Below are 57211 nucleotides of genomic sequence, written 5' to 3' on the forward strand. Positions count from 1 at the left end.
GCCGCGCTCAGCACCGCCCAGATCAGCCTGCTGACGGTCGACCAGATGGGGCAGCTCAGCACCGGCGAAATCGCCGCCATGACGGCGCCGCAGATCAAGGCCCTGAGCACCGACCAGCTGAGCGGCCTGAGCACGCTGAACCCGCTGACCACCGCGCAGTTCAGCGCGCTGACCAGCGACCAGCTGCTGTCGCTGGACGCCACCCACATCGCCACGCTGCGCACCGCCCAGGTGGCGTCGCTGACCAAGACCCAGCTGCAGAGCCTGGGCACCGACCAGATCATCGCGCTGACCACCGCGCAAGTGCGGTCGATCGCGCTGACCTCGCTGTCCGGCCTGACCACCGACCAGATCGTCATCATGGAAGCGGAGGACGTGGCGGCCTTCAGCAGCGTCCAGCTGGGCACGCTGAACACCGCGCAAGTCAGCGCGCTGACCGTCGACCAGCTGTCCGGCATCAAGTCGGCGCAACTGCTGGGCCTGACGGCGGCCGACATCAAGGCGCTCAACACCGACCAGCTGAACGCGCTGTCGACGCTGGGCGCGCTGAGCGACACCCAGGTGGCGGCGCTCACCTCCGACCAGCTGGGCGCGCTGGACGACGACAGCTTCCAGTCGCTGCGCTCGTCGCAGATGGCGGCGCTGAAGGCGGCCCAGGTGGCGGCCCTGTCGACCGACCAGTTGAGCAACCTCAGCACCCAGCAGGCCAGCGGCCTGACGCTGGCCTTCCTGACCACCGACCAGATCCCGCTGCTGAGCGTGACGTCGGTGGGCGGCCTGACCAGCGCGCAGATCACCACGCTGAAGACGGCCCAGCTGGCGGCGCTGACCGCGACCCAGCTCAACGCGCTGTCGACGCGCGCGCTGTCGGCGCTGACCGCCAATCAGATCAAGGGCCTGACCACCGACCAGCTCGGCGGCATGAGCACGCTGGCCGGCTTCACCACCACGCAGATCCCGGGCCTGACCTCGGACCAGGTGGGCGCGCTGGGCGACAGCCTGTTCGACACGCTGACCACGCGCCAGCTGGCGGCGCTGACCTCGACCCAGGTGCTGGGCCTGACCACCAACCAGCTCGCCACGCTGAACACCGCCGACATCGGCGCGCTGTCGGCCAATGCGCTGAACGCCCTCAACTCCGACCAGGTCACGTCGCTGGACGCCACCGACGTCGCCGCGCTGAAGACCGCGCAGCTGGTCGGCCTGAAGGCGGCCACCGTGCAGCTGCTCAGCGCCGACCAGTTCAAGGCCATGACCACCGGCCAGCTGAAGTCGCTGATCGCGACCCAGCTGAAGGCGCTGACCACCGACCAGCTGGCCGCGCTCAGCATGGCGCAGGCCAACGCGCTGCTGGCCAATCCGCAGAAGTCGTCGCTGTCGACCGACCAGCTGGCGGCGCTGACCGCCAGCCCGCTGGTGCTGGATCTGGATGGCCTGGGCATCAACACGCTGAACATCAACGCCGGCGTGCAGTTTGACATCCGTGGCGATGGCAACAAGGTCAATACCGGCTGGGTGGGCTCGGGCGACGGCCTGCTGGCCCTGGACCGCAATGGTGACGGCGTCATCAACGATGGCACCGAGCTGTTCGGCACCGGCACCAACAGCGGCGCCGGCAAGGCCGCCAACGGCTTTGCCGCGCTGGGCGAGCTCGACACCAACCACGATGGCGTGGTCGACAGCAAGGACGCGCAGTTCGGCGACCTGCGCGTGTGGGTCGACGCCAACGCGGACGGCGTCAGCCAGGCCGACGAGCTGAAGACGCTGGCGCAGTTGCACATCGCCAGCCTGGCGGTGGCGGCGCAGGGCGTGAAGGACTTCGACCATGGCAACTGGATCGGCCTGCGCTCGGGCTATACCAGCACCGACGGCAGCACGCACCAGGTGGCGGACGTGTGGTTCCAGGCGGCGCGCGCCGGCGACACCAGCGCGCTCAGCGCGGCGATCAGCGGCTACCAGCAGGCCGGCGCCAACGCCGCCACGGCCGCGGCCGGCGCGCGGCTGGAGACGACCCCGGCCGCGAGCGGCCTCAGCGGCCAGGTCGCCGCGCTGGCCAGCGAGCTGCGGCACTACCAGGCCACGTCCGCCCTCAGCGGCACGGCCACGGCCCAGCACGACGACTGGCTGCGCAAGCAAGCCACCACCCACGCCATCCTGGCGGCCAAGTAAGCGCCAGCCCCAAAACCAAAGGGTCTGACCCCGTACGGGGTCAGACCCTGGCCGCAGCGGTGTGCGGGTGTCAGCGCTGCCGCAAACCTCAGCTGATGTAATTGAACAGCGACAGCCCCGACATGGTGGTGAACGATTTCTGCGCCGCCGTCAGCGTGGTCTGCTGCTGGGTGAACAGCGAAATGGCCGCCGTGTAATCCAGATCCTGCAGGTTCGACAACGTGGTGGCATACTGCAGGCCGGCGTCATCGCCCGAACTGTCCAGATAATCCAGCTCCTTCAGCCGCGCGCCCACCGCCGAGTTGACCGAGGACACGTTTTCCGCCGCGTTGTCGATATTCACCTGCAACTGGTTGAGCAGATTATTCAGGCTGGCCTGCCCGGCCGGGCCCGAACCCGGCTGGCGCAGCTGGTCGATAAAACTCTGCACCGTGGTGAACACCGACTGCTTGGTCGACGGCTCGACCGTGAAGCTGTCGCCGTCGGCCGGGTCGCCCTGGATATCGAACTGCACGCCGTCAAACGTGATGTTCTGGCCGCTCACATAGGCTTGCGGCACGGCCGGCACCGGCGTGGGCGGCACCGGATTGCCGGTGGTGGTGTCGGTCACCGTGTAGGTGGTTTGCTTGGGCGTGCCCGGCGTGGCCGGCACCACCTGGAAGCTGATCTGGTACTGATGGCCGGTCAGCTGGGTGGCGTCCTTGACCGAGCCGGCGCTGATGATGCCGCTGCCGCCGCGGCCGACGTTGCCCGGATCGGGCTTGGTCACAAACGTGCCGTTGCCGGTCGGGTTGGCTTCGAACACGGCCGCGCCGGAGTCGGTGATCGGCACCGTGCGCGTGGTGCCCACCAGCAGCGAGCGCTGGCCCTGGTCGCCCTGGTAGTCGGCGCCGGTGGCGGTCTTGGTAAACGGCAAGGTGGTCGACTTGTAGCCGGAGAACACATAGCCGCCGACGCCGTCGGCGGTGTTGGCGATGCCCAGCAGGTCGGCCAGCTTGCCCTCCAGCTCGGTCGCCACCGACTGGCGGTCGGCGTCGGTGTAGGAACCGTTGCCGGACTTCACCGCCAGATCCTTGATGTCCTGCAGCAGGCCGGTGACGCTGGCCAGCGCCGTGGTCTCGACCGACAGCACGCCGCGCGCGTTGGCGCGGTTGGTGCCCAGCTGGGTGTTGAGCGACTGCGACTGCGTGACCTCCAGCGCGCGCGCGCTGGCGATCGGATCGTCGGCCGCGGTCAGGTTCTTGCGCCCGGTGGACAGCTGCTGCTGCGTGCGCGCCATGGCCGAGCTGAGCGACGTGATCTGCTGCGACCCGGTGTCGAAAATCGTTCTGGTGCTGATGCGCATAACCATAGAGCTACCCTATTCTTTCTTCATTCCTCAAGTGCCGATACTCAACAAGGTATCGAATAACTGGCTGGCCACCTGCATCACCTTGCCGCTGGCCTGGTAGGCTTGCTGATAGCGCAGCAGATTGGCGGCTTCCTCATCCAGGTTGACGCCGGACACGCTCTGCTGCTGCGCCGTGGCCTGCTTGACCGAGGCGTCGGCGGCGGTGCCGCTGATCTGCGCCTCGCGCGCCTTGGTGCCGATGAAGTTGACCATCTGCGCGTAGCTGGTCTGGAAGGTGGCGGTGCCGTTGTTCATCACGTTCTTGGTCTGCAGCGCGCCCAGCAGCGCGCCATTGCGGCTGTCGCCGACGCCGCTGGTGTTGGGGCCGACCGTGAACGTGTCCTGGTCGGCCGGCGTGCCGCTGATGGTGAAGCTGACGCCGCCGAAGCTGATGCTGGCGCCGTCGCTGTACGGCACCGGCGTGCCGGCCGGGTACACGGTTGGCGTGCCGTTGACGGTGACCGTGACGTCCTGGCCGGCCGGGAAGCCGGACAGGGTGCCGCTGGCCTTGTCGAAGGTCAGCGTGGCGGGCGCGGTCAGCGCGTTGCCGGGCGTCAGGTAATTCTGGTCGACGCTGCCGGCGCTGATCTTGGCGTTGCCGGCGTTGGTGGTCGGCACGGCGGTGGCGACCGGCGCCGCCAGCGCGATCTTGGTGGTGTCGGTGATCGCCACCGACAGGCTGGCGGCGGCGTTGTAGGTCGGCCGCACCAGGAAGTTGTCGTTGGCGGCCGGCGTGCCGGTGATGCTGTACGACACGCCGTCGATCACCTGCGGCGTGGTTTGCGGGAAGGGATTGATCTGCGTGACCTTGCCGTCGCTCTTGCGGGTGACGTTGAAATTGGTGCCGTCCCAGTCGACGCTGTAATCGCTGGCGGTCAGCGCGCTGGCGTCGGTCACGGTCGCCTTCACCTCGGCCGTGCTGGACGGCGAGTTGCGGGTGTTGATGCCGACATAGGCCTCGATCGGGTTGAAGAAGTTGGTGCCGAGGTCGCCGTTCTGGTCCTGGCCCAGCTTGTGCTGGGCGTTGAAGGCGGTGGCCAGGCTGGCGGCCACCTGCCCCAGCGCGTTTTGCGCCTGGTCGAGGGCGCCATTGCGGAACTCCATCAGGCCGCCCAGCTGGCCGCCGGTGAACATCGCATCCGGCAGCACGCTGAAGTTGCCGTTGGGCGACTGGAAGCCGATGGTCACACGGCTGAGGTCGGTCGGCGACGGCTGCGTCGCCAGTTGCGACGCCACGTTGCCCACCACCAGCGGCTGGCCGGTGCCGAACGACACGTTCAGCATATTGTTGTCGCCCGGCGTGACGTTCACCTTGATCAGCTTGTTCAGCTCGGTCAACAGCTGGTCGCGCTTGTCCAGCAGGTCGTTCGGCTCGGCGGTGCTGGTGGTCTGGCCGGCGATGGTGTTGTTGATGGCGGCGATCTGCCTGGCGTAGGAATCGATCTCGCTGACATTGTTGGCGATGGTCGCATTGACGCCGGAGGCGATCTCGGTCAGGCGCGCGCTCATGCCCTGGAAGCGCGAGGCCAGCGACTGCGCGTTGGACAGCAGCGACTGGCGCGCGGCGGCCGAGGCCGGATTGGCGGTGGCATCCTGCACGCCGCTGAAGAAGTCCTGCAGCGCCGGCGACAGGCCGGCCGTGGGGTCGGCCAGCAGGTTGTCGATCTGGCTGATCTGGTTGCTGTAGGCGTCCAGCGAGGCCTGGTTGGCCTCGGCGTTGCGCAGCGAGGTGGCCAGGAAGTTATCGTAATAGCGGCGCACGGCCTGGATCTCGGTGCCCGTGCCGACATAGCCGAAGCCTTGGTACTGGGTGCCGGTGTCGCCCTGGATCGCCACCTGGCGGCTGTAGCCGGGGGTATTGGCGTTGGTGATGTTGTTGCTGGTGGTCGACAAGCCGACCTGGGCAGCCAACAAACCGCTTTTACCGATGCTGAGAAGACTCATGATAGTTTCGCTTTAAGTAGAATGGTTTACGGCAGCTTTTGCCGAAACTTGATCATCCAGCCAGCGAGCGCTTGATGATGCTGGTCAGCTTGACCGCGTAATTCGGGTCGGTGGCGTAACCGGCCTTCTGCAGGCCCTGGGCGAAGCTGGCGGCGTCGCCCGCGCTGGCCAGCACTTTTTCATAGCGGGGGTTGCTCGCAAGCAAATTCGCGTAATCCTTGAAGCTGTCGGCATAGCTGTCATAGGCGCGGAAGCGCTCGACGCGGGTCTGGGCCTTGCCGTTGACGTATTCGGTGGTGGTGGCCTCGACCACCTTGCCCTTCCAGTCGCTGCCGGCCTTGATGCCGAACAGGTTGTGGCTGTTGGTGCCGTCGCGGCCCTTGATCTCGCGCTTGCCCCAGCCGGATTCCAGCGCCGCCTGGCCCAGCATGAACTTGGCCGGGATGCCGGTGCTCTTGCTGGCCTCCTCGGCGTGCGCCGCCAGTTTATCCTGGAAGCTGCGCACGTGCGGCGCCTGCGAGCCCTTGGCGGCGGCGCTATCGGTGGCGCTGGTGGCGCTGGTGGCGGCGCTGGCCTTGGCGGCCGCGTTGCCGCCGGCGGCGGCGATGGCGCGCTGCAGCTTGGCGTCCATCAGGCTGGCCATGCCGGCGAAACTGCCGGCGTTGGCGCCGCTGGTCTTGTCGCCGGCCTCGCCGCCCAGCGCCAGCGCCTGGGCGTCGGTCTGCTTGTTGAGCTGGCGCACCAGCATGTCGGCCAGGCCGATGCCCTTTTTGGCAATGTTCTGGCTGGTCTGCTGGTCCAGCATGGTCTGGAAGGTCTTGCTCTGCTGGCTGTCCATCATGCCGTCCTGCGGCGTCGCCTCGCGCATGCTCTTCATCATCATGTTGACGAACATGGCCTCGAACTGCGTGGCGGCCGACTTCAGCGCCTGCGGGCTGCCGGCGCGGGCCGACTGCTTGAGGCTGCCCATGTCCCGGACATCCAGCGCAAACTTGCCGCTCAGATCATTGGTGGGGGAAGTGGAGCTGCTCATGGTGGCACCTGCTTAAATGATTTCCAGTTCGGCGCGCAGCGCGCCGGCCGACTTCATTGCCTGCAGGATCGACAGCAGATCCTGCGGCGTGGCGCCGATGGCGTTGAGGGCCTTGACCACGTCCGCCAGCGAGGCGCCGCCCTTGACCAGCATGACCTTGCCGCCATCTTGCTTGATGCCAACTTGCGGGTTCTGGGTGACCACGGTGCGGCCGCCCGACAGCGGGTTCGGCTGGCTGACCTGGGTGTCGGCGTTGACCGATACTGACAGATTACCGTGGGAAATGGCGCACGTATCCAGCGTCACCGCGCGGTTCATCACCACCGAGCCGGTGCGGGCGTTCATGATGACCTTGGCCGGCTGCTCGGCCGGATTGACTTGCATGTCCTGCAGCGTGCCGATGAAGCTGACCCGCTGGTCGCTGCTGCTGGGCGCCTGGACGCGGATCACGCGGCTGTCCAGCGCGTAGGCGATGCCGGCGCCGTACTTGTCGTTGATGGCCTCGACCACGCGGCTGGCGGTGGCGAAATCGGCATTGTTGAGCTCGAGCTTGATCATATTGCCTTCGCCCAGGTTGGTGGCGACCGCGCGCTCGACGGTGGCGCCGCCGGAAATCTTGCCCACGCTCAGGTGGTTGACGGTCAGCGAGCTGCCGCCGCCGCCGCCGCCGCCGGCCTGCACGCCGACGCCGCCGACCAGCACATTGCCCTGCGCCATGCCGTACACCTGGCCGTCGGCGCCCTTGAGCGGCGTCATCAGCAAGGTGCCGCCGCGCAGGCTCTTGGCGTTGCCCATCGACGACACGGTGATGTCGAGCTGCTGGCCCGGCTGGGCGAACGGCGGCAGCGTCGCGGTCACCATCACCGCCGCGACGTTTTTCAGTTGCAGCTGGGTGCCGCCCTGCGGCAGGTTGACGCCCAACTGCTGCAGCATCGAAATCACGCTTTGCACGGTGAACGGCGTCTGCGTGGTCTGGTCGCCCGACCCGTCCAGGCCGACCACCAGGCCATAGCCCAGCAACTGGTTGTTACGCACGCCGGCGATGCTGGCCAGGTCCTTGATGCGCTCGGCCTGGCTGTACGGCGCCAGCAACGACAGGCTCAACAGCAGCGCGGCTTTGATCGTGGTTTTCATGGTCATCAGAACGGCAGCAGGCTTTGGAAGAAGCGCGATGCCATCGAGGACAGCTCGGCGCGGTCGATATGGTTGGCGGTGCGGTACTCGACGCGGGCGTCGGCCACCGCGGTCGATTGCACGGTGTTGCCGGTGGCGATGCTGTCCGGGTTGATCATGCCGGAAAAGCGGATGTACTCGGTGCCCTTGTTCATGCCGATCTGCTTCTCGCCGGCGACGATCAGGTTGCCGTTGCTCAGCACCTCGACCACGGTGATGCCCATGGTGCCGGTGAAGGCGTTGCTGGCGGTCTGGTTGTCGCCGTCGGTGTAGGTGTTGGTGGTGGCGGCGGTCAGCGGGTTGCCGAAGGTGCTGTTGAGCTTGCCCGGCAGGGTGGCGCTGACGCTGCCCGACTTGTTGCCCGACGCGGTGCCGGCCTTGTTGGCCGAGGTGCGCTCGGTGATGACCAGCGTCAGCACGTCGCCGACGTGGCGCGCGCGGCGGTCTTCGAACACCGGGCGGAAGGCGGCCGGCTGGTAGATGGCGCCGTTGTTCGGCACCGCCTGCATCTGTTCGGTGGTCAGCGGGCGCGCGGTCATCGGCGCGCTGACGATCGAGGTCGGCGTGGCCGAGCAGGCGCTCAGCAGAACCACGGCGGCGAGGGAGAGAGCGTGTTTCATGGCGTGTCCTTACAGCTGCGTCAGCCGTTGCAGCATCTGGTCGGAGGTGGTGATGGCCTTGGAATTGATCTCGTACGCGCGCTGGGTCTGGATCATATTGACCATCTCCTCCACCACGTTGACGTTGGAGGTTTCCACATAGCCCTGCAGGATCAGGCCGGTGCCATTGGTGCCCGGCGTGTTCTGCTGCGGCGCGCCGGAGGCGGTGGTCTCGACGTACAGGTTCTCGCCCTTCGACTCCAGCCCGGTCGGGTTGATGAAGGTGGCCAGCTGCAGGCTGCCCAGTTGCTGGGTGGTGGTGGCGCCGTTGGTGCCGGCGATGTTGACCGACACCGTGCCGTCGCGCGCCACGGTGATCGACTGCGCGGTGATCGGGATGGTGATGGCCGGCTGCAGCACAAAGCCTTCCGAGGTCACCATCTGGCCGTTCTGGTCGCGCTGGAAGGAGCCGTCGCGGGTGTAGGCGGTGGTGCCGTCCGGCAGCAGCACGGTGAAGAAGCCGCTGCCGTTGACCATGATGTCCTTGTCATTGCCGGTCGACTGCGGGTTGCCCTGGGTATGGATGCGCTCGATGGCGACGGTGCGCACGCCGGTGCCGAGCTGCATGCCGGACGGCAGGTTGGTCTGCTGCGACGATTGCGCGCCGGGCTGGCGGATGTTCTGGTACAGCAGGTCTTCGAACACCGCGCGGGATTTCTTGAAGCCGTTGGTGCTGACGTTGGCCAGATTGTGGGACGTGACGTCCATCTGCGTCTGCTGCGCTTCCATGCCAGTTTTGGCGATCCATAACGAACGTATCATGATGCTTCTCCCAATGCCGGATGAACCTCAAGACTGTTCATCCCATGCCAGCATTATGCGGGAGCCGCCATCAACTCAAAGCGAGGATCTGGGTGGCTTTTGCGGCGTTATTCTCGGCGTTCTTCATCAGGCTCATTTGCATTTCAAACTGCCTTGCCAGACTGATCATGTTGACCATGGAATCGACCGGATTGACGTTGCTGCCCTCGACCGCGCCGTCCACCACGCGCACGTTGGGGTCGTTCTGCGCCGGCGTGCCGTCGGCCTGGCGGAACAGGCCGTCGTCGCCGCGCAGCAGCGTCTTGGTGTCCGGATTGACCAGCTTGATGCGGCCCAGCACGTTGGACGGGCCGGGCTCGTAGTTGTCGTTGACCACGCTGACCGTGCCGTCGCTGGCGATGGCGATCTTGGTGTCCGGCGGCACCGCGATCGGGCCGCCGTCGCCGATCACGGTCTGCCCGCTGGTGGTCTGCAGGATGCCGTTCTCGGTGATCTTCAGGCTGCCGTTGCGGGTATAGGCCTCGGAGCCGTCGGCCGACTGCACCGCGAGCATGCCCTGGTCGCGGATGGCGATGTCGAGCGGCCGCCCGGTGGTCTCGATCGGCCCCGCGCGGAAGTCGGTGCCGACCGTCGAGTCGACCACGAAGGCGCGCGTCGGCAGCCCCTCCGACACCACCGGCACCGCCCGGAACGTATCGAGCTGGGCGCGGAAGCCGGTGGTGGTGGCGTTGGCCAGGTTGTTGGACACGGTGGCCTGCTGCTCCATCACGTGCCGCGCCCCGGTCATCGCCGTGTAGATCAGGCGGTCCATGGCTGACTCCGTTAGCGCAGGTTCACCAGCGTCTGCAGGATCGAGTCCTCGGTCTTGATGGTCTGCGCATTGGCCTGGTAGACGCGCTGCGCTGTGATCATGTTGACCAGCTCGGCGGTGAGGTCGGTGTTCGAGGTTTCCACGGCGGACGAGCGCAGCTGGCCCATCGAGCCGGCGTTCGGCACGCCCACCACCGGCTGGCCGGAGGCCGAGCTTTCCGCCCAGGCATTGTTGCCCAGCGGGGTCAGGCCGTCGACGCTGGCGAAGTTGGCCAGCGCGATCTGGCCCATCGGGCGCGACTTGCCGTTGCTGTACTGGCCCAGGATCACGCCGTTCTCGTCGATCGAGTAGCGCTGCCAGGAACCGGCCGAGTAGCCGTTCTGCTTCGCCGGCTGCGGGTTGGTGACGCTGCCGTACTGGGTGATGTTGTCGAACGTGGCGGCCACGGTCATCGGCTGCTGGGCGCCGGTGTCCGGGAAGATCGGCAGCGTGATCTGGAATGGCAGCGTCTGCGGGGTCGGCAGCTGGGCCATGGCCTGCGGGTCCAGCACGCCGCTCTTGGTGAACAGCAGCGTGCCGCTCTTCACCGCCGGCACGGTCAGCGCCGCCGCCAGCTTGGCGTTGATGTCGTCCGGCGTCATGCCGGTGATCTGGCCGCTGGAGGTCGGGTCCAGCGCGGTAAAGGCGGCGGTCAGCGCGTCCAGCTGCGCCTGCGAGGCGGCGGCCGGCGGCACCTGGGCCGCCGCGGTCATCGCCTGGTACGCCGCCGACGCGTAGTTGAACGCGGCCTGGGCGATCTGGGTGGCGTCCGGCGGCGTCGTGCGCACCGCGTCGTTGTACAGGTTGCGGGCGTCGATGGTCGGCTGGTCGGTGCTGAGCGCGGCGGCCACGCCGGCCGACACCACTTCCTTGCCGTCGGCGGCGCTGTACACGTCCCAGGTGTTGGCGTCGGTCTTGACGAAATAGTTGGTCATGGTGTGCGCCGTGCCCAGGCTGTCGTAGACGGTGGTGTCGGTGCGGGTGTTGTAGGTGGTCGGATCATTGGCGTCGAACGGCACCTTGGCCGGCACCTTTTCGGCCGAGCTCAGGTTCATGGCAAACGAGGCGGTGGTGGTCTCGACCGGCTTCAGGTCGGACTTGTCCAGCGTCAGCGGCACCGGCGCGCCGTACTGGATGACGCCATCCTTGTTGGCCAGGTAGCCGGTCAGCACGGCATTTTGCGCGTTGACCAGCGTGTGGGTATTGTCCTCGTGGAACTGGCCATTGCGCGAATACTCGACCGCGCCGTTGACCACCAGGCGGAAGAAACCGCCGCCGTTGATGGCCACGTCCAGCGGATTGCTGCTGGTTTCGATATTGCCCTGCGTGAACTGCTGCGCCAGCTTCGACACCGACACACCAATACCGGGATTATTGCCCGACACGCCATTCAGCGAATTGGCGTACAAGTCGGCAAACTGCGCTTGCGATGCCTTGAAGCCCACGGTGCTGGCGTTGGCGATGTTGTTGCCGATAACGTCCAGCGATTTGGATGCAGCATTCAAGCCGCTCAGTCCTTGTTGGAACATGGTATTCCCCTATTGGTGATGACTGCTTACAGAACTTCTTTGATGTCGCTCATGGCGAAGTGCCCGAGCGAGGTATTCAGCTTGACGCCGCCGCTGCCGGTCGACACGCTGGCCACCGCCGCCAGTTGCAGCGGCGTGGCGTCGGTCAGCGTCTTGCCGCCGCTGGTGGCGGTGACGGTGAAGGTGTACTTGCCGTCGGCGGCCACGCTCTTGTCGTCCTTGGTGCCGTCCCAGGTGATCGGGTAGGTGCCGACGTCGGCATTGGTCATGGTCATGGTGCGCACCGTCTTGCCGCTGCTGTCCTGGATGGCGATGCTGACGTTCTGCGCCGCCGAGGCCAGGTCGAAGCCCAGCACGCTGGACTTGGTGACGGTGCCGTCATCGGCCTTGCTGCTGCTCAGCTCGACGCCCTTGCCTGCCACCAGCACGCCCTTGCCGATCAGGCCGATCGCGCTTTGCGACTGGGTGTTGGCGATGTCGGTGCGCAGCGTTTCCAGCGTGGCGTTGACCTTGTTGATGCCGGTCACGGTCGACAGCTGGGCCAGCTGGCTGGTCATGGCGGCGTTGTCCATCGGGTTCAGCGGGTCCTGGTTCTGCAGCTGCGTCACCAGCAGCTTCATGAACTTGTCCTGGTCCGCCTGGACGTCGTCGGTCGCGGTGGTCTTGCTGGTGTTGTTGACAGTATTGACGTTCGCTGCGGCGGGCGTGTCAAAAATTCCGCTTACGGTCATGATGGCCTCTGATTAGTTCTGACCGATGGTCAGGGTTTTCAACAGCAGCGTTTTCGCCGCGTTCATGGTTTCCACATTGTTCTGGTAGGAGCGCGAGGCCGACAGCATGTTGACCATCTCGTCCACCACGTTCACGTTGGGCATGGTGACGTAGCCGTTCTCGTCGGCGGCCGGATGCTTGGGGTCGTACACCATCTTCATCGGCGACTGGTCCTCCACCACCTGCTTGACGCGCACGCCGGTGGAGGCGCCGCCGTTGGTCGGCGTGGTGGCCTCGAACACCACCTGGCGCGCGCGGTAGGCCTCGCCGCTGGCGCTGGTCGCGCTGTCGGCGTTGGCCAGGTTGGAGGCCACCACGTTCAGCCGCTGCGACTGCGCGCTCATGGCAGAACCGGAAACATTAAAAATATTAAACAGTGACATGCTTAGCTCCCGGACTGGATCGCCGCCATCATCGCCTTGATCTGGCCGTTGATGGCGCCGATGCCGGCCTCATAGCGGATGCCGTTGTCGGCGAACTGGTTGCGCTCGACATCCATGTCGACCGTGTTGCCGTCCACCGCGCCCTGGATCACGCCGCGGTACAGCAGCGGCGTGCCGTCGGCCAGCGTACCGGCGTCTTGCAGGGGGTTGGGGTAATGCTTGGGCGCCGTGGTGCGCAGCGACTGCTGGGCGTTGGGGTTGGCCTTGTCCAGCGCGGCCTGCATGGCGCTGCTGAAGTCGATGTCGCGCGCCTTGTAATTCGGCGTGTCGGCGTTGGCAATATTGGAGGCGAGCACCGACTGGCGGGTCGAGCGCAGGCTCAGTGCCGTTTCATTAAAGCGAAAATAATCGTCTAACTTGCTGCCGAGCATGATCCGCTCCCCTTCCACATTGATGACAGGATCGATGATACGGAGTTGCCCGCCGTAACCATCGAGGGATAAGCACCGGTTTCCCGGCCTTATTCCACGCTTCAAGTTCAGACCGCCAGACTATGATGGCAGCATTGAACGGGAAACCATCACCATGAAACCACGTCTGCTCCCACTTGCCCTGCTGGCCGCCGCGCTGAGCGGCCCGGCCGCCGCCCAGACCGGGCGCCAGGACCTGGCCGTCATCAAGCATACGGTCGAGCAATTCCTGCAGGTGCAGGCCGGCGGCCTGCCGGGCCAGGTCACGGTCACCGTCGGCGCCATCGACCCGCGCATGACGCTGGCCGCCTGCCCCGAGCCGCAAGCCTTCTTCATGCCCGGCGCGCGCGCCTGGGGCAAAACCACGGTCGGCGTACGCTGTGCGACGCCTTCCACGTGGACGGTATATATTCAAGCCAACGTAACGGTAGTGGGCGAATACATCGCCGCCGCCGCGCCGCTGGTGCAGGGCCAGCCGATCGACGCCAACCAACTGACCACCCTCAAGGGCGATCTGACCATGTTGCCGGCCGGCGTGGCCACCGATGCCAGCCAGGTGATCGGCCGCAGCGCCACCGTGTCGCTGCCGCCGGGCACGCCGCTGCGGCTGGACACGCTGCGCAGCAAGCCGGTGGTGCAGTCCGGCCAACTGGTGCGCCTGGTGTCGAGCGGCAACGGCTTCAGCGTGTCGGCCGAGGGCCGGGCGATGAGCACGGCCGGCGACGGCCAGGTGGTGCAGGTGAAAACCGGCAATGGCCAGCAGATCACCGGCATCGCCAAGACCGGCGGCATGGTCGAGGTAGCATTTTGAGCAAGATGTGGCTGCCGATCTGCCTAAAGTTTGGCGCCAAGCCGCCGTTACCGACTCAGATCCCGGAGTTTCGACCTCCTCGCTGAGAAGGAAAAGTTGTGAAAATTAACGATACATTAAAGAGCACGCCCGGCCTGCCGTCGACGCCTGCCGCCACCAGCTCCACCGCGCGCGGCGCGGACAAGGCAGCGGAAGCGGCGCCGTCGAATGTGGCGTCGGACAATGTCCGCCTGTCGCCGCAAGGCCAGGCGATGGCGGCCAGTTCGGCCAGCGGTGCCAACGCCGTGTTCGACACCAAGAAAGTCGAGCGCATCAAGTTGGCGATTGCCGATGGCCAGTTCCAGGTCAACTCGGAAAAAGTAGCGGATGGCTTGCTGGACACCGTCAAGGATCTGCTGCACTCAAGAAAACGATAGGATAGTCATGACCACCGTCACCCCGCTGAACAGCCTGCGCGAAGAAGCACAGATCATGTCCACCCTGCTGGATGTGCTGCGGCAGGAACAGCAACTGCTGGTGGCGGCGGACATCGAGGGCCTGCCGGCCGTCACCACCCGCAAGACCGCGCTGGTCACGCAGATGACCCTGTTGTCGGCGCAACGCCACCGCTCGCTGGGCAAGTGCGGCTTCCCGGCCGAGGAAGCCGGCATGGACGCGTGGATCGCCGCCAGCGGCGAGGCGCGCGCGGAATCGGAGACGCTGTGGCAAGCGCTGCTCAAGCACACGCGCGAGGCCAAGGAGCTGAACCGCGTGAATGGCGTACTGATCAATAAGCAAATGGGCCAGACCCAGGACGCGCTGCAGGCGCTGCGTCCGCAAGGGGCGGCCAGCAACAACTTCTACGGTCCGGGCGGCGTCTCCACCACGCTGCCGCGCAGCCGCGGCTTCCTGGCCGGCTAACTTCACCCCGCACTTCGCCTACCAGGGTCTGCCCCCCCCCCCGTACGGGCTCAGACCCGATGTGGCCTGGGGTTACGGCGCGGGAGTGGTGGGCACCTCGGTGCTCGGATCGGGAATCCCGGACAGAATCGTCACCGCCACGCGCCGGTTGCGTGCGCGGCCCTGCGGCGTGTCGTTATCGGCCACCGGCTGGTTGGAGCTGTAGCCCACTGCCGTCAACCGCGCCGGCGCCACGCCGGCATCAATAAACAGGCGCACCACGCTGCTGGCGCGCACCGACGACAACTCCCAGTTGGACGGATAGCGCGGATTGGCGATCGGCTGATTGTCCGTATGCCCCTCCACCTGCACGTCATGACTGTCCTCCTTGAGCAGCGCCGCCACCGCGCGCAGCGCCTCCACCGACTCCGGCATCAGCTTGGCCTCGCCCGGATCGAACAGCACCGACGCATTGATCTCGACGCTGACGCCGCGCGAATTCTGCGTCACCCGCACCTTGCCCTCCTTGACCAGCGGCGCCATGGTCGACAACAAATCCTGCGCCAGCTTGGTCATCTGCTCCTTTTCCTTGCGCAGCAGCTCGGTGCGGCGCTTCAGGCCGGGATTGGGGATGGGCAGGTTCTGCACTTGCGTATTGACCGGCGTGGCCGAGCCCTGGCCGCCGAAGGCATTGCCCAGCGCATCCGAAAACACCTTGTACTTGCCGATGTTGACCGCCGAAATCGCGTACATCACCACGAAGAAGGCAAACAGCAAGGTGATGAAGTCGGCGTAGGAAATCAGCCAGCGCTCGTGGTTTTCCGGCTCGTCGTCGAACTTTTTGCGGGCGCGGCGGTACTGCATGATCAGTGATCCCGCATCAGCGTGGCGATGCGCTCGTCGATGACGCGCGTGTGGTCGCCGGTGGCAATGTCGTAGAACACCTGGGCGGCGATTTCCTGCTGGTGCACGGCTTGGGTAACGATGGCCTTCAACTTATTGGCCACCGGATAGAAGAACAGATTGGCCAGGCCGACGCCGTAAATGGTCGACACGAACGCCACCGCGATGCCGGAGCCCAGCTTGCTGGGATCGCTCAGGTTTTCCATCACGTGGATCAGGCCCAGCACCGCGCCCAGGATGCCGATGGTGGGCGAATAGCCGGCTGCCGATTCCCAGATGCGCACCGCCTGGCGCTCGGCCGTTTCGTAGGCGGTGATTTCGGTGTCCAGCAGCTGGCGCAGCTTTTCCGGCGCGATGCCGTCGACGATCAGGCGCAAGCCCTTGACGTTGAACGGGTCCTTGGACGACAGCATGTAGCGCTCCAGCGACAGCAGGCCGTCACGGCGCGCGGCCAGGTTCCAGGCGTTGATCTCGCGCGCCAGCGCGGCGCGGCCGTCCTTGGGCGGCGCGAACACCAGCCGCAGCATGCGCAGCCCGCGCCACAGCGTGCGTGGCCGGGTCTGCAGCAGCACCGCGCCAAAGGTGCCGATCACCACGATGGCGAAGGCCGCCGGTTGCAGCAAGGAAGTGACCTTGCCGCCCTCCATGCCCTGGCCGACCACGATGCCGACCAGCGCCAGCAGCACGCCGGCTACGCTGGCCCAGTCCAAGACCGCTCCCGGAGTGAGGCGCGCAGCCGCGCCACGGCCTGCGTATGCAACTGCGATACGCGCGATTCGGATACGCCCATCACGGCGCCAATTTCTTTCAAGTTGAGCTCCTCTTCGTAGTACAAGCCCATCAGCATCTTCTCGCGCTCCGGCAGGGCGTCGATGGCGTCGATCACCGCCTGGCGGAAGTCGCCGTCCAGCAAGGACCGCAGCGGGTCGGCCTCTTCGTCGGACGCGTAACGGTCGAGGAAGCTGTCGTTGCCGTCGTCGTCGTGGAAATCCTCGTAATACACCAACTGGTGGCCGCCGCTGTCGCCCAGCATTTCCTGGTAGTCGGCCAGCGACAGCTTGAGCGACTTGGCCACTTCCGATTCGCTCGGCGGTCGGCCCAGGCGCTGCTGCAGCGTCGCCATGGCGGCCTCGACCTTGCGCATGTTCTGCCGCAGCGAGCGCGGCAGCCAGTCGCTGTTGCGCAATTCATCCAGCATGGCGCCGCGGATGCGCAGCACCGCGTAGGTTTCAAATTGTGCGCCGTGGGTTTCTTCGTAACGGCTGATGGCGTCCAACAGGCCGATCATTCCGGCTTGCACCAGATCGTCGACTTCGACGCTGGGCGGCAGTTTCGCCTTCATGTGGTGGGCCAAGCGCTTGACCAACGGCATGTGCTCCGTCAGTAAGGTATCCTTGTCCGCTTTCCCTTTTACCGTATACATTCGAATATTTATGATTTAATCAAGCGCGCAGTTGGTGTTGTCCCCCCAGCGCAAAACGTCCCGCCAGCTGGCGGAACGCGACCGAAGCACCCGCCAGCGGAAACGCATCGACCACCGCGCGCCCCAGGCGCGCCGCGCGTTGCAGGTACTCGTCCGCCGGCACCGATCCCATCGATACCAGGTTGACGGCAAGGTAACGGCTTGCCGCCTGTGCCATATTATCGTAAACCACCCGCGCTTCCTCTTCAGAGGCGCCGGTGACCAGGATGCCGAACGGCCGCCGCCCCAGTTCCTGGTTCAGGCGCTTAATCATACTGTACGCCGCCTTGATCGAGGTAGCGCTATTGGAAACTTGTACGACGATATCCGAGCTGGCCATGATCGGCACCGGGAAGGCGTCGCCGTCGAATTCGCCGTCGACCAGCACCATGCCGGTCTGCTTGGCCAGCACATCGAAGGCCTTGGCCAGGCGGCGCGTCTCGTCCGGGCCGGAGCGTGCCGCGCCGCGCGTCATCGACGCCACGGCAAAGCCCTGCGGCACCTGGTGGATCACCTGGTTCAGCGCGCATTCCTGGCGCGCCACGTTCAGCAGGCTGTGGCCGCCATCGACGCCGAGCCGGCTGGCCACGCCGTGCGCGCTGGCGCAGGCGTCGACCACCAGCACGTCATTGCCGGCGCGCGACAGCGAGGCGCCCAGGTTGACCAGCATGGACCCCTTGTCGTCCTGCGGCGTGGCCGACAGGAAGGTGACGATGCGGGGCTGCGGCCCCGCCAGCATGCGGCGCAGGCCCTCCGCCTGGTCGAAATTGAAGTTAGCCAAGGTGCACCTCGCGCATCGTCTTGTCGTTGCTCATCAGCAGAGGCAGCTCCGCGTCCTGGTATTGGGTGTTGACCAGCTCGCGCTTGAGCTTGAACGCGCGGTCGATCAGGTAGGCCGGGTCGGCCAGGTGCAGGTCTTCCGGCACGCGCTGGCCGTTGGACACGTAGAACAGGTTGAGCTTGTGGCGGATCACCACGTCCAGCGCGTTGCCGATCGCGGCCGCCTCGTCCAGCTTGGTCATGATGCAGCCGGCCAGGCCGCTGCCCTGGTAGGCGCGCACCACTTCGCTCAGGGTGTCCTGGGTGGCGGTGGCGTTCAGGCACAGCAGGCGCTTGACGTTGGCGTCGGCGCCCTGCAGCATCGATACCTGCTCGGTGACCATCTGGTCGCGCTGGCTGACGCCGACGGTGTCAATCAGCACCGTGTGCTTGTTCTTCAGTTCCTTGAGGGCGATGCGCAGGTCGGCTTCGTCCTTGACCGAGTGCACCATCACGCCGAGGATCTTGCCGTAGATGCGCAGCTGCTCGTGCGCGCCGATGCGGTAGGCATCGGTGGTGATCAGGGCCAGCTTGTCCGGGCCGTGGCGCATGACGCAGCGCGCGGCCAGCTTGGCGGTGCTGGTGGTCTTGCCGACACCGGTCGGGCCGACCAGCGCGAACACGCCGCCCTGGTCGATCAGCGCGTCTTCGTTGGCCATGGTTTGCAGGTTGCGCGTGAGGACGGTTTTAATCCAGCGCAGGCTGTCGGCGGCGTCGCGGCCGGCCGGCAGTTTTTCGATCAGGTAGCGCGCCAGGCTGGCCGAGAAGCCGGCCGCCAGCATTTCGCGCAGCACGGCGGTCTTGTGCGGTTCGCGCGCTTGCGTCGCGCCCCACGACAGTTCGGCCAACTGGGTTTCCATCATGCCGCGCATGGCGCGGATTTCATTCATCATGCCGTTCATTTCGATGGCGGCGGAGTCCTTGGCGCTGGCGACGGCGGCGTTGACCAGGGCGGCGATCTGGCTGGCGTCCAGCGAGGGCGCGGCTTTCGGCTGGGCGGCCGGCATGGCGGCGGGCGCCGACGCGGCGGCGACCTTGGTGGCCAGCGAGGAATGCGAGGCCACCACGCGGCGCTGCGGCTGCGGCGGCAGGCTGGCCGCGCGCGGCGCGGCCACCGGCGGCGACATGTGCGGCAGTTCGTCTTCAAAACGCGGTTCGACGCGGCCGGCGGACAGGACCGGTGCCGGCGCCCCCAGGTCGAGCGACGGTGCTGGTTCGGCCATCGGCGAGTGCGGGGCCGGCATGGCCAGCGAGGCGGCGTCGTCGTTGGCCAGCGCGAGGATTTCAACGATGCCGTCGGATTGACGGTTGGACAGGATCACGGCGTCAGGGCCGAGGGATTCGCGGACTTTGCGCAGCGCTTCGCGCGAAGTCGGTGCGGTAAATTTTTTAACGTTCATGACCGTCTCTCAAGGGAACCAGGTTGAGTGGCGCGTCTGCCATGGCAAAACGCCCTACTCCAATGGTGTCCATTATTGACGATGCACTCTGGAAACGATCCGATGAACAGCGGCGGAAATGGCCCGTATTTCAGTCGCGGAAAACCTCGTCCAGCGAACCCGCGTCGACGAAGTTCAACGCCCACCGCGACAGCTGCTGCACGTCAGCCGCCACCACCTGCCGCACCACCGCCGGTGCAAGCGGTCCGAAGCGCGTAGCCAACATCTCCAGCAGCAGCCCGGCCCGGCCTTCCTGGCGGCCTTCCTGGCGTCCTTCCTGCCACCCCTGCTGACGCCCTTCCTGACGCCCCTCTTGCAAGCCCTTGCGGCGGCCCTGACGCAGTCCCTTGCCGATGGCATGGCGCTCCAGGCTGGTCAAATAAGTCATGTCTTTTCTCCTTTGCAGTTCGACCGCGCCGCGCATGAACCTGGTTTGCATCCCGCCCGGCAAGTGCATCATCCAGTCGATCGCCTTGAACAAATTCATAATACGCCGCTTATCCCAATTCCGCTCATACAGAAGCCTGGTCAGGCGCCATTTCGCCAGGCGGCGCTGGTGGTCTTTATTGCGGGTCTGCTGCGTCAGCAAATGCGCGGCGGTCATCAGGGCGAAGGGATTGTCGTGCAGCAGCAGCTGATCCATTGAATCCGCGTAGTCATGCAATTTGACGATGGGAAAAATCAAGCGCATCTCGCAGCCCAGCAGCGCGTAGGAAAACGATGCCGGCCGCCAGCTGCCGCTGCGGTCGGCCAGCACCGCCAGGCTGGCCAGCGGACGCCGGTAGTGATCATAGACGCGGTAATGGTAGACAAAAATCCGCTCGGCAAATCCGGCCTCGCGCGCGCCCTGCATTTCCACGTGCACCAGTACCCACTGTTCGCCGCCATCGCGCAGGTAGACCCGCACCAGCTTGTCCAGCAAGCGCCTGCCGAGCGCCGCGTCCGGCGACAGCGCAGCCAATTCCTGATCGAGAAAAACCGGCGGGCGTGACCAGTCGATCGCCGCGTGGGCGTCGCTGAAATAGAAGGCCATGAAGTCAGCGAAGTGATCGGTGACCAGCTGCTTCCATGGCGTGTCGTAATCATCCGTCATGCAGGCAGTCTAGGCTGCCTGCATGACCGACGTGACGCGCTGGATCAACCCGGCTGCTGGCCCACCAGCGCCGTGACACGGATGGTTTTGCTTTCCGGGATCTCGGCATGCGACAACACCTTCAGCTGCGGCAGCGAACGGCGCAGGAAGCGCGACAGCAAGGCGCGCAGCGGACCCGGCACCAGCAGCACCGGCGTCAGCCCCAGCGCCTCCTGCTGCTGCGCGGCTGCCGCCGCCTGCTGGGCGATGGTGTCGGCCAGGCCGGGCTCGATGCCGGCACCGTCCGGACCGCTGGCTGCCAGCGCCTGCATCAGCAAGCGCTCCAGGCGATTGTCCAGCGTCATCACCGACAGCTCGCCCGAGCCCGGGAACAGCTGCTGCACGATGGCCCGGCCCAGCGCGATGCGCACCAGCGCGGTCAGGTCGCCGGCGTCTTGCGTGTGCACCGCGTGCTCGGCCAGCGTTTCGATAATGGTGCGCATGTCGCGGATGTGCACGCCCTCCGCCAGCAGGTTCTGCAGCACCTTCTGCAAGGTTGCCAGCGACACCATCTTCGGCACCAGATCCTCCACCAGCTTCGGCGACTCCTTGGCCAGGTGATCCAGCAGCGCCTGCACCTCGGCGCGGCCCAGCAACTCCGACGCATGCGTGGTGATCAGGTGGTTCAGGTGGGTCGCCACCACCGTGCCGGCGTCCACCACCGTGTAGCCCATGCTTTGCGCCTGGTCGCGCAGGCTGGCGTCGATCCACACCGCCGGCAGGCCAAACGCCGGATCGGTGGTCACCATGCCCTGCAGCGTGCCGGTCGCCATGCCCGGATTGATGGCGAGGAACTGGCCGTTATAAGCCTCGCCGGTGCCGACCTCGACACCCTTGAGCGCGATGCGGTAGGCCGACGGTTTCAGCTCCAGGTTGTCGCGGATGTGCACCGGCGGTGCCAGGAAGCCGACCTCCTGCGCGAACTTCTTGCGGATGCCCTTGATGCGCTTGAGCAGCTCGCCGCCTTGCGCCTTGTCCACCAGCGGTATCAGGCGGTAGCCCACTTCCAGACCCAGCGTATCGACCGGCATGATGTCCTGCCAGGTCGCCTCCTCCTGCTCGGCCGCCGCGGCCGCAGCGGCCGGCGCCGCCGCTTCCGCCGCCGCCGTCTCGGCCGCCACCTTCTCCACTTTTTTCTTCGACATCAGATACGCCGCGCCGCCCAGCGAGCCGGCCAGCATCAGGAACACCAGGTTCGGCATGCCCGGAATCAGGCCCATGCCGCCGATGATGCCGGCCGTGATGTACAGCACCTCCGGCTTGGCGAACAGCTCGCCCACCAGCTGGGCGCCGATGTCGCGGTCGCTGGCCACGCGCGAGACCACGATACCGGCCGCGATCGAAATCACCAGCGACGGAATCTGCGCCACCAGGCCGTCACCGATGGCCAGCAGCGTGTAGTTTTTCAGCGCGTCGGCAAACGGCATGTCGTGCTGGATCAGGCCGACCAGCAGACCGCCGACGACGTTAATCACCGTCACCAGGATGCCGGCCACGGCGTCGCCGCGCACGTACTTCGAGGCGCCGTCCATGGCGCCGTAGAATTCGGCCTCCATCGATACTTCGCTGCGGCGCTTCTTGGCCTCGGCCTCGCCGATCAGGCCGGCGTTGAGGTCGGCGTCGATCGCCATCTGCTTGCCCGGCATCGCGTCCAGGGCGAAACGCGCGCCCACCTCGGCGATACGGCCCGCGCCCTTGGTCACCACCACGAAGTTGATGATGGTCAGGATGATGAACACCACGATACCGACCGTGTAGTTACCGCCGATCAGGAAGTGGCCGAACGCCTCGATCACCTTGCCGGCCGCGTCGGCGCCGGTGTGGCCCTCGGTCAGCACCACGCGGGTTGACGCCACGTTCAGCGACAGGCGCAGCATGGTCGATACCAGCAGGATCGTCGGGAAGGACATGAAGTCCAGCGGTTTCACCGTGTACAGCGAGGTCAGCAGCACAATCACCGACAGCGCGATATTGAAGCTGAAGAACAGGTCCAGCACGAACGCCGGCAACGGCAGGATCATCATCGCCAGCAGCATGACGATCAGGATCGGCGCCGCCAGGCTGGCCTTGTTCGGCGTGGACACCAGGCCTTGCAGCCATGGCGGTAACTTCACGTTGCTGAGGGCGTTCATGCGGATGCTCCGTTATTCAAATCTGCTTGCTTGCCGTGCTTGGGGATATAGGCCGGGTTCAGCGGGTCCATGGTGGCCGGCACGTCGAGCTGTTTCGGCTCGACCGGACGGTTGCCGCCGCCGCGGTTGAACACGCGCAGCTGGAACACATAGGCCAGCACTTCGGCCACGGCCGCGTACAGCTGCTCCGGAATCTCGTCGCCGATCTCGGTGTGCTTGTGCAGCGCGCGCGCCAGCGCCGGCGCTTCCAGCAAGGCCACCTTGTGCTCCTTGCCGATTTCGCGGATCTTGGCGGCCACCTCGTCGGTGCCTTTGGCCACCACCTTCGGCGCGCCGCGCATGCCGTCGTTGTACTTCAGCGCCACCGCGTAGTGGGTCGGGTTGGTGACGATGACGTCGGCGGTCGGCACGTCGGCCATCATGCGGCGCTTGGCCATCTCGCGCTGCAGCTGGCGGATCTTGCCCTTGATTTGCGGATTGCCGTCCGACTCCTTGGATTCCTGGATCAGTTCCTGGCGCGTCATCTTCAGCTTGTCGGCGTAATGCCACATCTGGTACGGGCCGTCGATGGCGGCGATCAGGCCCAGCGCGCCGACGATGAACATGAAGCTGGCCGCCAGCATGTTCAGCGCGTGGCCGATGCCCAGCTTGAGCGGCTCGACTGACAGGCCGATCACCGCGTCCTTGTACTTCATCACCACCAGGTAGGCGACAAAGCCGACCACCACGGTTTTGAGGATGGCCTTGACCAGCTCCACCAGCGCGTTCTTCGAGAACATATTGCTGATGCCGTTGATCGGATTGAGCTTGTTGAAATTGGGCGTGAACGCCTTGGCGCTGAACAGCCAGCCACCCACCAGCAGCGGCGAGGCCAGCGCCACGATCATCACCGCCACGCCCAGCGGCAGGCAGGCGATCAGCACCTGCACCAGGTCGACGGCGATGCGGTGGAACAGCACGTCGGGGTCGAAAATCTGCTCCTGGGTCAGCTTGAGGCCGGAAATCAGCACGGTCTGCAATTGCCGGATCAGGCCGTCGCCGGTCATCCACAGGCCGGCGCCCGCTGCCATCAGCACGGTGAACGTCGCCACTTCCCGCGATCGGGGAACGTCGCCTTCTTCGCGCGCCTGCTCGAGGCGCTTCGCTGACGCGGGTTCGGTCTTTTCGGCGTCGCTATCTTCTGCCATGGGGTCTGCCTGCTGCGTGGGTAATTGTCGACAGTGCCATTATCGATGGCGGCAGCGCGGCGGCATCGGTCGAATACGGCGGGTTTTCACCGCCTTATTCGCCATTCCATGAGGAAACTTATGCTTGCTTGACGGTCTGGTCGATGGCGCCGAACACGGATTTGCCGTCGTCCAGCATCTCGATGCGGATGGTGTCGCCAAACGCCATGAACGGCGTCACCGGCGCGCCGCTGGCGATCATCTCCAGGCAGCGCTGCTCGGCGATGCAGGAATAGCCGCGCCTGGCGTCCTGGTTGGACACGGTGCCGGAACCGATGATGGAACCGGCGCGCACATGGCGCGTCTTGGCCAGATGGGCGATCAGTTGCGGGAAATTGAACACCATGTCGACGCCCGCGTGCGGCTTGCCGACCAGCTTGTCGTTCCAGGTCGACAACAGCGGCAGGTGCACCTTGCCGCCCTTCCAGGCGTCGCCCAGCTCGTCCGGCGTGACCGCCACCGGCGCAAAGCTGGTGGCCGGCTTCGATTGCACGAAGCCGAAGCCTTTGGCCAATTCGTCGGGAATCAGGTTGCGCAGCGACACGTCATTGGCCAGCATCAGCAGGCGGATGCGCTGGTGCGCCTGGTCTGCGGTGGCACCCATCGGCACATCGTCGGTGATCACGCACACTTCCGCCTCGAAATCGATGCCCCATTCCTCGTGCGCCAGCACGATGTCGTCGGTCGGACCGAGGAAGTCGTCGCTGCCGCCCTGGTACATCAGCGGCTCTTCCCAGAACGAGCCCGGCAGCTCGGCGCCGCGCGCCTTGCGCACCAGCTCCACGTGGTTGACGTAGGCCGAGCCATCCGCCCACTGGAAGGCGCGCGGCAGCGGCGCCATGCAGTTTTGCGGCGCGAAATCGAAGCTGCGGCGGCCACCGCCCCGGTTCAATTCCTGGTAGATGGCGTCGAGTTGCGGGGAGATGAAGGCCCAATCGTCCAAAGCGCGCTGCAGCGTGCGGGCGATGCCGTCCGCCAGCTGCGCCGTTTTAAGGTCGCGCGAGACCACCATCAGCTGGCCGTCGCGGGTGCCGTCTTTCAGCGTGGCGAGCTTCATGCGGGCGCGAGCAAGGCGAGTTGTTCATCGGTCAGGTAACACCAGTCGCCTTCCTCGATCCCGAGCGAGGACAGCGCCAGGCCGCCGATGGCCGAGCGGTGCAGCGCCGCACAATGGTTGCCGGCGGCCGCCAGCATGCGCTTGACCTGGTGGTATTTGCCCTGCTCCAGCACGATCTCCAGCTGATGCTCGCCGCGCTTGATGCAGGTCTGCGCCGCCAGCGGCGCCGGCTCGTCGTGTAGTTGCACGCCGGACAGCATCTTCTGGATCAGTTCGTCGGTTACGGGCTCCGCCGTCGTGGCCTGGTAAATTTTCGGCACATGGCGCTTTGGCGACGATTGTGCATGGATAAAGGCACCATCATCGGACATCAGCAGCATGCCGGTGGTATCGTGATCGAGCCGGCCGACCGGCTGCACCTCGCGCCAGGTCAGTTCTTCCGGCAGCAGCGTCAGCACGCCCGGGTGGTGGCTCGGCTTGCGCGAGCACTCGTAATTCTGCGGCTTGAACAACGCGATATACACGTGTTCGCGGTACACCACGTCCTCGTCGAACAGGCGGAACACCAGGCCCTCGGTTTCAATGGTTTCTTTGTAATTGTCGTGCACCACGCCGTTGATGGTGACTTCGCCGTCCTCGATCAGGGAGCGGCAGTATTTGCGGGTGCCATAGCCCTGCGATTGCAGGATGCGGTCCAAGGATAGTTTGCTCATGGCCGCGATTTTACAGGAGTCTGCATGCTTGATACATATCAAGCCCTGCCCAGATTATATTGATAGACTGAAACCGCATTAGGAATTCCCCTACTGCGCTTCGGAATCTCAGCAGGACATCCCATGACTTCTCCCGCCAACCCAGCCGCGCAAGCCCAGGCAGCCATCCACCGCGCCGCGCTGCTGCTGGACCGCTGCCGCCACGACCCGCCGCAAGATCCCGCCACCGCGCAAGCGCGGTGGCACCGCGATCAACAAACCCTGTTCCTGGCCTGGCTGGACGCCGGCGGCTTTGCGCGGGAGGCGCCGCCAAAAGAAAACAGCGGCATTGCGCCGCTGTTTTCAGCCCCACAAAGGGACTTGAACGAGGAATTGAAATTCTCTCTGAGCCGCATCGACGATGCGGTGGAGTAGTTCCGTCAATCAGACTGAGTCAAGAACGTGCTGACAACAAGCTAAACTGTTTATATCGGCCCCCCTTGGAAAGAACTACAACACCACTATAGTTCACCACTCCAGATATGCAAGGCAAAACAAGGCCGTATTGATAATGTTAATCGCCGAGCCAGTCATCCGACAACGATGGCTAATGCAGGCTTGGACGTACCGTCTCGACCGCCGACTTCATCGCGCCGGCGCCCATGGCGGCGCCGAATTTCTTCAGCACGCGTTCCGGCAGGCCTTCATGCTGGGTGTAGTCGACGATGTCCTCGGCCTTGATGACGTCGCGCGCCACCGAGTCGACGGTGCCGTAGGCATCGGCCAGGCCCATGTCGATGGCGCGCGCGCCGGTCCAGAACAGCCCGGAGAACATCTCCGGCGTTTCCTTCAGCCGCTTGCCGCGGCCGTTGCGCACCACCTGGATGAACTGCTCGTGGATTTCGTTCAGCATCACCTGCGCGTGCTGCTTGTGCTTCTCTGTCAGCGGGCTGAACGGGTCCATGAAGCCCTTGTTCTCGCCGGCGGTCAGCAGCCGCCGCTCGACGCCCAGTTTTTCCATGGCCCCGGTGAAGCCGAAGCCATCCATCAGCACGCCGATCGAGCCGATGATGCTGGCCTTGTTGACGTAGATGCGGTCGGCGCCGGCCGCGATGTAGTAGCAGCCGGACGCGCAGATCTCGTCCACCACCACGTACAGCGGCTTGCCCGGATAGCCCTTGCGCAGCCGCACCATCTCGTCGACGATCATGCCGGCCTGCACCGGGCTGCCGCCGGGGCTATTTATATGCAGCACCACCGCCACCGAGCCGCTGTCCGAGAACGCCTTGTTCAGCGCCGGGATGACCACCGCCGCCGCGCCGCTGCCCTCGGACTCGATGGCGCCCTCGACCTCGATCAGCGCGGTATGGCGGCCCAGCGTTTCGCTGTCCGAGCCGGTCCAGCTGAAGTCGAAATACGCGCTGAGCGCGAACACGATCACCAGCAAGGTCACGGCCTTGAAGAAAATGCCCCAGCGGCGCGCCGCCTTCTGCTCCTTCAAGGTGGCGAACACCAGTTTTTCCAGCACCTCGCGCTCCCAGTTGGAGGCGCTGACGGCCGGCCGGGCCGGCTGCGGGGCGGGAGTCGGAGTGCTGCTGATGTCGGTATCGTCGCTCATGGATTGCTAATGTTGGGGGTTAAATCAGGCACGTGCCGGACGCACATAGTCGTCCGGCTGCCAGTAAATCTGCTGATCGCGCTCGACCACGCCGATCGGCCGCAGCCGGCCGCCGCGGCATGGACCGCCGGCGCACTGCCCGGTTTCCGGCACGTAGACGGCGCCGTGGGTCGAGCACATGATGTACAGCTTGCTCGACTCGAAGAACTCGCCCTCGGCCCAGTCCAGCTCGATCGGCACGTGGGCGCAGCGGTTCAGGTAGGCGTAGGCCTTGCCGCCGTGACGCACCACGAAGCCGGTAGCGTCGTCGCCGCCCGCCGTCAGCGGAAAGCGCACGCCCTTGCCGCCATCCTCGATGGCGTCGGCCGCGCAGATCAGAATCTCATCCATTACGCGTTCTCGCTCAGCCATTGATGCAGTTCGGCCACCGATTTGGCGGAGAACAGCGGTTTGCAGGCATGCAACTGCTCGACCGGATGGGCGCCATATTCGACCGCGACGCCGGCGGCGCCAGCGTTGCTGGCCATCAGCAAATCATGCGTTGTGTCGCCAATCATCACGGTACGGCGCATATCCTGGCCCAACTCCCGCGTCAGCTCCTGCAGCATGGCCGGGTGCGGCTTGGAGAAGGTTTCATCGGCGCAGCGGGTGGCGTCGAACAGCGACAGCACTTTGACATCGTTCATGGCGCGATTGAGGCCAACCCGGCTCTTGCCGGTGGCCACGGCCAGGAAATAGCCGTTCTGCGACAAGTCTTCCAGCATGTCGTGCACGCCGGGGAACAGGCTGATTTCGTGGTCGCGCGACAGGAAATGGTAACGGTAGCGCTCCACCATGCGCGGGTAATAGGCCGGATCAATGTCCGGCAGCACCGCCTGCATGGCTTCGTGCAGGCCGAGGCCGATAACATGGGCGGCGCGGTCGTCATGCGGCACCGGCAGCGACAGGTCGCGCGCGGCCGCCTGGATGCATTTGACGATGGTGGAGGTGGAATCCATCAACGTGCCATCCCAATCGAAGACGATCAGATCAAATTGCTTTCTTGCCATGTGTTTGCGATTAGTTAAGAGGTTTTCCCAAGCTTACCAAGAATCGCTCACATTCGGCGGCCAATGGCGCGTTCAGCGTCATGTTTTTGCCGGATTCGGGATGGGTAAACGTAATTTGATGCGCGTGCAGGAACATGCGCTTCAGCGCGCCGCGTGTTTCGGTGGCTTTTTGCAGTGCCTTGTTCAAGGCGAAATCGCCGTATTTGTCGTCACCTAGGATGGGGAAGTCGGACGATGACAGATGAACGCGGATCTGGTGAGTGCGGCCGGTCTTCAGTTCGGCTTCCAGCAGGGCAAAGCCGTCAAACTTCTTCAGCAGCGTGAACACCGTGTGCGACGCCATGCCGTCGGCCGACACCGATACCCGGCGTTCGCCGTCAGCGGTCGTATATTTGTGCAACGGCAGCTTGATGTGCTGGCGCGCGTTTTTCCAGTCGCCCGACACCATGGTCAGGTAACGCTTGTCGGTTTTGCCGTCGCGCATCTGCTCGTGCAGGCTGGTCAGCGCCGAACGTTTCTTTGCGAGCAACAACAGCCCGGACGTTTCGCGGTCCAGGCGGTGCACCAGTTCCAGGAACTTGGCGTCCGGCCGCGAGGCGCGCAACTGTTCGATGACGCCAAACGACACGCCGGAACCGCCGTGCACGGCCACGCCGGCCGGCTTGTCGATCACCAGCAGGTGGCTGTCTTCGAAAATAATGGCGAACTCGGCCGCCGGAACGTGGTTTTCCTGCTTCTCTGCCAAACGGATGGGGGGAATCCGCACCACGTCGCCCTGCACCAGGCGGTACAGCTGGTCGATGCGGCCTTTGTTAACGCGGACTTCCCCCGAGCGCAGGATGCGATAAACGTGACTTTTCGGCACTCCTTTGCAAACACGCAACAGGTAGTTGTCGATCCGTTGACCGGCTTCTTCTTCAGTAATGGTGACGAATTGGGCTTGCAGCGGGGCGGACGTTGAAGCGGGAACAACATCTTTTTGCATCTTCATTTGCTCTGTCTTCCCAGAAATCTCTCTAAGTCCTTCATTTTGAATATATAATCGTTTCGCTGCGGTTCAAACTGCGGCAAGTGTAAGAATAAAAGCACATTTTACACAGGGGCGTCTCCACTGGCCTCGCCAAATTGCAAATTCAGAGGAAAAAATGTATGCGCACCATCCCTGCCGGAATCAGGGTTGCACCGTAGTTGTAATCGGATGGCGACAGGGGTGCTGAAGAAGAATGATTGGATAGTAAGGATAAAGTCCGGCCAGCCTGTTCACTTTTGGGCTGATCGGTTGATGAGTAGTTGATAACGCTTGCCGTTTTCGCCAGACCCCATGCTCACTGCAAGCTCGACGGAAGGCTGAAACCAGCCTGGTTACCGAAGTTGCAATACTTGTAGTATGAAAGCCTGGTCGAGATCTGGCCATCAAGACGCTGCTCTCCGTCTGTTCTTTTCTGCCGTCCGTTGGGGCCGCATGGAGAAGGACTGATGAAGCGAGCACTCGGCATGTCGATCAACCCTCATGCGCCCAGTTGTGGCCGCCTACGCGGCCGCACAGGATGGGCATACCCACCGCAATCGTTCGATTCTCGCGCATATCCCTGTAGCTTGCCGCACCGGTCCTAAGAAACCGGACGGCATAGATGGCCCAAGGGTCGCGGAGTTTATAAAAATGAAACGCATGTTGTTTAATGCCACGCAGCAAGAAGAGCTGCGCGTAGCCATTGTCGATGGTCAGAAACTGATCGATATCGACATCGAAACCGCCGGACGCGAGCAACGCAAGTCCAATATCTACAAAGGCGTGATCACCCGCATCGAACCGTCGCTCGAAGCCTGCTTCGTCAGCTACGGCGAAGATCGCCACGGTTTTCTGCCGTTCAAGGAAGTAGCCCGCACTTACTTCCGCGAAGGCGTGGACGTGCGCAATGCCACCATCAAGGATGCGCTGCGCGAAGGCCAGGAAATCATGGTCCAGGTGGAAAAGGAAGAGCGCGGCAACAAGGGCGCAGCCCTGACCTCCTTCGTGTCGCTGGCCGGCCGCTACCTGGTGCTGATGCCGAACAACCCGCGCGGCGGCGGCGTGTCGCGCCGTGTCGAGGGTGAGGAGCGCCAGGAACTGCGCGAAACCATGGACAAGCTGGACCTGCCGCCCGGCATGTCGGTGATTGCCCGCACCGCCGGCATCGGCCGCAACGTCGATGAGCTGCAGTGGGACTTGAACTACCTGATGCAACTGTGGCGCGCCATCGAAGGCGCCGGCAAGTCGGCCTCCGGTGCGTTCCTGATCTACCAGGAGTCGTCGCTGGTGATCCGCGCGATTCGCGACTACTTCCAGCCGGATATCGGCGAGATCCTGATCGATACCGACGACATCTACGAACAAGCGCACCAGTTCATGAGCCACGTGATGCCCGACATGGTGCACCGTGTAAAACGCTACAGCGACGACGTGCCGCTGTTCTCGCGTTTCCAGATTGAACACCAGATCGAAACCGCCTACAGCCGCACCGTGCCGCTGCCATCGGGCGGCGCCATCGTCATCGACCACACCGAAGCGCTGGTGTCGGTGGACGTCAACTCGGCCCGCGCCACCCGCGGTTCCGACATCGAAACCACCGCTTTCCACACCAACTGCGAAGCCGCCGAAGAGGTGGCCCGCCAGCTGCGCCTGCGCGACCTGGGCGGCCTGATCGTGATCGACTTCATCGACATGGAAGTGGCCAAGAACCAGCGCGAGGTGGAACAGCGCCTGAAGGACGCGCTGCACCACGACCGCGCCCGTGTTCAGATGGGCAAGATTTCCCGCTTCGGCCTGATGGAACTGTCGCGCCAGCGCCTGCGTCCGTCGCTGTCGGAAGGCTCGCACGTGACCTGCCCGCGCTGCTCGGGCACCGGCCACATCCGCGATACCGAATCGTCGGCGCTGCAAGTCCTGCGCATCATCCAGGAAGAGGCGATGAAGGAAAACTCGGCCACCATCCATGTGCAAGTGCCGGTGGACGTTGCCGCTTTCCTGCTGAACGAAAAGCGCGGCGAAGTGCTGAAGATCGAGACGCGCCACCGCATCAACATCATCCTGGTGCCGAACAAGCACCTGGAAACCCCACACTACAAGCTGGAGCGCATCAAGCACGACGATCCGCGCCTGGAAGACAGCGCCGCCAGCTACTCGCTGGCCGAGCAGGCGGAAACCGACATGGCCTACAGCAAGCGCCAGAAGGAAGAAGCCAAGCCGCGCCAGGAAGCGATGGTCAAGACCATCACCCCGGATCAGCCGGCGCCGCTGGTCGAGCGCAAGCCGACCGAAACCGTCATCAAGCCGGCCCCGGCTCCGGCGCCAACGCCCGCTCCGCAAGGCTTCTTCGCCAAGCTGATCGGCTTCTTCACCGGCGCGCCAGCCGCGCCGGCGCTGCCGCAACAGCCGACCATCGTGGTCAAGACGCCGGCCAACGGCGACCGCACCGATCGCAACGCCCGTGGTCCACGCGGCCGCAGCCGTAACGGCAAGGCCGGCCGTGGCGAACGCGAGGAGAAAGAACCCGCCGTCGCCCGCGCCGGCGCCGGCCAGGAAGAAGGCAAGGCGGCGGACGCCAACGGCCGTCCGCCACGCCAGCCGCGTCCGCCACGCGAAGCGCGCGAGCCGCGTGAAGCGCGTGAGCCACGCGAACAGGCCGCTGAAGGCCAGGGCCGCGAGCGTGCCGAGCGCGCGGAGCGTCCTGAGCGCGCCGAGCGTCCGGAACGCGCTCCGCGTGAGCCACGCGCGCCACGCGAGCCACGCGGCGAGAAAGTCGCGGCCGAGGCCAAGGTGGAGGAGCTGGCACTGAACGCCGGCGTGCCATCGACCGGCCCGGTCACCGACGCAGCCACCAGCATCCTGAAAACCGCGCCGAACGCCGGTCCGGAAGGCGAAGAAAACGATGTGGCGGGCGAAGGCGATGAGCCACGCCGTCGTCGCCGTCGTGGTGGCCGCAACCGCAATCGCCGTGAGCGCGAAGGCGTGGAAGGCCAGGAAGGCCAGGAAGGCCAGGACGGCATGACCAGCGAAGCCGGCGAGCAGGCTGAACTGAGCTTCACGCCAGCCAGCGAGGCGGCCGCGATTGCCGCTGTGGCTGACACTGCCGTTGGCGCTGTTGACACCGCCGCCGCTCCTGCCGTTGCCACCCCGGCCGCCGCCGAAGCGCCTGCAGCAGAAGCCGCACCAGCCGCTGCCGCGTCCGACGCACCAGCCGTGGCGACCGCGCCAGCCGCCCCGGCCGCCGAAGTTGCGTCCGCAGCGCCAGTAGCCGAAGGCGCCCCAGCGCCGGCAGCAGAGGCCGCGCCTGCCGCACCGGTCGCGGAAGTTGCTCCGGCCGCACCCGCCGTGGCCGAAGCGCCAGCCGCCAAAGCCCCTGTGGCGGCAGAAGCGCCAGCACCGGCGGAAGCCGCGCCAGTGGTGGCCGCGCCGGCCGCACCGGTAGAAGCCGTCGCCCCAGCCGCACCGGCTGTTGCGGCAGAAGTCGCCACGCCTGCGGCGGAAGCAACCCCGGTAGCAGCCGCGCCAGCCCCGGCAGCCGCAGCCGCGCCGGCCACCGCCGAAGCGCCGGCCATCGCTGCCGAACCGGCCGCCGCCGCCGAGCCGACCGAACCGGCAGCCGCAGCGCCAGCGCCAGCAGCAGCGGCGCCCGCAGCGGCCCCGGCTCCAGTAGCCGCCGTACCGGCCCCGGCGCCAACCGTGTCGTCGCCGGTCGACCTGCAAGCCGTGCTCGGCTCCGCAGGCCTGACGCTGGCCTCGACCGACCCGGCCAAACTGCGCGCCGCGCAGGAAGCCGCCGCGCAGGTCAAGCCACCGGTGCGCGTGCCACGCGAGCGCAAGCCGCTGCCGCCGCAAAATGACGAACCACTGATCCAGGTGGACACCCGTCGCTAAGCTGCACCGGCAAACAGAAAAGGGAAGCTCCGGCTTCCCTTTTTTTATGCCCCTCGCGACAGCCAGCCAACTCACTTTGGGGGAGTACGCCAAATGGCCGCTCGTGGTATCGTAGTTGACTGGACGCACGAGGGTGCGCGCCGATTTTCAAAAACAGCAAGATTGCACTCCCCATGGCAGAAAAAATCATCATGATGACCGAGCAGCGCGCGGATACCGATCGCGCGCCGGCCATTCCCGCCCAACTGGAAACGCCCACCGGCCTGCTGAGCGACCGCCTGGCGCGGCCGCTGCACGACCTGCGCATCTCGGTCACCGACCGCTGCAACTTCCGCTGCGTCTACTGCATGCCGAAAGCAGTGTTCGACAATAACTACCAGTACCTGCCGCACACCTCGCTGCTATCGTTTGAAGAAATCACCCGCCTCGCCCGCCTGTTCGTCGACCACGGCGTGGAAAAGCTGCGCATCACCGGCGGCGAGCCGCTGCTGCGCAAGAACATCGAACGCCTGATCGGCATGCTGGCCGAGCTGAAAACCATCAGCGGCAAGCCGCTCGACCTGACGCTGACCACCAACGCCTCGCTGCTGGCGCGCAAGGCGCAATCGCTGAAGGACGCCGGCCTGCAACGCGTCACCGTGTCGCTCGACGCGCTGGACAACGACACCTTCCGCCGCATGAACGACGTCGACTTCTCGGTGGACGACGTGCTGAAAGGGATCGACGTCGCCCACCAGGTCGGCCTCGGCCCGATCAAGATCAACATGGTGGTCAAGGGCGGCATGAACGATCAGGAAATCGTGCCGATGGCGCGCCATTTCCGCGGCTCGCCCTACATCCTGCGCTTCATCGAGTACATGGACGTGGGCGCGTCCAACGGCTGGAAGCTGGACGAAGTGATCCCCTCGGCCGAGGTGGTGCGCCGCATCAGCGCCGAGATGCCGCTGCAACCGGTGGCCGCCAACTACACCGGCGAGACGGCGTCGCGCTGGCGTTACGCCGACGGCAGCGGCGAAATTGGCGTGATTTCAAGTGTGACCCAGGCATTTTGCGCCGACTGTACTCGCGCGCGCCTGTCAACTGAGGGTAAACTGTACACCTGTCTGTTCGCCACCAGCGGCCACGATCTGCGCGCGCTGCTGCGCGCGGGCCGCAGCGATGCCGAAATCAGCAGCGCGCTGGCGCAGCTGTGGCGCGCGCGCGGCGACCGGTATTCGGAGCTGCGCACCAGCCAGACCGAGGCGTTCAAGCGCGAGCGCAGCGCCAATAAAGTGGAAATGTCATATATCGGGGGATAGTTTGTCTTTGAAGAGCAGGGTCACGGGACTGGTACTGGCGGGCGGTCGCGGCACACGCATGGGCCGGGTGGACAAGGGCTTGCAGCCGTTTCGCGGATCGACGCTGGTGGCGCATGTGCTGGCGCGGCTGACGCCGCAGGTGGCCTCGGTGGCCATCAACGCCAACCGCAACCTGCCGCAGTATCAGGCCATTGCCGGCGCGGCGCCGGTGCTGCCGGACTTCCTCGATGGTTTTGCCGGGCCGCTGGCCGGCCTGCAGATCGGTCTGCAGTTCTGCCCGACCGAATTGCTGCTGACGGCGCCGTGCGATTCGCCGTTCTTCCCACTCGACCTGGCCGAGCGGCTGCACGCGGCCATGCAGGCCGAGGGCGCCGATCTGGCGATGGCGGTGACCATGGAGCGCGATCCCGAGCAACCGGACGCCGCGCCGTTCCGCCAGCCGCATCCTGTCTTCAGCCTGGTCAAGGCCAGCGTGCTGCCGCAGCTGGACGCCTACCTGGAGACTGGCGCGCGCCGCATGGAAGGCTTCTACAAATCACTGCGCGTGGCCGAGGTACTGTTCGACGACAGCGCCGCCTTCGGCAACATCAACACCCTTGAAGACCTGCAGCGCCACGAGCGCGCAGCCGCCGTGAGCGCGCAGCAGCCGGACGCCGCCGCGCCCGCCCATGCGCCGGCTGCAGCGCTGTCGGCGCGCCGCGCCCCGGACGGTGACCCGGCCGCGCTGGACGTCGACGAGGCGCGGCGCCTGATCCGCGAGCGGATTGCCCCAGTCGAGGCCACCGAAACACTCCCGCTGCTCAACGCCCTGGACCGCGTGCTGGCCGCCGACATCATCTCGCCGATCAACGTCCCGGCCTACGACAACTCGGCGATGGACGGCTACGCCCTGCGCGGCGCCGACCTGCCGGCCGACGGCGCCGCGCCGGTCACGTTCAAGACCATCGGCGTCGCCTACGCCGGCCACCCGTTCACGCAAGCGCCGCGCCAGCACGAATGCGTGCGCATCATGACCGGCGCCGCCATCCCGCCCGGCTGCGACAGCGTACTGCCGCAAGAGCTGGCGACAACCATAGCCGGTGACAACGTCACCATCGCCGCCAACGCCATCCGCGCCGGCGCCAATCTGCGCCGCGCCGGCGAAGACCTGAAGCAAGGCGGCATCGCCATCGCCGCCGGCAAGCTGCTGCGGCCAGCGGACCTCGGCCTGATCGCTTCGCTCGGCATCGGCCAGGTCACGGTCAGGCGCAAGCTCAAGGTCGCCTTCTTCTCCACCGGCGACGAACTGCGCTCGCTCGGCGAACCACTGGAGGAAGGCTGCGTCTACGACAGCAATCGCTACACCCTGTTCGGCATGCTGCAGCGCCTCGGCTGCGACGTCATCGACATGGGCGTGGTGCGCGACGACCCGCCAGCGCTGGAAGCCGCGCTGCGCGCCGCCGCGAACAACGCCGACGCCATCATCACCTCCGGCGGCGTCTCGGAAGGCGCGGCCGACCACACGCGCGACATCATGGCGCTGCTGGGCGATGTCGCCTTCTGGAAGCTGGCCATGCGCCCCGGCCGGCCGCTGGCCTTCGGCAAGGTGCAGGCGGAGCAGGACAGCGCCTGGCTGTTTGGCCTGCCCGGCAACCCGGTGGCCGTCATGATCTCGTTCTACCTGTTCGCCCGCCCCGCCCTGCTGCGCATGATGGGCAGCGACAGCACGCTGCAAACGCTGCAGGCCCGCGCGACCGAAAGCATCCGCAAGCGCCCCGGCCGCACCGAGTACCAGCGCGGCATCGTCAGCACCGCTGCCGACGGCACGCCGCAAGTGCGCCTGACCGGCGCCCAGGGCTCGGGCATCCTCAGCTCCATGACCGAGGCCAACTGCATCGTCGTGCTGCACCACGCGCAGGCCAACGTCGCCGCCGGCCAGATGGTCGACGTGCTGCTGTTCGACGGCCTGACCTGAGCTGATCTGACGCCTATGCCGCCACGCCTCCAGGTGCGCCAATTGCAATCGCCGCTCGCCGGCCCGTACTCGTTCGCGCTGGCGGCCGGCCAGTGCGCCACCATCTCGGGCCCGTCCGGCGCCGGCAAGAGCCTGCTGCTGCGCATGCTGTGCGACCTCGATCCCAACACCGGCGAGGTGCTGCTGGACGGCACGCCGCGCAACAGCATGAGCGCGCCGGCATGGCGCGCGCAGGTGGTCTACCAGCCGGCCGAACCGGCATGGTGGCTGCCCACTGCCGGCGCCCACTTCAAGCCCGGCCAGATCCCGCGCATGCAGCAACTGCTGCCGCAACTGAACCTCTCGCCCGCGCTGCTGGAACAGGAAGTAAGCCGCCTCTCCACCGGCGAACGCCAGCGCATGGCGCTGATCCGCTCACTGGCCTGCGATCCCAAGGTGCTGCTGCTGGACGAACCCACCGCCGCGCTGGACCCGGAGTCGGTGACCGCCACCGAGGCGCTGCTGCACCGCGAGGTGGCCGCCGGCCTGTCGCTGATCCTGGTCACGCACTCGGAAACGCAGGCGCACACGCTGGGCCACCGCCACATGACGATGCGCGACCGCCAGCTGACCTGGCACGATGAGGACACGGCATGAACACCATCCAGCCCGGCGCCACCGACCTTGCCGTCGCCTCCTCGCTGGTGATTCTCAACGCCGGCATCTCGGCCTACCTGGGGTTGCGCATGCAGCGCATGATGTTGTGGTCCGCCGCGCGCATGGTGGTGCAGCTGCTGCTGGTGGGCCTGGTGCTGCGCTGGGTGTTCGCGCTGGCCTCGCCCGCCGCCACGCTGGCGGTGGCGCTGCTGATGATCGTCGCCGCCGCGCGCGAAGTGCTGGCGCGGCCGGCGCACAGCCTGCGCGGCTGGCCCGGCGTGTGGCTTGCCACGGGCAGCGTCGGCCTGTCCAGCATCGCCACCGTGGTGCTGGCGCTGCTGACGGTGCTGCACCCGACGCCGTGGTACGAGCCGCAATACGCGGTGCCACTGATCGGCATCGTGCTGGGCAACGTGCTGAATTCCGCCAGCCTGGGGCTGGACACCTTCTACGGCGGCGTGGTCAACGCGCGCGCCGTCATCGAGGGCCAGCTGGTGCTGGGCGCCACCCGCACCGAGGCGCTGGCGCCATTGATACGCGACTCGGTGCGCAAAGGGCTGATCCCGATCATCAACCAGATGTCGGCGGCCGGCATCATCACCCTGCCCGGCATCATGACCGGCCAGATCCTCGCCGGCATGGATCCGATGGACGCGGTGCGCTACCAGATCCTGCTGATGTTCCTGCTGGCCGGCGGCAGCGGCATCTCGGTCACGCTGGCGGTCTACCTGGCCGCGCGCAGCATCACCGACGACCGCCAGCGCCTGCGGCTGGAACGGTTGACGAACCGCTGACGTCGAACGCCGCGCCGCGCCGGCTCAGGCGTCTCCGTCCAGGTCGTGGCGGTCGAGGTCCGCGCCCATCAGCAATTGCGCCTGCTCGCTCGGCAGCGCCTCCACCGTCTTCAGCTTGCGCGCCATGGCGCGACTGCGGGTTTCGGCCGATTCGATATTCTTGGCGGCGCGTTCCAGCGTCAGCTTGGTGGCGGCCAGCACGTCGCCGAACTTGGAGAACTCGGTCTTCACCGCGCCCAGCACCTGCCACACTTCCGACGAGCGCTTTTCCAGCGCCAGCGTGCGGAAGCCCATCTGCAGGCTGTTGAGCAGCGCCGTCAGCGTCGACGGGCCGGCGATGCTGATGCGGTGCACGCGCTGCAGCTCGTCGGCCAGGCCGGGACGGCGCATCACTTCCGCGTACAGGCCCTCGGTGGGCAGGAACAGGATGGCAAAGTCGGTGGTGTGCGGCGGCGACACGTACTTCTCGGAGATGGTCCTGGCCTCGACCCGCACCGCGCGTTCCAGCTCGCGGCCGGCCAGGGCCACGCCGTCGGCATCGGCGCTGTCGGCCGCTTCCAGCAGGCGCTCGTACTGCTCCTTCGGAAACTTGGCGTCGATCGGCATCCACACCGGCGTGCCGCTGTCGTTCTGGCCCGGCAGCTTGAGCGCGAACTCCACGCGCGCGCCGCTGCCGGCGATGGTTTCGACGTTCTTCGCGTACTGGTCGGGCGTGAGCACCTGCTCCAGCAGCATCTCCAGCTGCACCTCGCCCCAGGTGCCGCGCGTTTTCACGTTGGTCAGCACGCGTTTCAGATCGCCGACGCCCAGCGCCAGTTGCTGCATTTCGCCCAGGCCCTGGTGCACACGCTCCAGCCGTTCAGACACCTGCTGGAACGACGCCGTCAGACGCGACTCCAGCGTGGCGTGCAGTTTCTCGTCTACCGTCTTGCGCATCTCTTCAAGGCGCGCGCCGTTGTCGGCCTGCAGATCCTTGATCTTCAGTTCCAGCGTGGCGCGGATCTCTTCCATGCGCTGATGCATGGTGTCCGAGAACAGCTTGAGGCTGCGCGCCTGCTCGTTGCGGCTGACCATGCCCTGCGCTTCCAGCTGGCGGCGCATGGCCTCGAACTGCTGCACAGTGGCGGCGTTGCTGGTCTGCGCGGTGGTCTGCAACTGCATGCGCACTTCGCGCTCCACGCGTTCAATGCGCTCGGCCAGATCGCCCCCCGGGCTGCTGCGGGATCGCAGCAGCGCCAGCACCTGCAGCACGATCACCGCCGCCAGCGCGGCCAGCAAGACGAAAAACTCGATGGAGGTCATGGATTCAATCCGGCTTGTTACGCATCCAGTCGGCGGTCTGGAAGAAGGAATTCATCAGGCGCACGCGCAGTTCGGTGTCGATGCCCACGTCCTCCATCGCCCACGCCATGCAGCGCAACCACTGGTCGCGCTCCTGCGTGCCAATGGCGAACGGCATGTGGCGCATGCGCAGGCGCGGATGGCCGTGCGCCTGCTGATACAGGTCCGGCCCGCCCATCCAGCCGCTGAGGAACATGAACAGGCGCTGGTTGGCATTCTCCAGCGAGGGGCCGTGCACGGAGCGCAGCAACTGGAACTCGGGTTCGAGCTCCATCAGATCATAAAAGCGGTCGACCATCGCGCGGACGGTTTCCTCGCCACCGATTACTTCATAGAGGGTACGGGATTCTTCAGTCATACCCGCCATGATAGCTTATACGAGGGCCAGCTTGCGCAGCCGGCGCGTGGACGACCAGCTTTCCAGATCCACCTGGCCGCGGATCGCCTCGCAGGCGAGGACGATGCGCGCCAGCTGCGCGCCATCCAGGCCCGAATTGAGCGTCAGCCGCACCAGCGAGCGGTTCTTCGGCGTGGCCGGCGCGCAGAACATGGCGCCGTAGACGCCGTGGTTTTCCAGCAGCTTGCGCAAGGCCAGCGTCTTCGGCTCCGGGCCCGGCTCCAGCGCGATGATTTGCTCGGTGCCGTCGCTGACGTTGTAGCCCAGCGCGCCCAGCTCCTCGCGCAGTGTGCGCGCGCTGGCGTGCAGCGCGGCGCGGCGCCCATCGGCGGCGGCGATGAAGTCGATGGCGGCGTCGAACCACGCCAGCTCGTGCCCCAGCAGGCAGGAACTGAAAATCGCCGGCCGCGACTCGGACAGGAAGTAGCCCTTGAAATGACTGGAACAGGTAATAAAACCGGCGCGGCCGGCGAACGCCTTGGCCAGCGAGGCGGTGCGGAAGTGCACCCGCTCGCTCAGACCCAGCGCCGCCACCAGGCCGGCGCCGCGCGGCCCGTGGGTGCCCAGCGAGTGCGACTCGTCGACGATCAGCATGCAGCCGTGGCGCTCGGCGATCTCGGTCAGCGCCGCCAGCGGCGCGAGGCTGCCGTTGGTGCTGTACAGCGCGTCGACCACGATCAGGCCGCGCCCATGGCGCTGCAGTTGTTTCTGCAGATGCTCGACATCGTTGTGCAGGAAGGACACCGGCAGCGCGCCGGCCGACTGCACGCCTTCCCACAAGGACGCATGCGCCTGCATGTCCAGGTATACCGGAATGCCCGGCCCGGCCAGCGTCTGCACCAGGCCGACGTTGGCGGCCCAGCCGGACTGCGCCAGGATGCCATCCTCGGCGCCCATGAAGCGCGCCAGCTTGCGCTCCAGCCGGTGCTGCGGGCTGCCTTCCTGCAGGTACACGGCCGACATCAGCATCTCGCCCTGGCTGTGCCGCAGCGCCTCCACCTGGGCGCCGACCAGCGCCGGCTCGCCGGCCAGGCACAGGTAGTCGTTCCCGGCCAGCAACACGGCGCCGGCCGGAGTCGGTTGCCAGGCGTGCGGGTGCTCGCCGCCCAGCAATTGGGCGATCCGCGTGACGTAGTGCAAGTCCATGCGGCGGGTGACGAAGTCGGGGAAGGACGAACAGGGTTGGTGGTCGGCAATAGCGTAGGTCATGGCAAATCTCCTGGAGGTTGTAACAAGAAAGATTGTTTTTTTGTGAACCGCGCAGCCACCATGCGGCTAAAAAAACTCAAAGAGATTGATGCGGATCAATTACCGTTTTGATATCCCCAAACACGTTGTAAATTAAGGCGATGATGGCAACTTGATAAAAGTCAAACGTCATCATGAAGCCAACCCTGCACGAACGCTGGAAACGCTGGCAGCACGGACTGGTGCAGTCCCTGCTGCTGTACCACGGCCGCGAGGACCATGCGACCGTGCGCGTGTTGCTGCTGTCGTGCATCGGCACGGTGGGCATGCCGCTGTATTACGTGATCTGGCAGCACTTCTTCCCGCAGGAGTACGAGTCGCTGTCGCTGCGCCTGCTCGGCATCCTGCTGTGCGCGCTGGGCCTGTTCGCGCGCCAGTTCAGCCGGCAGATGCTGCATCTGTACCTGCTGGTCGCGCTCAGCTACATCTTCCCGTTCTTCTTCACGTTCATGTTTTTGATGAACCACGCGTCCGGCGTGTGGGGCGAGTCCTTGCTGATCGGCCTGGTGGTGCTGTTCCACTTCGACACCGGCCTGGCGCTGAGTGCCTACCTGATCGGCACCGGGCTGGCCTGCGCGGCAGCGGCGGCACTGGGCGAAGGCGACATGCTGCTCAGCCGGCAGGTGCTGCAGCAGGTGCCGATCCACTGGTTCACCATTGCCGTGCTGTCGGTGGCCAAGATCAGCCGCCACGTTCTGGCGCAGGAAAAGCTGGCCGGCATGGGCGCCGGCCTGGCCACCGTGGCGCACGAGTTGCGTACCCCGCTCACCAGCGTCGACGCCAACGTGCGCGGCCTGCTGCGCATGATGGCCGACGCCCAGGCGCCGGGCCACAGCCCGGAGGACCGCCTGACCATCATCGACGCGCTGGCGCGCATCCAGTTCGAGGTGCGCCACATGAACCACATGATCGACCTGTTCTTGCTGAGCGCGACGGCGGTGCGGCAAAACCTGCATCCGGTGGAGACGGTGTCGATGGAGACGGTGGTGGAGGCGGTGCTGCGGCGCTATCCCTTCTCCAGCCAGAAGCAGCAAAAGCAGGTGCGGCTGGAGGTGCGCCGCAACTTCCAGTTCGCCGGCCAGACCGAGCTGGCGGTGGTGGTGCTGCTGAACCTGTTGCGCAACGCGCTGCGCGCCGTGCAGCGCGCCGGCAAGGGGCGGGTGCGCATCATCATCGACGGCGGCCACCAGCCGCCACGCCTGCTGTTCATCGACACCGGCTGCGGCATCCCCGCCGCGCAGCTGGCGATGATCTTCCGCCGTTTTTACTCGCATCCGCCGCACAACGGCGCCGGCATCGGCCTGGCCTTGTGCCAGGAAATCATGGATGCCTGGCGCGCCAACATCCGCTGCGTATCGCGCGAGAGCGCCTATGCCATCTTCGTCCTGGAGTTTCCCACGAGGTGAACCATGCATCTACCCGTCTACGCCCATCCCACGCTGACCGTGCTGGTTGACGACAGCGATTCCTTCTTGCGCAGCCTGTCGTTCCAGCTCGATCCGATGCTGGCCAATAAAACCTTCCATGACACCGCCGAGGCGCTGCACTGGCTGTGCGCCAGCGCGCCGGTCGGTGGCCTGCCGCTGCACATCAATTTCGACATGCAGAACCTGCCCGCCGACCAGTGCAACGTGGCGCTGGACCTGGAGCGCATCTACCGCATCGCCGAGCGGCGCGAGCGCTTTGCGACGCCGTCGGTGCTGGTGGTGGATTATTCGATGCCGCAGATGAACGGGGTGGAATTCTGCGAGGCGGTGGCGCATCTGCCCTGCAAGAAGATCCTGTTCACCGGCGCGGCCGACGAGAAGATCGCCGTCAGCGCCTTCAACCGCGGGCTGATCGACCGCTATATCAAGAAGAACGACGATCACGCGCTGGACCTGCTGGAGATGGAAATCGCGGCGCTGCAGGAGCGTTATTTCGACAGCCGATCCGACACGCTGCGCGAGATGGTGGCGCTGCACGATTACCGCTTTCTCACCGATCCGGCGCTGGCCGAGGTGGTGCGGGAGCTGAAGCGCACGCTGGGCTTTGTCGAGCACTACATCTTTCCCAATCCGACCGGCATCCTGTTCCTCGACCAGCACGGCAAGGCCACGCTGATGATGATCGAGACCGAGGACAGCATGCAGGCGCAATACGAGATCGCGCGCGACAGCGACGCGCCACGTTCGCTGCTCAACGCGCTGCTGGAAAAGCGGGTGCTGACATTTTTCAGCGATCCGTTCGGGGATGGCATGTACACCCACAGCATGGCGGAAAACTGGCACCGCTACAGCGCCGCGCCGCGCATCTGCCAGGGCAGCGAAACGTATTACTGGGCCTTGTTCGACCTGCCCGGCCATTACTTCGACCAGCGCCCCCACCACTACGCGCAGTTCCTGCGGGAGCTGCAGCCGCAGGTCATTGCGGCATGAGCGTCTGATCCGTCATTTCGGCGCAGGCCGGAACGACGGGTTCAGGCCTCGCGCAGCGTTTGCAGCGGCGGCTGGCGCAGCACGTTGCGCAGCCCGAGCCAGCCGCCGGCGATGGCGCACAGCGCGCCAGCCACCAGGCCGACCAGCCACACCGCCGGGCTGAACGCCCACGCAAACTTGAACTGGTAGGTGGCCAGCGCCCAGCCCATCGCCGCCGCGCCGGTCGCCGCCAGCACGCCGGACAACGCGCCCACCAGCGTGAACTCGATCAGTTGCGCCTGCGACAGCTGCTTGCGCGTGGCCCCCAGCGCCCGCAGCAGGCCGGCCTCGCGCGTGCGCTCGTCCTGGGATCCCATCAGCGCCGCATACAGCACCAGCACGCCGGAAGCCAGCGTGAAGATGAACAGGAACTCCACCGCCGTGATCACCTGATCCAGCACCGCCTGCACCTGGCGCAGAATGCCGCCCACATCCACGATGGTCAGGTTGGGATAATCACGCGTGAAGGCGTTCATCAACGCCCCCTGCCCCTGCGGCAGATGGAAGGCGGTGATCCAGCTCTGCGACACTTCCGTCATCGCCGCCGGGTTGATGATGACGAAGAAGTTGACCCGCATCGAGCCCCAATCGAGCTTGCGGATGCTGGTGATGGTCACGTCCACCGGCGTGCCGGCGATGTCGAAGCGCAGCTTGTCGCCCAGCTTCCAGCGCAGCGTCTTGGCGATGCCCTGCTCCACCGAGGCCTCGCCGAAGCCCGGCTTGTCCTCGAACCATTGGCCCTCGGCCAGCTGGTTCTCGGCCTGCATCTGCGCCATGGTGGAGATGTTGAATTCGCGGTCGGCCAGGCCTTTGGCGCGGTCCTCGGTATAGGTGTCGGCGGTGACCGGCTTGCCGTTGACCGCGGTCAGGCGGCCGCGGATCATCGGGTATTGCGGCGCGTAGTTGACGCCGGCCGCCTGCAGGCGTTTGGCGATCTCCGGCCCCTGCTCCGGCTGGATGTTGATGATGAAGCGGTTCGGCGCGTCCGGCGGCGTGGCGTTGCGCCAGGCGGTCATCAGGTCGCCGCGCACCACGGTCAGCACCAGCAGCGCCATCATGCCCAGCGCCAGCGACACCACCTGCACGATGGTGGCGCCGGGACGGCGCTGCAGCGAGGTGACGGCAAAGCGCCAGCCCTGGTGATCGATGGCGCCGCGCAGCGACCGCAGCGAGCGCAGGCCGAGCCAGGCCACCAGCCCAAACACGGCAAACGCGCCGACGAAGCCGAGCGCGGTGTACAGCGCCATTGTCGCGTCGCCGGCCTGCCACAGCAGCAGCGCGACAAAGCCGGCCATGCCGAAGCCATAGGTGGCCAGCGCGGTGACCTTGGGCGGATCCTGCTCGCGCCGGATCACGCGGTTGTGCGGCACTTTGCGCAATTGCAGGATCGGCGGCAGCGCGAACGCGGCCAGCAGCAGGATGCCGATCGCCAGCCCTTGCAGCGCCGGATAGATGGTCGGCGGCGGCAGTTCGGCGGACACCAGTGATCCCAGCACCTCCAGCAGCACGTAGTGGGCGCCGAAGCCGACCGCCACGCCGAGCGCGCTGCCGACCAGGCCCACCAGCAGGAATTCGATCAGGTACATGACGGTGACCTGGTTCTGCGTCAGGCCGAGGCAGCGCAGCATGGCGCAGGCGTCCAGGTGGCGCTGCATGAAGCGGCGCGCGGCCATGGCCACCGCCACCGCCGCCAGCATCGCCGACAGCAGGCCGACCAGCGACAGGAAGCGGTCGGCGCGCTCCAGCGTGGCCTGCATTTCGGGGCGGCCGTTTTCCAGCGACTCGACGCGCACGCCCTTGATGTTGCCGTTCTTGATTTGCGCCTGCAGCCAGTCCTGGTAGGCCCGGGCGATGGCGGCGCCGTTCTTCAGCGTCGGCGGCGCGCCGATCAGCAGGCGGTAGTTGACGCGCGAGCCCGGCTGGATCAGGTTGGTGGCGTCGAGGTCGGACAGCGCGAACATCACGCGCGGCGCGAAGGCCAGGAAGTTGGCGCCGCGGTCCGGTTCGGCGGCGATCAGCCGCGTGACGGTGAAGGTTTTGTCGCCCAGCTTGAGCGGCTGGCCGACCTTGGTGTTCAGGCTGCCGAGCAGGCCCGGTTCGATCCAGACGGTGCCGGGCGCCGGGACGGTGTCGGCGGGCGTACCGATGCTTTGTTCGGCTTGCGCGGGGTCGGTGGTGATTTTCAGCTTGCCGCGCAGCGGATAGCCGGGGCCGACGGCTTTCAAGGCCGACAGCATGGAAGTGGAGGCCTCGCCCTCGCCGGCCGAGGCCATGCTGGGGAAGGTGACGGTGTCGGTGACGGTCAGGCCGCGTTGCAGCGCTTGCGCGCGCCATTCGGCGCGTACCGGCAAGTCGGCGCTGATGACGACGTCGGCGCCGAGCAGCTGGTGGGCGTCGCGATCCAGGCCGCTGCGCAGGCGGTCGATGAAGAAGCCGGTGGCGGACAAGGCGGCCACCGCCACCGTCAGCGCGATCAGCAGAAAACGCAACTGGCCGGCGCGCCAGTCGCGCGCCGTCATGTTCAGAGCAAGTTTTAGCATAACAATCCTGGGTTGGTACCCCGCGCCCCAAGGGCGCTGACGGATACTGAACACATAGCGCGCGGAAACCGTTCAGCCCCGCACACCAGGGACAGGGGTCTGACCCCGCACGGGGTCAGACCCCATCCTCCGGGGTTCACAGCGCGGCGAAGAAGGCGTCCACCTCGTCAAGGTACTTTTGCTTTTGCGGCGCCGGCAGAAACGCCGCCTCGAAGCTGTTGCGCGCCAGCCGCTGCGCATGCGACAAGCCCAGCGGCAAGGCCTCAAACGTGGCGATGAAGTTGTCGTTCATGTAGCCGCCAAAGTAGGCCGGGTCATCCGAATTGACCGTGGCCACAATCCCCGCATCCAGCAGCTCCAGAATGTTGTGCTGCTCCATCCGGTCGAACACGCACAGCTTGATGTTGGACAGCGGGCACACCGTCAACGCCATCTTCTCGCGCGCCAGGCGCGCGGTCAGCGCCGGGTCCTCCAGGCAGCGCACGCCGTGGTCGATGCGCTCCACCTTCAGCGTGTCCAGCGCGGTGTAGATGTAGGCCGGCGGCCCCTCCTCGCCCGCGTGCGCCACCAGGTGCAGGCCCAGCTGGCGGCAACGCGCAAACACCCGCGCGAATTTTTCCGGCGGATTGCCAACCTCCGACGAATCCAGCCCCACGCCGATGAACTTGTCGCGGTACGGCAGCGCCGCTTCCAGCGTGGCCAGCGCGTCCTCCTCCGACAGGTGGCGCAGGAAGCACAGGATCAGCGTGGCGCTGACCGGGCTGTCCTGGCAGGCGCGGTGGATGCCGTTGATGATCACGTCCATCGGCACGCCGCGGTGCGTGTGCGTCTGCGGGTCGAAGAAGATTTCGGTGTGGCGCACGTTGTCCTGTTCAGCCCGCTTGAGATAGGCCGCCGTCATGTCATGGAAATCCTGCTCCGTCAGCAGCACGCTGGCGCCGGCGTAGTAGATGTCGAGGAAGGATTGCAGGTCGGTGAAGGCGTACGCCGCGCGCAGGTCCTCCACCGAGCCGTAGTTCAGCTTGACGCCGTTGCGTTCGGCCAGCGCAAAGATCAGTTCCGGCTCCAGCGATCCTTCGATGTGGATGTGCAGCTCGGCTTTGGGCATGCGCTGCAAAACACCGCGCAATTGATCGTTCAACATGTGATTTTTTCCTGTGACTTGAGTTCCTGAATTGGTCCATCTTATCGCATGCGGCGGATAGCGTGTCAGCACATCTTCGTCAGGCGTGTTACTGTGGTGTTTAAGGACCAAGCAGCACCACCAAAATTGCGTGATGAATTCGATATTTCCGTTTTAAATCAGGCCGTTACAAAAGGGTATTAACGATATGACGACATACCTTTTGACTTCCTGCACCAATAGCGCAATAATCAATTTCATAGACGTAAGAAGCGTTACGACCAACACATAAAAGCCGCCATCCGGCCATAAAGCCAGCTCAACGGCGCGGGCAATCCGCGTCTTCCCAAGGAAGCTGACCACAAGAAAAATAAGACAGAAAGGAATTATACGAACCAGAGCCAGGGCAGGCGAACTGCCGGTGACTCGTGACATGCAGGTTTCCATCATAAAAGGACATTCAAACATGACCATTTTTGACAACTACGCCGCACGATACGAACGGACCAAAGAAGAAGAGATGTCCATGAAGGAGTATCTCGAACTTTGCAAGAAAGACCGGCTGACCTACGCCAGCGCCGCCGAGCGCATGCTGGCCGCCATCGGCGAACCGACCCTGGTCGACACGCGCAACGATACGCGCCTGTCGCGCATCTTCGCCAACAAGGTCATCAAGATTTATCCGGCGTTCCGCGAGTTCTACGGTACTGAAGAAGTGATCGAGCAAGTGGTGTCCTACTTCCGCCACGCCGCCCAGGGCCTGGAGGAACGCAAACAGATCCTGTACCTGCTGGGCCCGGTGGGCGGCGGCAAATCGTCGATCGCCGAAAAGCTCAAGTCGCTGATGGAGCACGTGCCCTTCTACTGCCTCAAGGGCTCGCCGGTGAACGAATCGCCGCTGGGCCTGTTCAACGAGGACGAGGACGGCACCATCCTGGAGGAAGACTACGGCATCCCGCGCCGCTACCTGCGCAATATCCCGTCGCCGTGGGCGGTCAAGCGCCTGCACGAGTTCAACGGCGACATCAACCAGTTCCGCGTGGTCAAGCGCTACCCGTCGGTGCTGAAGCAGATCGGCATCTCCAAGACCGAGCCGGGCGACGAGAACAACCAGGACATTTCCTCGCTGGTCGGCAAGGTCGACATCCGCAAGCTGGAGGATTATTCGCAGGACGACCCGGATGCCTACAGCTACTCGGGCGGCCTGTGCCTGGCCAACCAGGGCCTGATGGAATTCGTCGAGATGTTCAAGGCGCCGATCAAGGTGCTGCACCCGCTGCTGACCGCCACCCAGGAGGGCAACTACAAGGGCACCGAGGGCTTTGGCGCGATTCCGTTTGACGGCGTGGTGCTGGCGCACTCCAACGAATCCGAGTGGAAGTCGTTCAAGAACAACCGCAACAACGAGGCCTTCCTCGACCGGATCTACATCGTCAAGGTGCCGTACTGCCTGCGCGTGACCGACGAGATCAAGATCTACGACAAGCTGCTGTTCAACTCCTCGCTGTCGAGCGCGCCGTGCGCGCCGGGCACGCTGCGCATGATGGCCCAGTTCGCCATCCTGTCGCGCCTGAAGGATCCGGAGAACTCCAGCATCTTCAGCAAGATGCTGGTGTACGACGGCGAAAACCTCAAGGACACCGATCCCAAGGCCAAGTCGATCCACGAGTACGTCGACTACGCCGGCGTGGACGAGGGCATGAACGGGCTGTCGACGCGCTTCGCGTTCAAGATCCTGTCCAAGGTATTCAACTTCGATAACACCGAGGTGGCGGCCAACCCGGTGCATTTGCTGTACGTGCTGGAGCAGCAGGTCGAGCGCGAGCAGTTCCCGCCCGAGCTGGAGCAGAAGTACTTCTCCTACATCAAGGAGCACCTGGCGCAGCGCTACGTCGAGTTCATCGGCAAGGAGATCCAGACCGCCTACCTGGAATCGTATTCCGAGTACGGCCAGAACATCTTCGACCGCTACGTGACCTTTGCCGACTTCTGGATCCAGGACCAGGAGTACCGCGATCCGGACACCGGCGAGAGCTTCGACCGCGAGTCGCTGAACAACGAGCTGGAGAAGATCGAGAAGCCGGCCGGCATTTCCAATCCCAAGGATTTCCGCAACGAGATTGTCAACTTCGGGCTGCGGGCGCGCGCTAATAATGGTGGCAAGAATCCCGCGTGGACCAGCTATGAGAAGTTCCGCACCGTCATCGAGAAGAAGATGTTCTCCAATACGGAGGAACTGCTGCCGGTGATTTCGTTCAACGCCAAGGCCAGCGCCGAGGACGCCAACAAGCACGCCGACTTTGTCGCGCGCATGGTGGAGAAAGGCTACACCGCCAAGCAGGTGCGGCTGCTGTGCGAATGGTATCTGCGCGTGAGGAAGTCGTCGTAGCATGAGTCGTCGTTCCGGCGCACGCGGGCGGTCCGCCGACGCGGGCCATAAGCCGCGTGATGGCACGCGCAGCATGGGCCCCTGCTTTCGCGGGGGCGACGTGCGTACAGTAGGAGGCATCTTTTGACTTACCTCATCGACCGTCGTTTGCAAGGCAAGAACAAGTCCGCCGTCAACCGCGAGCGTTTCTTGCGGCGCTACAAATCGCAGATCAAGGACGCGGTGGGCCGCGCCATCAAGGGGCGCTCCATCACCGACGTCGAGAACGGCGAAAAAGTCTCCATCCCGGTCAAGGATGTGAGCGAGCCGTCGTTTGGCCACGCCCATGGCGGCGTGTGGGAAGTGGTCAACCCGGGCAACCAGGAATACCAGAAAGGCGACCAGATCAACCGCCCCAAGGGCGGTGGCGGCGCCGGCCGCGGCAAGGCCGGCAATAGCGACCAGCTCACCGAGGATGACTTCATCTTCGAACTGTCGCGCGAAGAGTTCATGAACTATTTCTTCGAGGACCTGGAACTGCCGCACATGGTCAAGACGCAACTGACCGCCACCACCGATTTCAAGAACCAGCGCGCCGGCTACAACATGTCCGGCACACCGTCCAACATCCACGTGCTGCGCTCGCTGCGCGGCGCGCTGGGCCGGCGCATCGCCGTCGGCGGCGGCTCGCGCAAGCGGGTGCAGGAGGCCGAGCGTGAACTGGAGCAGTTGCTGCTGGACGGCGTGCCGCTGCAGGACGCCCGCGTGGTCGAACTGAAAAAGCTGATCCACCACCTGCACACGCGGCTGCTGGCCATCCCCTTCATCGACCCGTTCGACCTGCGCTACACCAACCGCATCAAGGTGCCCAAGCCGATGACGCAGGCGGTGATGTTCTGCATCATGGACGTGTCCGGCTCCATGGACGAGACGCGCAAGGACACCGCCAAGCGCTTCTTCATCCTGCTGTACCTGTTCCTCAAGCGCGTCTACGACAAGATCGACGTGGTATTCATCCGCCACCACACGGCCGCCGCCGAGGTCGACGAGGAAGAGTTCTTCCACTCGCGCGAGTCGGGCGGCACGGTGGTGTCGTCGGCGCTGCACCTGCTCGACAAGATCATCGACGAGCGCTACGGCGCCGGCAGCTACAACGCCTACGTGGCCCAGGCCTCGGACGGCGACAACTGGGACAACGACTCGGTGCTGTGCCGCCAGCTGCTGGTCAACACCATCATGCCCAAGGTGCAGTACTACACCTATGTCGAGATCACCGACGGCCCGCCGCAAAACCTGTGGGAGCAGTATTCGCAGGTGCCGGACCACCATCCGCACTTCGCCATGCAAAAGATTGTGACGCCGGCCGATATCTATCCGGTCTTCCGTGAACTGTTCAAGAAGCAGCCAAAATGAACGACATGACCACGCCCAAGCCGAAACATCCGAACGCGCTGCCGGAGCAATCCGAGTGGACTTTCGAGCTGATCGAGCAAATTCACCAGGAAATCCGCCGCGTGGCCGACAACTTCGGGCTGGACACCTACCCCAACCAGCTGGAAATCATCACCGCCGAGCAGATGATGGACGCCTACACCTCGGTCGGCATGCCGGTGTCGTACAGCCACTGGTCGTTCGGCAAGCACTTCCTCAGCACCGAGAAGGGCTACAAGCGCGGGCAGATGGGGCTGGCGTACGAGATCGTCATCAACTCCAATCCCTGCATCGCCTACCTGATGGAGGAAAACAGCCTGACCATGCAGTCGCTGGTGATCGCCCACGCGGCCTATGGCCACAACTCCTTCTTCAAGGGCAATTACCTGTTCCGCACCTGGACCGACGCCGACGCCATCGTCGACTACATGGTGTTCGCCAAGAACTACATCGCCGAGTGCGAGCAGCGGCACGGCATCGACGCCGTCGAGCTGCTGCTGGACTCGTGCCACGCGATCCAGAACTACGGCGTCGACCGTTACAAGCGGCCGGCCAAGCTGTCGATGGCGCAGGAGCGCGCGCGGCAGAAGGAGCGCGAGGCCTATGTGCAGTCGCAGATCAACGAGCTGTGGCGCACCCTGCCGCGGCGCGAGGAGGAGGAGGCGGCCAAGGCGGCGCCGCGCTTCCCGCCCGAGCCCGAGGAAAACCTGCTGTACTTCATCGAGAAGTATGCGCCGCTGCTGGAGCCGTGGCAACGCGAGGTGGTGCGCATCGTGCGCAAGATTTCGCAGTATTTCTACCCGCAGCGCCAGACCCAGGTGATGAACGAGGGCTGGGCCACGTTCTGGCACTACACCATCCTCAACCAGTTGTACGACGAGGGCGTGATCGGCGACGGCTTCATGATGGAGTTCCTCAAGAGCCATACCAACGTGGTCTACCAGCCGCCGGTCAACAGCCCCTACTACAGCGGCATCAATCCGTACGCGCTCGGCTTCGCCATGATGACCGACATCCGCCGCATCTGCGAGCATCCGACCGACGAGGACCGCGAATGGTTCCCCGACATCGCCGGCAGCGACTGGCGCAAGACGCTGGACTTCGCCATGCGCAACTTCAAGGACGAGAGCTTCATCGCCCAGTACCTGTCGCCCAAGCTGATCCGCGAATTCCACTTCTTTGCCGTGCTGGACGACGACAACAACGAGAAGCTCAACGTCTCGGCCATCCATGACGACAGCGGCTACCGATACGTGCGCCAGCAACTGGCGGAACAATATAATCTTGGTAACCGCGAGCCCAACATCCAGGTATGGTCGGTCAACACGCAGGACGACCGCGCGCTGACGCTGCGCCATACCCAGTTCCAGCGTCGCCCGCTGAACCAGCAGGCCGGCGAGGTGCTGAAGCATGTGGCGCGCTTGTGGGGCTTCGACGTCCACCTGCAAACGGTGGCGCCAAACGGCGAAGTCATCAGTACCCTGGAGGTCAAACGGGAGAAGCGTGCGCGGATGCCGTGACCGACTAATATATAAGGCTTTTTTCAGGCGCCGGCCCTGCCCCAAAAGCAGGCACGGCTCTTGCAAGAGTCGGAACCGGGGGCAGCGACGGCGCGCTGGCCCCGGTTTTTTTTTGGTGGATGCACGGCGCGGCCCGGAAGTCAATATTTTTCTGAAGCTACTTGTATAGAAGTGCCCGCAAGAATTTCATCAAAGAAACATTTACGGCCAAATTATCAACTGTCCGTAGTAAAACTACCGACATAAAATTCCGTATTTGGCCTTAAGGGAAAACTAAGTAACGTCGTGGTGCGCCACCGCCCAAAAATGCGACGCGCGGTCTTGCTCGTTGAGCCAGAACGGTGCAAAGTGAGCGCTACCATATAGGAAAACCCTATGAAATTTAACCGGTTTTAGGGATGAAAATTCTATGTAAAATCAAGAATTCGTATGTATAATTCGCCGACGTCCCGGATGCGGCTGTTGTTTTGTGTCGCCATTTTGGGGTTTAAGTAGCACCAAAGAGAGTTGGTATTGGAGAAAGCAGGCATGAATTTCACGCACAACGAGAAAAGCACCGGGAAGAACTTTACAGGCATTACGATTGTCGTTTTGTTGCACATCCTGGTCGCTTATGGGATCGTGACGGGCTTGGGAAAACGTCTGGTGGCCAAAATGGTCGCACCAGTGGAGACCAAGATCATTGAGGAGGTCAAACCTCCTCCACCGAAAGAGCTCCCACCACCGCCACCTCCACCAGAGATGAAGGCACCACCACCGCCTTTCATCCCGCCAGTTGAGGTGAACGTGCAGCAGCCGCCACCGCCGAACAACACGATCGCCAACGCGACCAACGTGAAGCCGGCGACCACCGAGATTCAGAAAGCACCGCCAGCACCACCTGCGGCGCCGCCTGGTCCGGCCAAAACGGGTGTGCGCACCGCGGCAGTGGTTGACTTCAGCACTTGCGCCAAACCGGAATGGCCGAAGTCGTCGCTGCGTAACGAGGAAACCGGCACCGTGCAGCTGTCGTTCCTGATTGCGGCCGACGGTCACGTGGCGGAAGGCAAGGTAGTGAAATCGAGCGGCTTTAGGGATCTGGACAAAGCCGCGATCGCCGGTATCACCAAGTGCCGCTTCAAACCGGCAACGGAAGATGGCGTACCAAAAGAAGGCTGGCAGCAGATGCAATACGTCTGGACGCTGGAGTAAAACCGGGACAGAACACCGTCTCACTTAGTAATTTCGTTGTCATTACGCCAGCGATCTGATTATTTTATCAATTTGGAGGAAGCATGTTTAAGAATACCCGTTTGTCCGCTGTACTGGCCGCTGTGCTGTTCTCGGTGACCGCAGCCACCGCCCTGGTTAGCTCGGCACAAGAGCAAGCCTCGGCAGCCGCTTCGGCCCCTGCAGCAGACGCGGCAGCGCCGGCAGCAGCGCCAGCAGCGGATGCGGCAGCAGCACCAGCAGCAGAAGCTCCAGCAGCGCCAGCAGCGCACGGTGGTAAAGAAGAAGTGGAAAACCCATACGGCTTCGCTGCTGTCTGGGAAGCCGGCTTCGTGTCGCGCGGCACCCTGATCATCCTGTCGCTGATGTCGATGGGTTCGTGGTACATCATCATCACCAAACTGATCGACCAGACCAAGATCTTCAAGCAGTCGAAAGAAGCCTCGGCCAAGTTCTGGAAAGCCTCGTCGATCGCCGCTGGTTCGGCAACCCTGACCGACGGTTCGCCATTCCGCTTCATCGCTGAAACCGGCACCAAGGCCACCGCCCACCACGACGGCGCCCTGCTGGAACAAATCGACCTGTCGACCTGGGTGACCATGTCGATCCAGCGCGCCGTGGACAAAGTTCAGTCGCGCCTGCAAGACGGCCTGTCGTTCCTGGCCACCGTCGGTTCGACCGCACCGTTCATCGGTCTGTTCGGTACCGTGTGGGGTATTTACAATGCACTGATCGCCATCGGCATGTCGGGTAACGCCTCGATCGACAAAGTGGCAGGTCCAGTGGGTGAAGCACTGATCATGACCGCGTTTGGTCTGTTCGTGGCAGTTCCTGCGGTTCTGGGTTACAACTGGCTGGTCCGTCGTAACAAGTCGGCGATGGAAGACGTGCGTGCTTTCTCGGCTGACGTACACTCGGTCCTGATCTCGGGCGCAATGTCGACCGCAACCGGCTCCAAAAAAGTAGGCTAATTCACCATGTCCATGTCCGTAGGCTCCGATACCGGAGACGAAGATACCGTCATGTCGGAAATCAACACGACGCCCCTCGTGGACATCATGTTGGTTCTGCTGATTATCTTCCTGATTACGAGCCCGGTGGTTCTGAAGCTGATCAAGATCAAGCTGCCAGAAGAAACCAACCAGGTTATCCAGACCAAGCCGGAAGACGTCAACATCGTGGTGAGCAAAGATGGCGACATCTATTGGAATCAGCGCAAGATGCGCGACACCAATGAGTTGTTCGACAACCTGAAGGTGGAAGCTGTGAAAGTGCCGCAACCGGAAGTGCACGTACGGGGTGACCAGGAAACCAAGTACGAAGCCATCGGCAAGGTTATTTTCACCACCCAGCGCGCTGGTATCCAGAAGGTCGGCTTCATCACCGAACCGCCTGATAAGGGTTAATCCCCCGAGCGCACCGCAGGCCTGGTTGCCAGGCCTGCCCTTCTTAAAAGGAAACAACCCATGAGTATGAATGTCGGCTCTCCATCGAGCGGTGGTTCGGATCCGGAACCAATGATGGAAATGAATATGACGCCCCTCATCGACGTGATGCTGGTGCTGATTATCATGATGATCATTACGATTCCTAAGGCCAACCACTCGGTGAACCTGAATATGCCGGTCGGCACCCCGCCGCCTCCTACCAAGGAGCCAGTGGTGGTGACGATTGACGTCGACTTCGACGGTACGATTCTGTGGGATAACGCTGTCGTTCCTGACCGCGCCACCCTGGAAGCGAAACTGACCGATGTCGCCGCGCAAGCGGATCAGCCGGAAGTGCATCTGCGTCCGAACAAGCTGGTCTCGTACAAAGTTGTCGCAGGCGTCATGGCTTCGGCCCAGCGTCTGGGCGTGACCAAGATTGGACTGGTCGGTAACGAACAGTTCCAGTAATTAGTCCCATGTACAATAATAGGCAGGACCATTCCTGCCTATTTGCTTTTTTGAAGAAAGAAAACTCACCCATGACCAAGTTTCGTCTCGCTCATCTCGGCCTGGTAATGGCCGCCATTGGTTTTACCGCAGCAGCTCCCCTCGCAGGTTTCTCGTCGGTGGCCTACGCTGCCGAAACGGTGCGCGCAGAAATCGGCAAACCATTGCAGGAAGCACAGAAACTGGCCGCGGCCGGCAAGAACAAGGAAGCACTTGCCAAACTGAAAGAAACCGACACCGTCGGCGGCAAATCCGCCAACGAGATGTACCTGATCGAACGTACCCGCGCCTCGGCCGCGGTCGCTGCCGGCGATAACGACGCCGCCGCCAAAGCCTTTGAATACGTGATCAACTCCGGCAAGCTGTCGCCTGCCGAATCCGCCAAATTCTCCGAAGCCCTGGCCGGCATCTACTACCGCGCCAAGGACTACAATAAGGCCGTGACCTGGTTCCAGCGCGTGCTGAAAGACAACCCGAACAACACCGCCGCCCACGAATACATCGTGCAGATCCTGTACACCTCGGGCAAATACGCCGAGGCCGCCAAGGAACTGCAATCGAGCAAGAACCTGAGCGAAAACCAGCTGGGCATGCTGGCCAACATCCAGCTCAAGCAGAACGACAAGGCCGGCTATGTGCAGACGCTGGAAAAACTGGCCGGTTCATATCCGAAGGCCTCCTACTGGGCCGACCTGCTGAACCGCGTGTCGGGCAAGCCGGGCTTCTCGCCGACGCTGTCGCTGGACGTGCTGCGTCTGCGCCTGGTCAACGGCCTGCTGACCAAGCCGGGCGAATACCTGGAAATGGCCCAGCTGTCGCTGCAAGCCGGCAACCCGGCTGAAGCCAACAAGATCATCGAGCAGGGCTACAAGAAAGGCGCGCTGGGCACTGGCGCCGACGCCGCCCGTCACCAGCGTCTGAAAGACCTGGCGATCAAGACCCAGACCGAGTTTGACGCCAAGGCCGCCGCCACCGAAGCCGAAGCCGTCAAGGCCAAGGACGCCGACGCGCTGGCCAACCTGGGCTACGGCCTGGTCTCGGCCGGCAAGGCCGACAAGGGCCTGGCGCTGATGGACCAGGCGGTCAAGCTGGGCACCGGCCGCAATCCGGAAGCCATCAAGCTGCACTACGGCATCGCGCAGAGCATCGCCGGCAAGAAAGCCGCCGCGCTGGCCACGCTGAAGACCGTCAAGGGCACCGATGGCACCGCCGACCTGGCCCGTTACTGGACCCTGAACATTAACCACCCGATGTAAATCGGGCAGGTGGATGCGCGAAGCGCTGTTCCGGCCCCCGCCGGACAGCGCTTTTTTCATTTGGAACCCGGTACGGCGGGGTCAGACCCCGTACGGGGTCAGACCCCAAAAGCGGCCGCCGTGCGGGTTAACCGCCGGCCACACCAAACAAACCGTATAATCCCGTATTTGCGACAAGTTTTCCCCAGATTCCCATGAAGGTATTTCGAGGTCTTCCCAATGCAGCGGCGCGCGCGCCCTGCGCGCTCACGATCGGCAACTTCGACGGCGTCCACCTTGGCCACCAGGCCCTGCTGGCCCGCGTGCGCGCCGCCGCCACCGGGCTGGGACTGGAAGCGGCCGTGATGACCTTCGAACCGCATCCGCGCGAATTCTTCGCGCAGAAAGCCGGCGACCTGTCGCGCGCCCCGGCGCGCATCGCCAACCTGCGCGACAAGCTGCAATCGCTGTCCGA

At 64.7% G+C, this 57211-nt stretch carries 52 protein-coding genes (2 of these 52 only partly in view); 21 read left to right on the forward strand and 31 right to left on the reverse strand.

Going from position 1 to position 57211, the window contains the following annotated elements; translation table 11 throughout:
* Positions 1–2169, forward strand: partial view of an S-layer family protein gene (locus tag FHW58_RS12820; protein ID WP_229265311.1) — the 3' end only. The gene continues 7386 nt to the left of window position 1, outside the view; 2169 of the gene's 9555 nt are visible here — the last part of the coding sequence; its start codon lies beyond the left edge, outside the window; the stop codon is at positions 2167–2169.
* 88 nt (positions 2170–2257) lie between these two features.
* Here FHW58_RS12820 and flgL read toward each other — a convergent pair whose 3' ends face one another.
* The 11 genes from flgL to flgB all read right to left on the reverse strand — a co-directional run bounded on the left by flgL (position 2258) and on the right by flgB (position 13094).
* On the reverse strand, positions 2258–3520 hold the full coding sequence (gene flgL, locus FHW58_RS12825; protein WP_229265313.1) for a flagellar hook-associated protein FlgL: 1263 nt from the start codon (positions 3518–3520) through the stop codon (positions 2258–2260).
* Between the two features lie 27 nt (positions 3521–3547).
* A complete protein-coding gene (flgK, locus tag FHW58_RS12830; protein WP_179673538.1) occupies positions 3548–5503 on the reverse strand; it encodes a flagellar hook-associated protein FlgK in 1956 nt (651 codons plus the stop codon).
* 52 nt (positions 5504–5555) lie between these two features.
* Positions 5556–6536, reverse strand: a complete 981-nt coding sequence (flgJ, locus tag FHW58_RS12835) for a flagellar assembly peptidoglycan hydrolase FlgJ (RefSeq protein ID WP_179673539.1) — start codon at positions 6534–6536, stop codon at positions 5556–5558.
* A 12-nt stretch (positions 6537–6548) separates the two neighbouring features.
* Complete coding sequence (locus tag FHW58_RS12840; protein ID WP_179673540.1) at positions 6549–7670, reverse strand: flagellar basal body P-ring protein FlgI; 1122 nt, start codon at positions 7668–7670, stop codon at positions 6549–6551.
* Between the two features lie 5 nt (positions 7671–7675).
* Positions 7676–8329 (reverse strand): flagellar basal body L-ring protein FlgH, encoded by a 654-nt coding sequence (locus FHW58_RS12845; RefSeq protein WP_179673541.1) that lies wholly within the window; start codon positions 8327–8329, stop codon positions 7676–7678.
* Between the two features lie 9 nt (positions 8330–8338).
* Complete coding sequence (flgG, locus tag FHW58_RS12850; RefSeq protein WP_179673542.1) at positions 8339–9130, reverse strand: flagellar basal-body rod protein FlgG; 792 nt, start codon at positions 9128–9130, stop codon at positions 8339–8341.
* A gap of 70 nt (positions 9131–9200) precedes the next feature.
* Positions 9201–9941 carry a flagellar basal-body rod protein FlgF gene (gene flgF, locus FHW58_RS12855; protein WP_179673543.1) on the reverse strand — a complete coding sequence of 247 codons (741 nt, stop codon included), beginning with the start codon at positions 9939–9941 and terminating at the stop codon, positions 9201–9203.
* An 11-nt stretch (positions 9942–9952) separates the two neighbouring features.
* The gene (locus tag FHW58_RS12860; protein WP_179673544.1) at positions 9953–11509 is read right to left on the reverse strand and encodes a flagellar hook protein FlgE; all 1557 of its coding nucleotides are present in this window, start codon (positions 11507–11509) and stop codon (positions 9953–9955) included.
* A gap of 26 nt (positions 11510–11535) precedes the next feature.
* On the reverse strand, positions 11536–12240 hold the full coding sequence (locus FHW58_RS12865) for a flagellar hook assembly protein FlgD (RefSeq protein WP_179673545.1): 705 nt from the start codon (positions 12238–12240) through the stop codon (positions 11536–11538).
* A 12-nt stretch (positions 12241–12252) separates the two neighbouring features.
* On the reverse strand, positions 12253–12663 hold the full coding sequence (flgC, locus tag FHW58_RS12870; RefSeq protein WP_179673546.1) for a flagellar basal body rod protein FlgC: 411 nt from the start codon (positions 12661–12663) through the stop codon (positions 12253–12255).
* Between the two features lie 2 nt (positions 12664–12665).
* Entirely contained in the window at positions 12666–13094 is a 429-nt protein-coding gene (gene flgB, locus FHW58_RS12875) for a flagellar basal body rod protein FlgB (protein ID WP_179673547.1), read from the reverse strand.
* A 154-nt stretch (positions 13095–13248) separates the two neighbouring features.
* Here flgB and flgA point away from each other — a divergent pair, with 154 nt between their 5' ends.
* The 3 genes from flgA to FHW58_RS12890 all read left to right on the forward strand — a co-directional run bounded on the left by flgA (position 13249) and on the right by FHW58_RS12890 (position 14844).
* A complete protein-coding gene (gene flgA / locus FHW58_RS12880) occupies positions 13249–13944 on the forward strand; it encodes a flagellar basal body P-ring formation chaperone FlgA (RefSeq protein ID WP_179673548.1) in 696 nt (231 codons plus the stop codon).
* Positions 13945–14042: 98 nt separating this feature from the next.
* Positions 14043–14360: a flagellar biosynthesis anti-sigma factor FlgM gene (gene flgM, locus FHW58_RS12885; RefSeq protein ID WP_179673549.1), complete on the forward strand. Its 318-nt coding sequence runs from the start codon at positions 14043–14045 to the stop codon at positions 14358–14360.
* A 7-nt stretch (positions 14361–14367) separates the two neighbouring features.
* Positions 14368–14844: a flagella synthesis protein FlgN gene (locus FHW58_RS12890; protein WP_179673550.1), complete on the forward strand. Its 477-nt coding sequence runs from the start codon at positions 14368–14370 to the stop codon at positions 14842–14844.
* 72 nt (positions 14845–14916) lie between these two features.
* Here FHW58_RS12890 and motD read toward each other — a convergent pair whose 3' ends face one another.
* The 10 genes from motD to FHW58_RS12940 all read right to left on the reverse strand — a co-directional run bounded on the left by motD (position 14917) and on the right by FHW58_RS12940 (position 25706).
* Positions 14917–15687, reverse strand: a complete 771-nt coding sequence (motD, locus tag FHW58_RS12895; RefSeq protein WP_179673551.1) for a flagellar motor protein MotD — start codon at positions 15685–15687, stop codon at positions 14917–14919.
* Between the two features lie 2 nt (positions 15688–15689).
* Complete coding sequence (locus FHW58_RS12900; RefSeq protein ID WP_179673552.1) at positions 15690–16436, reverse strand: flagellar motor protein; 747 nt, start codon at positions 16434–16436, stop codon at positions 15690–15692.
* A complete protein-coding gene (locus FHW58_RS12905; protein ID WP_179673553.1) occupies positions 16418–17149 on the reverse strand; it encodes an RNA polymerase sigma factor FliA in 732 nt (243 codons plus the stop codon). Before FHW58_RS12905 ends, FHW58_RS12900 begins: the two co-directional genes overlap by 19 nt.
* A 19-nt stretch (positions 17150–17168) precedes the next feature.
* The gene (locus FHW58_RS12910) at positions 17169–17969 is read right to left on the reverse strand and encodes an antiactivator of flagellar biosynthesis FleN protein (protein ID WP_179673554.1); all 801 of its coding nucleotides are present in this window, start codon (positions 17967–17969) and stop codon (positions 17169–17171) included.
* Positions 17962–19407 carry a flagellar biosynthesis protein FlhF gene (gene flhF / locus FHW58_RS12915; protein ID WP_179673555.1) on the reverse strand — a complete coding sequence of 482 codons (1446 nt, stop codon included), beginning with the start codon at positions 19405–19407 and terminating at the stop codon, positions 17962–17964. The genes FHW58_RS12910 and flhF overlap by 8 nt, the downstream gene beginning before the upstream one ends.
* Positions 19408–19537: 130 nt before the next feature.
* Positions 19538–20539: a Yae1 family protein gene (locus FHW58_RS27805; protein WP_179673556.1), complete on the reverse strand. Its 1002-nt coding sequence runs from the start codon at positions 20537–20539 to the stop codon at positions 19538–19540.
* 44 nt (positions 20540–20583) lie between these two features.
* The gene (gene flhA / locus FHW58_RS12925) at positions 20584–22710 is read right to left on the reverse strand and encodes a flagellar biosynthesis protein FlhA (RefSeq protein ID WP_179673557.1); all 2127 of its coding nucleotides are present in this window, start codon (positions 22708–22710) and stop codon (positions 20584–20586) included.
* The gene (gene flhB, locus FHW58_RS12930; RefSeq protein ID WP_179673558.1) at positions 22707–23897 is read right to left on the reverse strand and encodes a flagellar biosynthesis protein FlhB; all 1191 of its coding nucleotides are present in this window, start codon (positions 23895–23897) and stop codon (positions 22707–22709) included. The genes flhA and flhB overlap by 4 nt, the downstream gene beginning before the upstream one ends.
* Before the next feature lie 118 nt (positions 23898–24015).
* The gene (locus FHW58_RS12935; protein WP_179673559.1) at positions 24016–24993 is read right to left on the reverse strand and encodes a fumarylacetoacetate hydrolase family protein; all 978 of its coding nucleotides are present in this window, start codon (positions 24991–24993) and stop codon (positions 24016–24018) included.
* On the reverse strand, positions 24990–25706 hold the full coding sequence (locus tag FHW58_RS12940) for a pseudouridine synthase (protein WP_179673560.1): 717 nt from the start codon (positions 25704–25706) through the stop codon (positions 24990–24992). The genes FHW58_RS12935 and FHW58_RS12940 overlap by 4 nt, the downstream gene beginning before the upstream one ends.
* A gap of 123 nt (positions 25707–25829) precedes the next feature.
* Between FHW58_RS12940 and FHW58_RS12945 the strand changes: the two genes are divergently transcribed.
* On the forward strand, positions 25830–26120 hold the full coding sequence (locus FHW58_RS12945) for a hypothetical protein (protein ID WP_179673561.1): 291 nt from the start codon (positions 25830–25832) through the stop codon (positions 26118–26120).
* A gap of 172 nt (positions 26121–26292) precedes the next feature.
* Here the strand turns inward: FHW58_RS12945 and FHW58_RS12950 are convergent, their stop codons facing one another.
* The 4 genes from FHW58_RS12950 to FHW58_RS12965 are packed head-to-tail and all read right to left on the reverse strand — an operon-like array spanning position 26293 to position 29343.
* Complete coding sequence (locus FHW58_RS12950; RefSeq protein WP_179673562.1) at positions 26293–27303, reverse strand: S49 family peptidase; 1011 nt, start codon at positions 27301–27303, stop codon at positions 26293–26295.
* Between the two features lie 24 nt (positions 27304–27327).
* Positions 27328–27693: a Rieske 2Fe-2S domain-containing protein gene (locus FHW58_RS12955; RefSeq protein WP_179673563.1), complete on the reverse strand. Its 366-nt coding sequence runs from the start codon at positions 27691–27693 to the stop codon at positions 27328–27330.
* A complete protein-coding gene (locus FHW58_RS12960; RefSeq protein ID WP_179673564.1) occupies positions 27693–28352 on the reverse strand; it encodes an HAD-IIIA family hydrolase in 660 nt (219 codons plus the stop codon). The genes FHW58_RS12955 and FHW58_RS12960 overlap by 1 nt, the downstream gene beginning before the upstream one ends.
* Before the next feature lie 10 nt (positions 28353–28362).
* A complete protein-coding gene (locus FHW58_RS12965) occupies positions 28363–29343 on the reverse strand; it encodes an RluA family pseudouridine synthase (protein WP_179673565.1) in 981 nt (326 codons plus the stop codon).
* A 669-nt stretch (positions 29344–30012) separates the two neighbouring features.
* Between FHW58_RS12965 and FHW58_RS12970 the strand changes: the two genes are divergently transcribed.
* The 5 genes from FHW58_RS12970 to fetB all read left to right on the forward strand — a co-directional run bounded on the left by FHW58_RS12970 (position 30013) and on the right by fetB (position 37931).
* A complete protein-coding gene (locus FHW58_RS12970; RefSeq protein WP_179673566.1) occupies positions 30013–33249 on the forward strand; it encodes an Rne/Rng family ribonuclease in 3237 nt (1078 codons plus the stop codon).
* 173 nt (positions 33250–33422) lie between these two features.
* Complete coding sequence (gene moaA / locus FHW58_RS12975) at positions 33423–34547, forward strand: GTP 3',8-cyclase MoaA (RefSeq protein WP_179673567.1); 1125 nt, start codon at positions 33423–33425, stop codon at positions 34545–34547.
* A gap of 7 nt (positions 34548–34554) precedes the next feature.
* Positions 34555–36501, forward strand: a complete 1947-nt coding sequence (glp, locus tag FHW58_RS12980; RefSeq protein WP_308937273.1) for a gephyrin-like molybdotransferase Glp — start codon at positions 34555–34557, stop codon at positions 36499–36501.
* Positions 36502–36516: 15 nt separating this feature from the next.
* Positions 36517–37137 (forward strand): ATP-binding cassette domain-containing protein, encoded by a 621-nt coding sequence (locus FHW58_RS12985; RefSeq protein WP_179673569.1) that lies wholly within the window; start codon positions 36517–36519, stop codon positions 37135–37137.
* Positions 37134–37931, forward strand: a complete 798-nt coding sequence (gene fetB, locus FHW58_RS12990; protein WP_179673570.1) for an iron export ABC transporter permease subunit FetB — start codon at positions 37134–37136, stop codon at positions 37929–37931. Before FHW58_RS12985 ends, fetB begins: the two co-directional genes overlap by 4 nt.
* 24 nt (positions 37932–37955) lie before the next feature.
* Here the strand turns inward: fetB and FHW58_RS12995 are convergent, their stop codons facing one another.
* From FHW58_RS12995 to cqsA, 3 genes are read right to left on the reverse strand one after another with little or no spacing between them, the layout of a single operon-like run.
* Positions 37956–39233, reverse strand: coding sequence for a DNA recombination protein RmuC (locus FHW58_RS12995; protein ID WP_179673571.1), 1278 nt, complete (start codon positions 39231–39233; stop codon positions 37956–37958).
* Positions 39234–39237: 4 nt separating this feature from the next.
* On the reverse strand, positions 39238–39630 hold the full coding sequence (locus FHW58_RS13000; protein ID WP_179673572.1) for a group II truncated hemoglobin: 393 nt from the start codon (positions 39628–39630) through the stop codon (positions 39238–39240).
* Positions 39631–39645: 15 nt separating this feature from the next.
* Positions 39646–40878 carry an alpha-hydroxyketone-type quorum-sensing autoinducer synthase gene (cqsA, locus tag FHW58_RS13005; protein ID WP_179673573.1) on the reverse strand — a complete coding sequence of 411 codons (1233 nt, stop codon included), beginning with the start codon at positions 40876–40878 and terminating at the stop codon, positions 39646–39648.
* 173 nt (positions 40879–41051) lie between these two features.
* On the opposite strand from cqsA, the gene FHW58_RS13010 reads away from it, so the two are divergent.
* Positions 41052–42323: a HAMP domain-containing sensor histidine kinase gene (locus FHW58_RS13010; protein WP_179673574.1), complete on the forward strand. Its 1272-nt coding sequence runs from the start codon at positions 41052–41054 to the stop codon at positions 42321–42323.
* A gap of 3 nt (positions 42324–42326) precedes the next feature.
* On the forward strand, positions 42327–43334 hold the full coding sequence (locus FHW58_RS13015; RefSeq protein ID WP_179673575.1) for a hypothetical protein: 1008 nt from the start codon (positions 42327–42329) through the stop codon (positions 43332–43334).
* A gap of 41 nt (positions 43335–43375) precedes the next feature.
* Here FHW58_RS13015 and FHW58_RS13020 read toward each other — a convergent pair whose 3' ends face one another.
* The 3 genes from FHW58_RS13020 to FHW58_RS13030 all read right to left on the reverse strand — a co-directional run bounded on the left by FHW58_RS13020 (position 43376) and on the right by FHW58_RS13030 (position 47471).
* On the reverse strand, positions 43376–45913 hold the full coding sequence (locus FHW58_RS13020) for an ABC transporter permease (RefSeq protein ID WP_179673576.1): 2538 nt from the start codon (positions 45911–45913) through the stop codon (positions 43376–43378).
* 136 nt (positions 45914–46049) lie between these two features.
* Entirely contained in the window at positions 46050–47057 is a 1008-nt protein-coding gene (locus tag FHW58_RS13025) for an adenosine deaminase (RefSeq protein ID WP_179673577.1), read from the reverse strand.
* A gap of 153 nt (positions 47058–47210) precedes the next feature.
* Positions 47211–47471, reverse strand: a complete 261-nt coding sequence (locus tag FHW58_RS13030; RefSeq protein WP_179673578.1) for a hypothetical protein — start codon at positions 47469–47471, stop codon at positions 47211–47213.
* A gap of 31 nt (positions 47472–47502) precedes the next feature.
* Between FHW58_RS13030 and FHW58_RS13035 the strand changes: the two genes are divergently transcribed.
* The 9 genes from FHW58_RS13035 to FHW58_RS13075 all read left to right on the forward strand — a co-directional run.
* Positions 47503–49425: a PrkA family serine protein kinase gene (locus tag FHW58_RS13035; RefSeq protein WP_179673579.1), complete on the forward strand. Its 1923-nt coding sequence runs from the start codon at positions 47503–47505 to the stop codon at positions 49423–49425.
* 123 nt (positions 49426–49548) lie between these two features.
* On the forward strand, positions 49549–50817 hold the full coding sequence (locus FHW58_RS13040) for a YeaH/YhbH family protein (RefSeq protein WP_179673580.1): 1269 nt from the start codon (positions 49549–49551) through the stop codon (positions 50815–50817).
* Positions 50814–52355, forward strand: coding sequence for a SpoVR family protein (locus FHW58_RS13045; RefSeq protein ID WP_179673581.1), 1542 nt, complete (start codon positions 50814–50816; stop codon positions 52353–52355). The genes FHW58_RS13040 and FHW58_RS13045 overlap by 4 nt, the downstream gene beginning before the upstream one ends.
* Before the next feature lie 528 nt (positions 52356–52883).
* Entirely contained in the window at positions 52884–53546 is a 663-nt protein-coding gene (locus FHW58_RS13050) for an energy transducer TonB (RefSeq protein WP_179673582.1), read from the forward strand.
* 83 nt (positions 53547–53629) lie between these two features.
* Positions 53630–54535 carry a MotA/TolQ/ExbB proton channel family protein gene (locus FHW58_RS13055; RefSeq protein ID WP_179673583.1) on the forward strand — a complete coding sequence of 302 codons (906 nt, stop codon included), beginning with the start codon at positions 53630–53632 and terminating at the stop codon, positions 54533–54535.
* A 6-nt stretch (positions 54536–54541) separates the two neighbouring features.
* Positions 54542–54970, forward strand: a complete 429-nt coding sequence (locus FHW58_RS13060) for a biopolymer transporter ExbD (protein ID WP_179673584.1) — start codon at positions 54542–54544, stop codon at positions 54968–54970.
* Between the two features lie 60 nt (positions 54971–55030).
* Positions 55031–55462: a biopolymer transporter ExbD gene (locus FHW58_RS13065; RefSeq protein WP_179673585.1), complete on the forward strand. Its 432-nt coding sequence runs from the start codon at positions 55031–55033 to the stop codon at positions 55460–55462.
* 71 nt (positions 55463–55533) lie between these two features.
* Complete coding sequence (locus FHW58_RS13070) at positions 55534–56757, forward strand: tetratricopeptide repeat protein (protein ID WP_229265314.1); 1224 nt, start codon at positions 55534–55536, stop codon at positions 56755–56757.
* Positions 56758–56951: 194 nt separating this feature from the next.
* Positions 56952–57211, forward strand: partial view of a bifunctional riboflavin kinase/FAD synthetase gene (locus FHW58_RS13075; RefSeq protein ID WP_179673586.1) — the 5' end (the start) only. 697 nt of this gene lie beyond the right edge of the window; 260 of the gene's 957 nt are visible here — the first part of the coding sequence; the start codon lies at positions 56952–56954; the stop codon falls past the right edge of the window.

The sequence above is a fragment of the Duganella sp. 1224 genome, assembly GCF_013408245.1.
Classification (GTDB): domain Bacteria; phylum Pseudomonadota; class Gammaproteobacteria; order Burkholderiales; family Burkholderiaceae_D; genus Rugamonas.

Excerpts from the sequence above, each read along its gene's own strand:
- flgL (WP_229265313.1), bottom strand. The coding sequence starts at position 3,520 with ATGGTTATGCGCATCAGCACCAGAACGATTTTCGACACCGGGTCGCAG.
- flgK (WP_179673538.1), bottom strand. The coding sequence starts at position 5,503 with ATGAGTCTTCTCAGCATCGGTAAAAGCGGTTTGTTGGCTGCCCAGGTC.
- flgJ (WP_179673539.1), bottom strand. The coding sequence starts at position 6,536 with ATGAGCAGCTCCACTTCCCCCACCAATGATCTGAGCGGCAAGTTTGCG.
- FHW58_RS12840 (WP_179673540.1), bottom strand. The coding sequence starts at position 7,670 with ATGAAAACCACGATCAAAGCCGCGCTGCTGTTGAGCCTGTCGTTGCTG.
- FHW58_RS12845 (WP_179673541.1), bottom strand. The coding sequence starts at position 8,329 with ATGAAACACGCTCTCTCCCTCGCCGCCGTGGTTCTGCTGAGCGCCTGC.
- flgG (WP_179673542.1), bottom strand. The coding sequence starts at position 9,130 with ATGATACGTTCGTTATGGATCGCCAAAACTGGCATGGAAGCGCAGCAG.
- flgF (WP_179673543.1), bottom strand. The coding sequence starts at position 9,941 with ATGGACCGCCTGATCTACACGGCGATGACCGGGGCGCGGCACGTGATG.
- FHW58_RS12860 (WP_179673544.1), bottom strand. The coding sequence starts at position 11,509 with ATGTTCCAACAAGGACTGAGCGGCTTGAATGCTGCATCCAAATCGCTG.
- FHW58_RS12865 (WP_179673545.1), bottom strand. The coding sequence starts at position 12,240 with ATGACCGTAAGCGGAATTTTTGACACGCCCGCCGCAGCGAACGTCAAT.
- flgC (WP_179673546.1), bottom strand. The coding sequence starts at position 12,663 with ATGTCACTGTTTAATATTTTTAATGTTTCCGGTTCTGCCATGAGCGCG.
- flgB (WP_179673547.1), bottom strand. The coding sequence starts at position 13,094 with ATGCTCGGCAGCAAGTTAGACGATTATTTTCGCTTTAATGAAACGGCA.
- flgA (WP_179673548.1), top strand. The coding sequence starts at position 13,249 with ATGAAACCACGTCTGCTCCCACTTGCCCTGCTGGCCGCCGCGCTGAGC.
- FHW58_RS12890 (WP_179673550.1), top strand. The coding sequence starts at position 14,368 with ATGACCACCGTCACCCCGCTGAACAGCCTGCGCGAAGAAGCACAGATC.
- motD (WP_179673551.1), bottom strand. The coding sequence starts at position 15,687 with ATGCAGTACCGCCGCGCCCGCAAAAAGTTCGACGACGAGCCGGAAAAC.
- FHW58_RS12905 (WP_179673553.1), bottom strand. The coding sequence starts at position 17,149 with ATGTATACGGTAAAAGGGAAAGCGGACAAGGATACCTTACTGACGGAG.
- flhF (WP_179673555.1), bottom strand. The coding sequence starts at position 19,407 with ATGAACGTTAAAAAATTTACCGCACCGACTTCGCGCGAAGCGCTGCGC.
- FHW58_RS27805 (WP_179673556.1), bottom strand. The coding sequence starts at position 20,539 with ATGACGGATGATTACGACACGCCATGGAAGCAGCTGGTCACCGATCAC.
- flhA (WP_179673557.1), bottom strand. The coding sequence starts at position 22,710 with ATGAACGCCCTCAGCAACGTGAAGTTACCGCCATGGCTGCAAGGCCTG.
- flhB (WP_179673558.1), bottom strand. The coding sequence starts at position 23,897 with ATGGCAGAAGATAGCGACGCCGAAAAGACCGAACCCGCGTCAGCGAAG.
- FHW58_RS12935 (WP_179673559.1), bottom strand. The coding sequence starts at position 24,993 with ATGAAGCTCGCCACGCTGAAAGACGGCACCCGCGACGGCCAGCTGATG.
- FHW58_RS12940 (WP_179673560.1), bottom strand. The coding sequence starts at position 25,706 with ATGAGCAAACTATCCTTGGACCGCATCCTGCAATCGCAGGGCTATGGC.
- FHW58_RS12945 (WP_179673561.1), top strand. The coding sequence starts at position 25,830 with ATGACTTCTCCCGCCAACCCAGCCGCGCAAGCCCAGGCAGCCATCCAC.
- FHW58_RS12950 (WP_179673562.1), bottom strand. The coding sequence starts at position 27,303 with ATGAGCGACGATACCGACATCAGCAGCACTCCGACTCCCGCCCCGCAG.
- FHW58_RS12955 (WP_179673563.1), bottom strand. The coding sequence starts at position 27,693 with ATGGATGAGATTCTGATCTGCGCGGCCGACGCCATCGAGGATGGCGGC.
- FHW58_RS12960 (WP_179673564.1), bottom strand. The coding sequence starts at position 28,352 with ATGGCAAGAAAGCAATTTGATCTGATCGTCTTCGATTGGGATGGCACG.
- FHW58_RS12965 (WP_179673565.1), bottom strand. The coding sequence starts at position 29,343 with ATGAAGATGCAAAAAGATGTTGTTCCCGCTTCAACGTCCGCCCCGCTG.
- FHW58_RS12970 (WP_179673566.1), top strand. The coding sequence starts at position 30,013 with ATGAAACGCATGTTGTTTAATGCCACGCAGCAAGAAGAGCTGCGCGTA.
- moaA (WP_179673567.1), top strand. The coding sequence starts at position 33,423 with ATGGCAGAAAAAATCATCATGATGACCGAGCAGCGCGCGGATACCGAT.
- FHW58_RS12985 (WP_179673569.1), top strand. The coding sequence starts at position 36,517 with ATGCCGCCACGCCTCCAGGTGCGCCAATTGCAATCGCCGCTCGCCGGC.
- fetB (WP_179673570.1), top strand. The coding sequence starts at position 37,134 with ATGAACACCATCCAGCCCGGCGCCACCGACCTTGCCGTCGCCTCCTCG.
- FHW58_RS12995 (WP_179673571.1), bottom strand. The coding sequence starts at position 39,233 with ATGACCTCCATCGAGTTTTTCGTCTTGCTGGCCGCGCTGGCGGCGGTG.
- FHW58_RS13000 (WP_179673572.1), bottom strand. The coding sequence starts at position 39,630 with ATGACTGAAGAATCCCGTACCCTCTATGAAGTAATCGGTGGCGAGGAA.
- cqsA (WP_179673573.1), bottom strand. The coding sequence starts at position 40,878 with ATGACCTACGCTATTGCCGACCACCAACCCTGTTCGTCCTTCCCCGAC.
- FHW58_RS13010 (WP_179673574.1), top strand. The coding sequence starts at position 41,052 with ATGAAGCCAACCCTGCACGAACGCTGGAAACGCTGGCAGCACGGACTG.
- FHW58_RS13015 (WP_179673575.1), top strand. The coding sequence starts at position 42,327 with ATGCATCTACCCGTCTACGCCCATCCCACGCTGACCGTGCTGGTTGAC.
- FHW58_RS13020 (WP_179673576.1), bottom strand. The coding sequence starts at position 45,913 with ATGCTAAAACTTGCTCTGAACATGACGGCGCGCGACTGGCGCGCCGGC.
- FHW58_RS13025 (WP_179673577.1), bottom strand. The coding sequence starts at position 47,057 with ATGTTGAACGATCAATTGCGCGGTGTTTTGCAGCGCATGCCCAAAGCC.
- FHW58_RS13030 (WP_179673578.1), bottom strand. The coding sequence starts at position 47,471 with ATGTCACGAGTCACCGGCAGTTCGCCTGCCCTGGCTCTGGTTCGTATA.
- FHW58_RS13035 (WP_179673579.1), top strand. The coding sequence starts at position 47,503 with ATGACCATTTTTGACAACTACGCCGCACGATACGAACGGACCAAAGAA.
- FHW58_RS13045 (WP_179673581.1), top strand. The coding sequence starts at position 50,814 with ATGAACGACATGACCACGCCCAAGCCGAAACATCCGAACGCGCTGCCG.
- FHW58_RS13050 (WP_179673582.1), top strand. The coding sequence starts at position 52,884 with ATGAATTTCACGCACAACGAGAAAAGCACCGGGAAGAACTTTACAGGC.
- FHW58_RS13055 (WP_179673583.1), top strand. The coding sequence starts at position 53,630 with ATGTTTAAGAATACCCGTTTGTCCGCTGTACTGGCCGCTGTGCTGTTC.
- FHW58_RS13060 (WP_179673584.1), top strand. The coding sequence starts at position 54,542 with ATGTCCATGTCCGTAGGCTCCGATACCGGAGACGAAGATACCGTCATG.
- FHW58_RS13065 (WP_179673585.1), top strand. The coding sequence starts at position 55,031 with ATGAGTATGAATGTCGGCTCTCCATCGAGCGGTGGTTCGGATCCGGAA.
- FHW58_RS13070 (WP_229265314.1), top strand. The coding sequence starts at position 55,534 with ATGACCAAGTTTCGTCTCGCTCATCTCGGCCTGGTAATGGCCGCCATT.